The organism is Streptomyces sp. NPDC050287, assembly GCF_044459385.1.
GTDB lineage: Bacteria > Actinomycetota > Actinomycetes > Streptomycetales > Streptomycetaceae > Streptomyces.
Genome location: NZ_JBITIY010000007.1, coordinates 86,024 through 143,694, shown reverse-complemented (window position 1 = coordinate 143,694; position 57,671 = coordinate 86,024). Strand labels below are relative to the sequence as shown.

The window sequence follows — 57,671 nt, the reverse complement described above, 5'->3', positions numbered from 1 at the left end:
AGCCAGGCCGTCGGGGAGACGGTGATGAAGAACTGCGAGCCGTTGGTGCCCGGGCCGGCGTTGGCCATGGCCAGCAGGTACGGCTTGTTGAAGGAGAGGTCGGGGTGGAACTCGTCCTCGAACTCGTATCCCGGGCCGCCGATGCCGGTGCCCAGGGGGTCACCGCCCTGGATCATGAAACCGCTGATGACGCGGTGGAAGACCGTCCCGTCGTAGAGCTTCTTGGTGGACTTCTCGCCGGTGGCCGGGTGGGTCCACTCGCGCTCGCCCTGAGCGAGCTCGACGAAGTTCCGGACCGTCTTGGGGGCGTGGTTCGGCAGAAGCCGGACTTCGATGTCGCCGTGGTTCGTCTTCAGGGTGGCGTAAAGCTGCTCGGCCACGATCTGCCTTCCGTTGTCTTCCTGTGCCCCACCGATCCTTGCACGGTTCGTGCCGTGCGTCGCCCGGCCCCCACCCATGTGTCCGGCTTCGACGGTTTCGCTTGGAGAAATCCGGTCGAGTGCGTCCGGGCCGGGGGCGCGGCGCGTCGATCCGTGGCATTGTCGACGACAAGCTCCTGTTGCCCTGTATTCATCCGCTATTGCATGTGATCGGATCTTGAACAGTTCTTGATCGGAGATGGTCCGGGGGCAGCCGTTGACCCGGATGCCCGCCCTCACATGCCCGGGCCCGTCCGGACAGGCATGATCCGTAAAAGGGTGGAAAGTCGAAATACCGTACGCCACCGAGGAGGAGGATCCCGTGACCCGCATCGACAGCGTGCGCGCCGCGACCGGCTCGGCGAAGGACAGCGTGCTGCACGCCGCGGAAGTGGTGGCGCCCTACGCCGACACGGCCAAGGACAGGGCCGCGCACTACGCACACGAGGCACGCGTACGGCTCGCGCCGAAGGTGACGCAGGCCGCCGAACAGGCTCGTGTCCAGTACGGCGCCCATCTCGCGCCGCGTCTGGACCAGGCCCGCTCGCAGGCTCTCGCCCATGTCCCGCCGAAGGTCGACCATGCCGCACACGAGGCCGCCGCACGTACTCGCAAGGCCGCCAAGCAGGCCGCCGACTACTCCCGGCCGAGGCTCGAGCATGCAGTGGCCACGGCCGGACCCGTCCGGGAGGAGGCGGCCGCCCGCAGCGCCGCCGCGCTGGCCGCCCTGCGCGGTCAGGTCTCGCCGAAGGAGATTCAGAAGCTGATCCGCAGGCAGCAGCGGCGGGCGCGTGCAGGTCGGCTCGCGAAGGCGCTGGCCATTGCGGGCGTCGTCGCCGGGGGCGCCTTCGCCGCCTGGAAGTGGTGGGACAAGCAGGCCAATCCGGACTGGCTGGTCGAACCGCCTGCCGCGACGGAGGTCCCGGAAGGGAGCAGGCTGAGCTCGGTGGACGGCAGCGGCCAGTCCGTCCTCGACCCCGAGGTCCAGGCCAAGCAGGCCGAGGAGGAGGCCGCACACCGCGACGAGGAACGCTGACTTCCGCTGACCTTCCACCGGCGCGGCCGGGCGTGCCGTGGGGCAGGAGACCGTGAGTCTCCTGCCCCACGGCGTTGCGGTGAGGGGACGGTTTCACGTGAAACAGAAAGACTCCCCTGCGAAATCGGGCGCCGGCGTCGGCCTACTGCCCAACTCCCGTCTTGGTGCGGACGGTTGGTCACCCTCATCGCACGAAAAACCCCTCCACCCGCGTTCTTGCAGGTGGAGGGGTTGTGTACGTGGAGCCTAGGGGAGTCGAACCCCTGACATCTGCCATGCAAAGACAGCGCTCTACCAACTGAGCTAAGGCCCCGAGGACGGACATCCGCCGGAAGAACCACGTACCGGTGGGCGTCGCAGACCAGAGTACCGGGTCACCCCCCGAATTCCGCAAAAAGGATTGGGGGTCCCCGTCGACGACCACTCTCCGTAAGATGCTCCGCGTGGTTCGCTACCGCGAAGCACGGTTTTTGGGGAAGCGATGGGGAGACGCAATGGACGCCGCACAGCAGGAAGCGACCGCGAGAGCGCGGGAACTGCAGCGGAACTGGTACGGGGAGCCGCTGGGGGCGCTCTTCCGTAAGCTCATCGACGATCTTGGTCTCAACCAGGCTCGTCTCGCGGGGGTACTGGGACTGTCCGCACCGATGCTGTCGCAGCTGATGAGCGGTCAGCGGGCGAAGATCGGCAACCCCGCGGTGGTCCAGCGGGTGCAGCTGCTGCAGGACCTGGCAGCGCAGGTCGCGGACGGCAGTGTCAGCGCGGCCGAGGCGACCGACCGCATGGAAGAGATCAAGAAGTCGCAGGGGGGCTCGGTGCTCAGCAACACCACACAGACGACGAGCAGTTCGGGAGCGCCCACGGTCAAGCGGGTCGTCCGTGAGATCCAGTCGCTGCTGCGCTCGGTAGCGGCCGCCGGAGACATCATCGACGCGGCCGACACCCTCGCCCCGACCCACCCGGAACTGGCAGAGTTCCTCCGGGTGTACGGCGCCGGCCGCACCTCTGACGCCGTCGCGCACTACCAGTCCCACCAGAGCTGAACCAGCGGCCCGGTCACCGAAGGGGGTTCGGCAACCGGGCCGACGGCAGAAGCCACGCGAGGGGGGCATGACGACGGCACGGCAGGGGTCGTATCGCTCGTCGCGGGGGAAGCAAGGGGGTAACGGGGGGAACCGAAGGGGGAGGAGCGACGCACAGCCATGGGTGAGGTCTTCGCCGGACGGTACGAACTGGCCGACCCGATCGGACGCGGAGGTGTCGGCGCCGTCTGGCGTGCCTGGGACCACCGCCGCCGACGCTATGTGGCCGCCAAGGTTCTTCAACAACGCGACGCCCACTCCCTGTTGCGCTTCGTCCGCGAACAGGCGCTGCGGATCGACCACCCCCATGTGCTCGCACCCGCCAGCTGGGCCGCCGACGACGACAAGGTCCTGTTCACCATGGACCTGGTCGCCGGCGGCTCCCTGGTCCACCTCATCGGCGACTACGGCCCCCTGCCGGCCCCCTTCGTCTGCGTCCTGCTCGACCAGCTCCTGTCCGGGCTGGCCGCGGTGCACGCGGAAGGCGTGGTCCACCGCGACATCAAGCCCGCCAACATCCTGCTGGAGGCCACCGGCACGGCACGGCCCCGGCTGCGGCTGTCCGACTTCGGCATCGCGATGCGGTTGGGCGAACCGCGTCTGACGGAGACCAACCTCGTGGTCGGAACGCCCGGCTACATCGCACCTGAGCAGATGATGGGTGCCGAACCGGACTTCCCCGCCGACCTGTTCGCCGTCGGACTCGTCGCGCTGTATCTGCTGGAGGGCGCCAAGCCGGACGCCAAGGCCCTCGTGCAGTACTTCGCCACCCACGGCACCCCGAGCGCGCCCCAGGGCATCCCCGAGCCGCTCTGGCAGGTCGTCGCGTCGATGCTCCAGCCGGACCCCCAGGCCCGCTTCCGCACGGCCACCGGGGCACGTAAGGCGCTCGCGTCCGCCGTGGAGCTGCTCCCGGACACCTCCCCCGACGACGAGCTGATCGAGATCTTCGACCAACTCGGCCCACTCCCCGCGGGCTTCGCCCCCGAAGGCCCTCTCAAGCAGGCACCGGGAGTGGACCCAGGCCGGACGGCTTCCGTGACGAGACCTGCCCGGGCGGGGGAGGGAGACGGGGGAGGAAGTCTCCCGAGCGGGATTCCGGCCGCCGGATTTCCCGGGGCCGGGACGACCGGAGCCCGGGCGACCGGGGGAGATATGACCGGGGGAGGTGGCCGAGACTCCAGCCGAAGCGAGCACGGCTTGCCACCCGGACACGGCATGCCGTCCGGGCAGGGGAGCGGTCCTGCGGCGGGCCGGGCCGGCGGGGAGCCCAGTGGGAGTCCCGGTGCGGGGCCCCGGGCGGCGTGGCCCGGCTCCGTTGGGTCGGGCACGGACTCGGGCGGTTCCGAGTCGGGACAGGTCGGCTCCGGCCTGGACGGATCGGCTTGGGCGGACCGGGTCGACTCCGGCCCCGGCGGCTGGTTGCCGGATGACTCGGCGGGCTTTGCGCCCGGCGGCTCGCTGCCGGGCAACTCGGCGGGCTCGATGCCCGGAGGTTCCGGCTCGTCCGAGCGAAACATCACTGGTTCGCCAGGAGAGGCAGGAGAGGAGCGCCTCGACCCCTCTGCCGGGGGCGGGTCCTGGCCGTCCGGTGCGGGCGACTACCGCTGGTCCGAGACGGGCGGATCCAACCCGTCCGGCTCGCCCGCAGGCGTCGTACCCAACGATCCACGCCACGGCACCGGCCCGCTCCCTGAGCCGTACAACAACCCTGCGCCCCGCCCCGCCGGTGCCTCTTTCCACCCCTCCCACGCTGACGTCCCCCCGTCCGGCCCTGCCTCCCGTCCGCCCGCCGACAACCCCGCAGTTCCGCCCCCACCCTCGGAACCCCCCACCCCCGCCCAGCCGACCCCCATGTCGGACACCGGCAGCTTCCACCTCCCGCCGCCCCAGTCCACGACCTCCTCGCCCCGGGCACCCGTCACACCGGTCACGCCCCCACAGCAGCGATACCCCCAGCCCCACCCAGCCCCACAGCCACAGCCACAGCCACAGCCACAGCGGAGGCCACCACGCCACGCGGCCCCCCTCTCCGCCCATGACCCCACTCACGTGCTGTCCTCCCCCCAGCGGTCCGCACCTCGGTACTCCGCTCAGCACGCGCCGGTGCCGACACCGTCGCGACACCAGCGTGCTGAACCCTCTACTGCTTCGTACACCGCCGAGGTCCCGCAGGTTCCGCCTCCTGCACAGGCAATTTCGCGGTCGCCGCGCCGCTCAGGCCCGCCCGCCCAGGTGGCGATCGCGATCCTGCTCGTGGCACTGGCCTGCTACGCCGTGGGGTTCTGGGCCCTGACCCGCCTCTGAACACCCACTCCAAGCCCACAACGCCGCATGGCCGCGCCTCCCCGCACCGCCCTTCACCGCGCGGTCAACCCGCGCCGCGCACCCGCAAGCGCACCCGGAGCCCGCACATCCCCACGCCCCCACACCCACCTACCAGCCCGCCCCCGCGCCCCCTCTCCTCCTCCGCCGCCCCGCCACCATCCACACCCCAAGCCCCATCAGCAACGCAGTCCCCGTGCCGATCCCACCGGCCGCAAGCAGCCTCATCGCGGTGTCGTCCCCCGCGGCCGTCCCGCTGTTCCCCGCGGCCGCCGTCTCCCGTCCCTGTGCTGCCATGGCCTTGAAAACCCCCCGCGGCTCGGACTCCCCCGCGTACTCAGGACCGGCCGTCGCCGTGCCCGTGACCCGTATGCGCAGGGTCAGGTCGAAGGGGCCCTCGCCGAACCGGTCGGCCACCTGCTCCGAGAGGTGGACGACGAGGTAGTAAACGCCAGCGAACCGCATGCCGCTCACGCGGTCGGAGACGTCGTACCGGTTGGCGTAGGCGACCGGCGGCAACGGTTTGAGCGCGGCCGCCCGCTGGCTGCCGTCGTAGACCGCGCTCACGTCGTCGACCAGGCCGCGCGCGGGGTTGTAGAGGGACAGCACCAGCGCCCTGGACACGAGGCCGTTGTCATCGCCGGAACTGCCCAGTTCGGCGGTGGCGTAGAGCTGTCGGCCCCAGTCCACGGGCACCGCGTAGAACAGCGTCTGTCCGGGGACGATGTCGTCGCGCCAGGCCCCCTGCTCCACGGATGTCGCCCCGGTGAAACCGGAGGCGCCCGCACGGGAGACGGCTTCGCCCGTCACGGGTGCGGGTGACGCGGAGTTCCAGACATCGGGCGCACTCGTCGCACCGGCCTCCTTGAGCCCCGGCTCCGACACCGTGGCGAGCTCCAGCCCCCAGTCATCCGACGAGGACCCCGCTCGGTGGACGCGCTCGACGAGGACGTAGTACGCGCCGGCGTCGCGACACCGCGTCGACCCGGCGCGCGAGATGTCGCGTGCGCCCAGGGCGGTCAGGGGGTGGGGCCGGCGGTCGGTGCCGACACTGGCGGTCTCGATGGAGCAGGAATGGCTGTTGGCGTCCTGGACGGACACCTTGATGCCGTCGGTGGCGGAGACGGTCGTACCGGAACCCGGCACGGCCGTGACGGACACGTACACGTTCGACGAGGCGTCGACGTCGAGGCGGTAGTAGAGCCTGCCGTCGACGGGGAGGGAGCTTCGATACGTCGCACCGGGCGCCAACGCGGTGGCGTCCCCCGTGCTCGTCGCACCGTTCACCGACCGGGCGTCCGCGTCGAAGCCGTAGGAGCTCCACGGTCCGGCCGCCGACGCGGACGGCGTTTCCGACCCCACCGCCGCCAGACACAGCACCGCGCCCACGACGGCGACCCGCCCGACGCCGACCCGCCCCAGGCCGAGGACCATCCGGCGGGCGGCCGTGCGCAGAGACCCCGAGGAACGACCACCCCCGTGCCGCCTCCACCCGGTACGCCGCCCCATGACCCGCCACCCCACTCGTCGTTGCCCGGACCGTCCGACCGCCTGACCGTGTGTCCGTGTGTCCGTGTGTCCGTGTGTTCACGTGTCCGTGTGTTCACGTGTCCGTGTGTCCGTGTGTCCGTGTGACCGTCGCCCATCCTGCCCCGTCGGCACCGTCCCCATCCGCGCATTCCGTACGAGCGTCCGAAACACCCGGCACCAGCGTCCCGCCCTGTCCGGCCCTGCCACAGGACCCGCGCCCCCGCAACAGGGAGCCCGGGTGGCACAGCACCCGGGCAACACAAAACCCCGACCGCGAGGGCGGCCGGGGTCTGTTCAGAATCGGTCGGTACTCACGAACCCGTGGGCACGGAGTCAGTCGCCTCCGTCCACAGATCCTGCTCGGCGCGATCCGCCTGGATCTGGCGGTACACGAGGAGCCCGCCGATGGCGGCCAGTGCGACCAGGAGAAGCTTCTTCACCGCGCGACCTCGTCTTTCCTTGACGTAGGGGACCTCTGGCGCCCGACTATACACACCGACCGATACCGATCGGTGACCTGCGTCGGGCCCCAACTCCCGTCTGCTGCACCGCAGTACAAGCGGACCACCAGGCTCCACTCAGAGGGTGACCACACCCGTACATACGGTGATTTTTTGGTGCTCTCCTACCTGATCCTCTCTTTTTCGGCCTTCTTGCGTCCATTCGAGTGGTGTTCATCTGAAGATCGACGCGCCACGGGCGTCGGTCCGCCACTTCGTCGCCCCCATACACATCATGAGGAAAGTACGCAAATCGCCCGACCCGAAAGTGAGGAACCATGGCCCAGAACAAGGTCATGAATCTGTGGACCGCCATCGTCACCGCCTTCCTCGCGCTGTGCACGGCGCTCGGACTCATCACGACGACCGCAGCGGCGGCCGTACCGCAGACCGGGACGCCCCGCAACAGCACCCCGCACGCGACGGCACCGGTGCTCTCCCCCGGCTCCTCGCCCTGGTCCCACGTAAGGTCCCTGCCGCCCACGATGAAGCAGCGCATCCGCGCCGAAGCCCACGGCAAGACGCCCAGCTGCCGGCACCGCTCACCCGTGGACGTGGACATGAGCACAGACGCGAACGCGACCGCAGGCTCGGACACCACCACCACCGCCCAGGCCCAAGGGACCGCCACCCAGGTCCAGGGGACCGCCACCCAGGCCCAAGGGGCCGCGCCCTGCGCGCCGACCGCGCCCGCAGCAGAACCCCTCGCATCGAACCAGCACTGACGGACCGTGTCCGAGCACGGACGACTCGCCGCAGCATGCACCACAACCCAGCAGACGCCCTTCCACGGCCGGGTCACGGCACCCGTGTGCACAGCAAGCACCGCCGCGTGTGACCGACCCCTGATGCGAACGGCGTCCGCCCCCACAACCTGCATGCTGACCCTGATCAGACGCCGTCAAGAGCGGATCGGAAGCCCTGTGACCAGAGGGCGAGGAGGAACTGTGCACCATGACGAGGAACTGTGTGCCGTGACAAGCAACCGCGCACCTCGCAGCCGAAGACCGGCGCCCCGTCCACACCGCCTGACGCGACCGGCGGCCGATGCCAGCCGCACAAGCCAAAAACCCCCGGCCCATGTGGACCGGAGGTCTTCGTGCTGGTGGGGCTAACAGGATTTGAACCTGTGGCCTCATCCTTATCAGGGATGCGCTCTAACCAACTGAGCTATAGCCCCGCCGCGCTCTGCGGTGTATGTCCCGCGCGCTGACCCCTGAAGATTAGCGCACGACGCGGGCAGTCCCAAAATCGGTTCTCGGCTGACCGTCACCGGAGGTTTGACGTGGTGCTCACTCGTCTTCGGCCAGTGTCAGTTCGACGCCGCCGACGAAGCCGGCGGAGAGGTTGTAGATGAACGCGCCGAGCGTCGCGAGGGCCGTCGCGAGGACGACGTCGATGACCGCGATGATCGCCGTGAACATCAGCACATTGGGCAGCGACAGGAAGGACTGCAGGTCGAAGCCGTTCGACTCGTTCGAACCGGTCGCCTCCGAGATCGTGCTGCCGACCGTCGAGAAGACGCCCATCGCGTCCATGACCATCCACAGCACCGCGGCCGCCACGATCGTGCAGATGCCCAGTGCGATGGAGAGCAGGAAGCTGACTTTCATCACCGACCACGGGTCGGCCTTGGACACGCGCAGCCGTGCCTTGCGGGTGCGGGGCGTGGTGCGCGCGCCGGTGCGCGGACGCCGTACGCCGCCCGGCTGCGCCTGTGCCTGCGTCGGGTAGGCCTGCGGCGGGTGGTAGGGCCCGGTGGGCTGCTGCGGCTGTCGTTCGCCCGGCAGCGGAGACGCCGCCTCGGGCGATGTCGGCTGGGCCGGCGGCTGAGCCTGGGCGCCCGGAGCAGCCGTGGCCTGGCTCGCGCCGGTGGCGTGCCGTTGGGCCTGCGGACCTCGGGTGTCCGTCACAGTTCCCCCCTGGGATCCATGCGTGTCGGGCGAGCGCGACTCGGTCGCGGAAGGCTTGATCGCCTGCAGGTTGGTCGTATGCGGGTCGGTCAGACGCGCATCGGTCGTGCGTGAGTCTGTCGTACGCGCGGCGGAGCCACGGCCGCCGCCGTCCGTCTCCGAACCGGCCGTGGGACCGGTCGGGGTTCCGGTCGGTCCGGCACCCGTGGCTCCGCTCACGATGACTCTCTCCTCGCGCTACTCGGCCGAGGGCGCCTCACCCTCGTCCGTGCCGGTCGTCGCGGCACCTTCGGCGGTCTCGTCGACGGCGATGTCGCCGTCAACCTCCTCCGCCTCGCGTCCCGCCTCGGCGTTACGAGCGATGCCGACGACGGCATCGCGCTTGCCCAGGTTGATCAGTTGGACGCCCATGGTGTCACGGCCCGTCTCCCTGATCTCATTGACTCGCGTACGAATCACACCGCCCGACAGCGTGATGGCGAGGATCTCGTCGGTCTCCTCGACCACCAGCGCGCCGACGAGCGAGCCGCGGTCCTCCACGATCTTGGCGGCCTTGATGCCGAGGCCGCCGCGACCCTGGACGCGGTACTCGTCGACGGCGGTCCGCTTCGCGTACCCGCCGTCCGTAGCAGTGAACACGAACGTACCGGGTCGAACAACATTCATCGAGAGCAGCTGGTCGCCTTCGCGGAAGCTCATGCCCTTGACACCCGAGGTCGCACGGCCCATGGGGCGAAGGGCTTCATCCGTGGCCGTGAACCGGATCGACTGCGCCTTCTTGCTGATCAGCAGCAGATCATCGTCGGCCGAAACGAGCTCGGCTCCGATCAGTTCGTCGTCCGAACCGTCCTCCGTCTCACGGAGGTTGATCGCGATGACACCGCCCGAGCGCGGCGAATCGTAATCCTTCAGAGGCGTTTTCTTGACCAGGCCGCCCTTGGTGGCCAGCACCAGGTACGGCGCCACCTCGTAGGTACGGATCGCGAGGATCTCCGCGATCGCCTCGTCCGGCTGGAAGGCCAGCAGGTTGGCGACGTGCTGTCCACGCGCGTCACGCCCGGCGTCCGGCAGTTCGTACGCCTTGGCCCGGTAGACGCGGCCCTTGTTGGTGAAGAACAACAGCCAGTGGTGCGTGGTCGACACGAAGAAGTGGTCGACGATGTCGTCTTCCTTCAGCTTCGCGCCGCGTACGCCCTTGCCGCCGCGCTTCTGGGCGCGGTAGTCGTCCGTCTTGGTGCGCTTGACGTAGCCCCCGCGCGTGACGGTGACGACGATGTCCTCCTCGGCGATGAGGTCCTCGATGGACATGTCGCCGTCGTAGGGCACCAGCATGGTCTTGCGGTCGTCGCCGTACTTCTCGACGATCGCGGCGAGTTCCTCGCTGACGATGCCGCGCTGGCGGACCGGGGACGCGAGGATCTCGTTGTACTGGGTGATCTTCGCCTGGAGTTCGTCGTGCTCCTGGATGATCTTCTGGCGCTCCAGGGCGGCCAGCCGGCGCAGCTGCATCTCGAGGATGGCGTTGGCCTGGATCTCGTCGATCTCCAGGAGGTCCATCAGGCCCCCGCGCGCGATCTCGACGGTGTCGCTGCGCCGGATCAGCGCGATGACCTCGTCGATGGCGTCCAGGGCCTTCAGCAGGCCGCGCAGGATGTGCGCCCGCTCCTCGGCCTTGCGCAGCCTGAAGCGCGTACGGCGGACGATGACCTCGATCTGGTGCGTCACCCAGTGGCGGATGAACGCGTCCAGGGAGAGGGTGCGCGGAACGCCGTCGACCAGCGCCAGCATGTTGGCGCCGAAGTTCGTCTGCAGGTCCGTGTGCTTGTACAGGTTGTTCAGGATGACCTTGGCGACCGCGTCGCGCTTGAGGACGATGACCAGGCGCTGGCCCGTGCGCGACGAGGTCTCGTCACGGACGTCCGCGATGCCGCCGATCTTGCCGTCCTTCACCAGGTCGGCGATCTTCTGCGCGAGGTTGTCGGGGTTGACCTGGTACGGCAGTTCCGTGACCACCAGGCACTGGCGGTTCTGGATCTCCTCGACCTCGACGACCGCGCGCATGGTGATCGAGCCGCGGCCCGTGCGGTAGGCCTCCTCGATGCCCTTGCGGCCCACCACCAGGGCACCGGTCGGGAAGTCGGGGCCCTTGATGCGCTCCATGAGCGCATCAAGGAGCTCCTCGTGCGAGGCCTCCGGGTTCTCCAGGTACCACTGGGCGCCGGCCGCGACCTCGCGCAGGTTGTGCGGCGGGATGTTGGTCGCCATGCCGACCGCGATACCGGCCGAACCGTTGATCAGCAGGTTCGGGAAGCGGGCCGGCAGGACGGTCGGCTCCTGGGAGCGGCCGTCGTAGTTGTCCGTGAAGTCGACGGTCTCCTCGTCGATGTCACGGACCATCTCCATCGACAGCGGCGCCATCTTGCACTCGGTGTAGCGCATGGCCGCCGCCGGGTCGTTGCCCGGAGAGCCGAAGTTGCCGTTGGAGTCCACCAGCGGCATCCGCATCGACCACGACTGCGCGAGGCGGACCAGCGCGTCGTAGATCGAGGAGTCGCCGTGCGGGTGGTAGTTGCCCATGACGTCGCCGACGACACGGGCGCACTTGTAGAAGCCGCGCTCGGGGCGGTAGCCGCCGTCGTACATGGCGTACAGCACCCGGCGGTGGACGGGCTTGAGACCGTCCCGGACGTCGGGCAGCGCACGCGAGACGATGACGGACATCGCGTAGTCGAGGTACGAGCGCTGCATCTCCGTCTCGAGCCCGACGGGCTCGACACGCTGGGCGATGGCGCCGCCTTCTTCAGGCGTGAGGGGGGTGATGTCGTCGGCCATTGCTGGTGAAGATCCTTCCCTGTGCGGTCAGCTGAGACCGACTCAGATGTCGAGGAAGCGGACGTCCTTGGCGTTGCGCTGGATGAACTGGCGGCGCGCCTCGACGTCCTCGCCCATCAGCACCGAGAACAGGTCGTCGGCCTGGGCGGCGTCGTCGAGGGTGACCTGGCCGAGGACGCGGTGCTCCTGGTCCATGGTGGTGATGCGCAGTTCCTCGGCGTTCATCTCGCCGAGACCCTTGAAGCGCTGGATGGAGTCCTCACGGATGCGCTTGCCGCGCTGGCGGCCCATCTCGATCAGCGCGTCGCGCTCGCGGTCGGAGTAGGCGTACTCGATGTCGTCCCGGCCCCACTTGATCTTGTACAGCGGAGGGCGGGAGAGGTACACGTGCCCGGCCTCGACCAGCGGCCGCATGAAGCGGAACAGGAAGGTCAGCAGGAGGGTGCTGATGTGCTGTCCGTCGACGTCGGCGTCCGCCATCAGGATGATCTTGTGGTAGCGCAGCCGCTCGATGTCGAAGTCCTCATGGACTCCGGTACCGAAGGCGGAGATCAGCGCCTGGATCTCCTGGTTCTGCAGGATCTTGTCGATCCTGGCCTTCTCCACGTTGAGGATCTTGCCTCGGATCGGGAGGATCGCCTGGTACTCCGGGTTCCGGCCGGACTTGGCCGAGCCGCCGGCGGAGTCACCCTCGACGATGAAGATCTCGCACTTGGTGGGGTCGTTCGACTGGCAGTCGGAGAGCTTGCCGGGCAGGGACGCCGACTCCAGCAGCCCCTTGCGACGGGTCAGGTCACGGGCCTTGCGGGCCGCCACGCGCGCGGTGGCCGCCTGGATGCCCTTGCGGACGATGTCCGCGGCTTCGTTCGGGTTGCGGTCCAGCCAGTCGTTGAGGTGCTCGTAGACCGCCTTCTGGACGAAGGTCTTCGCCTCCGTGTTGCCCAGCTTGGTCTTGGTCTGGCCCTCGAACTGAGGCTCGCTCAGCTTCACCGAGATGATCGCCGTCAGACCCTCGCGGATGTCGTCACCCGTGAGGTTGTCGTCCTTCTCGCGCAGCAGCCTCTTGTCGCGCGCGTACTTGTTGATCAGGTTGGTGAGCGCCGAACGGAAACCCTCTTCGTGCGTACCGCCCTCATGCGTGTGGATGATGTTGGCGAAGGAGTACACACCCTCGCTGTAACCGCTGTTCCACTGCATGGCGACTTCGAGGGACAGGCTCTTGTCCTTGTCCTCCGCCTCCAGGTCGATCACCGTCGGGTGCACGACCTCTCCCTTGCGGGAGTTGAGGTACTTCACGAAGTCGACGATGCCGCCCTCGTAGTGGTACGTGACGGTCTTGACCTCGGCGGTCTCGTCCGCGCCGGCCTCGTCCGCCCCGGAGGTGGCCTTCGCCGACTCACGCTCGTCCGTGAGCTTGATCGTCAGACCCTTGTTGAGGAACGCCATCTCCTGGAAACGCCGCGAGAGCGTCTCGAAGGAGTACTCGGTGGTCTCGAAGATGTCCTGGTCGGCCCAGAAGGTGACCGAGGTGCCGGTCTCCTCGGTGGCCTCGTGCTGGACGAGCGGCGCCGTGGGGACGCCCATCTTGTAGTCCTGCGTCCAGCGGTGGCCGTCCGTCCTGACCTCGACGGCGACCTTCGACGACAGGGCGTTCACGACGGAGACGCCCACACCGTGCAGACCGCCGGAGACCGCGTAGCCGCCGCCGCCGAACTTGCCGCCCGCGTGCAGCACGGTCAGCACGACCTCGAGGGCCGGCTTGCCCTCGGAGGCGACGATGCCCACCGGGATGCCACGACCGTTGTCGATCACACGGACGCCGCCGTCGGCGAGGATCGTCACGTCGATGGTGTCCGCGTGGCCGGCCAGCGCCTCGTCGACCGAGTTGTCGACGACCTCGTACACGAGGTGGTGCAGTCCTCGCTCACCGGTCGAGCCGATGTACATACCGGGTCGCTTGCGGACCGCGTCCAGACCCTCGAGGACGGTGATGGCGCTGGCGTCGTACGAGGCGGTGACCTCGCCGTTCGACGAAGTCACCGCGGCGTTCACGCCGGCGTCTGTGGACGGGATGTTCTCGTTGGGGTTGCCGGAATCGGCCACGAAGCGCCCTTTCTGGCACAGCACGAGCCAGGCTCGTCGGCGGGGTTGCCGGAGCGGCTGCGGCATGTTGCGTTGGTAAGCCTTGATCAGCGTTGCTCAGCTTCTCCCGGACGGTCCCCACGTTGGGGGCGGGATTGGCTTCCAGTCTACCGGTAGCGCCGACAGTGATGGGGGTTTGCCGGTACCTGAGTCCTCATGTGGCGCCCTGAACCGGTCTCTTCCGGGTCCCCATATACGGAGCGGGGCTCCAAGAGGCTCACGGAGGCACTCAGCGCTTCCGGCTGTCAACCCTTGGCTACTTGGGAGTCGGGTCCAAGTTCGCAACCGCGTGCGGTTGCGTTGCGGGCTCCCCGACAGAGCCGCCGATCACTGAAGATGTGAGACAGGTCACCCGTAGGTGTCGCCGGGACCCGTGCTGCCGGGGGCGCGCAGGGGACCGTACCGGCGTGCGGGACCACCGGGGCCGTTCACCTTGATCAGCTTCACCGCGCCGTGTCCCAGGTCCTCGTTGAGGCGGGCGACCAGCGTCGGGGCGAGCAGGCGCAGATTCGTCGCCCAGGCCGTGGAGTCGCAGCGCACGACCAGGATCCGCTCGTCCTCGTCGTACTTCTCCGGTACGCAGTGCTTGGCCACGTCCTCGCCGACGATCTGCGGCCAGCGGCCCATCACCCCGCCCACCGCGGCAGGCGTCTCCCAGCCACGCTCGGTGATCAGCCGGTTGATGGCGGCTCCGAACGCCATGGGATCCCGGCCGTCGGCGCGCGCGCCGGAGCGCAGACCGCCGCGGCGAGCCTGCTTCTTCTGCTGAACCGCGTCCCCACGCGCGCGTGCCTGCTCCTTCGCGGCACGCAGCGCCACGCGCGCGAGATCGACACCGGAGGGTTCGGGCGTCTTGGCGGCGGGTTCCTCCGCCGCGGGTCGTGCGGGACGCGGTGCGGGCTCGTCCGTGCTCATACGCGCTCCACCGTCCCGTCGGACACGGTGAACCGGGTCCCCGTCAGTACGTGCGGTACGTCATCGTCGACCGCGGCCGTCACCAGCACCTGCTCGCCGGGCGCGACCAACTCGGCCAGGCGCTCGCGGCGCCGTGTGTCCAGCTCGGCGAAGACGTCGTCGAGGACGAGCACCGGTTCGTTGCCCTCGGCCCTGAGGAGGTCGTACGACGCCAGACGCAGCGCCAGCGCACAGGACCACGACTCGCCGTGGGAGGCGTATCCCTTGGCCGGCAACTGACCGAGTCTGAGCAGCAGATCATCCCGATGCGGCCCCACGAGGGTGACGCCCCGCTCGATCTCCTGCTTGCGGGCCGCGGCGAGCGCGGCCATCAGCTGCTCGTGGAGGTCCTCGCGGATGTGTGCCTCGCCGGGAGCGGACGGCTTGTAGTCGAGAGCCACCGGCCCTCCGCCGGGGGCCAGCTGTTCGTACGCCTTGTCGGTGAGGGGCTGGATCGCCGCGATCAGGTCGAGACGCTGGGCGAGCAGCTCGGCGCCCACGCGCGCGAGGTGCTGGTCCCAGACGTCGAGCGTGGACAGGTCCATCGAGCGACCGCCGTGCCGTCGGGCCAGCGCGGCCGACTTCAGCAGGGTGTTGCGCTGCTTGAGGACACGCTCGTAGTCGGAACGGACGCCGGCCATGCGCGGGGAGCGGGCGGTGATCAGCTCGTCCAGGAAGCGCCGCCGTTCCCCGGGATCGCCCTTCACCAGGGCGAGGTCCTCGGGCGCGAACAGCACGGTCCTGACAATGCCGAGCACGTCACGCGGCCTGACCTGCGAGGACCGGTTGATACGGGCTCGGTTGGCCCTGCCGGGGTTCAGCTCCAGCTCGACCAGCTGCTGCCGCTCACCCTGTTTGACCTGGGCCCGGATGACCGCGCGGTCGGCGCCCATGCGGACCAGGGGGGCGTCGGAGGCGACGCGGTGGCTGCCGAGCGTGGCGAGGTAACCGACGGCCTCGACCAGGTTGGTCTTGCCCTGCCCGTTGGGGCCCACGAACGCCGTGACGCCCGGGTCGAGCGGCACTTCGACCCGGGCGTACGAGCGGAAGTCGGCCAGCGACAGATGCGTGACGTGCATGGTCGTGCGCCGACCTCCCCCAGGTTGTGGACCGCTGAGCGGCCCTGTGGATTACTTCTGCTCGACTTGTTGCGTCTGCTTCGACTTGGTGCGCCTGCTCGGCCGATTACTTCTGCTCGACCGCGTGGCCACCGAACTGGTTGCGCAGCGCGGCGACCATCTTCATCTGCGGAGAGTCCTCCTGGCGCGACGCGAACCGCGCGAAGACGGAGGCCGTGATCGCCGGGAGCGGCACGGCGTTGTCGATGGCGGCTTCCACAGTCCAGCGTCCCTCGCCGGAGTCCTGTGCAAAACCCTTCAGCCTGTCCAGGTGCTCGTCCTCGTCGAGGGCGTTCACCGCGAGATCGAGCAGCCAGGAACGGATGACGGTGCCTTCCTGCCAGGAGCGGAAGACCTCCCGTACGTCCGTCACGGAGTCGACCTTCTCCAGCAGCTCCCAGCCCTCGGCGTAGGCCTGCATCATCGCGTACTCGATGCCGTTGTGGACCATCTTCGCGAAGTGGCCCGCGCCGACCTTGCCGGCGTGCACCGCGCCGAGGTCGCCCTCGGGCTTGAGCGCGTCGAAGACCGGCTGCACCTTGGCCACGTTCTCCGCGTCTCCGCCGTACATCAGCGCATAGCCGTTCTCCAGGCCCCAGACGCCACCGGAGACGCCGCAGTCGACGAAGCCGATGCCCTTGGCCGCCAGTTCCCCGGCGTGCTTCTCGTCGTCCGTCCAGCGGGAGTTCCCGCCGTCCACGACGACGTCACCGGGCTCCAGCAGCTCGGCGAGCTCGTCGACGGTGGACTGGGTCGCGGCACCGGCGGGGACCATCACCCAGACCACACGCGGGCCCTTGAGCTTGCCCACAAGCTCTTCCAGGCTGTGGACGTCCGCGAGGTCCGGATTGCGGTCGTATCCGATCACGGTGTGGCCTGCGCGGCGTATCCGCTCGCGCATGTTGCCGCCCATCTTGCCGAGGCCGACGAGACCGAGCTCCATCAGTTGTTCCTTAGGTTTTGCGACGTGGCGTGACGGCACGTACGTACCGCGGCACTTTCGTACCTGCGTCCGAGCCTAAACCCGGACGCTCACGCACATCTGTGGGCATACGCGCTCAAACGCACGCCCCCACCTGTGGGTTCTCTGAGGGGCTCGGTCAGCCGCTGAGGCGCACCGGCATGATCAGGTACTTGTAGGCCTCGTCCGCCTCGGCGTCCAGGGCCGGCTTGCCGCTGAGCAGCGCGGGCTTGGTGGACGTCGTGAAGGACAGCTGAGCCACCGGGGAGTCGATGGCGCTCAGGCCGTCCAGCAGGAAGGTCGGGTTGAAGGCGATCGAGACGTCGTCGCCCTCCAGCTGGGCGTCGACCCGCTCCACAGCCTGTGCGTCGTCGCTGGAACCGGCCTCCAGAATCAGCACGCCCTGCTCGAAGCTGAGCCGCACCGGGGTGTTGCGCTCGGCGACCAGGGCCACACGCTTGACGGCCTCCACGAAGGGGGCGGTCTCGATGACGGCCACGGAGTTGAACTCCGTCGGGAACAGCGAGCGGTACTTCGGGAGGTCGCCCTCCAGGAGGCGGGTCGTCGTACGACGGCCGGCGCCCTCGAAGCCGATGAGGCCCTCGCCCGAGCCCCCGCCGGACAGCGCCAGGATGACGCTGTCGCCGCTTGTGAGGGCCTTGGCGGTGTCCAGGAGCGTCTTGGCGGGTACCAGGGCCACCGCGGACGCCTCGGGGTTCTCCGGCTTCCACAGGAACTCGCGGACCGCGAAGCGGTAGCGGTCGGTGGACGCCAGCGTGACGGTGTCGCCCTCGATCTCGATACGCACGCCGGTCAGGACGGGCAGCGTGTCGTCACGTCCGGCCGCGATGGCGACCTGGGCGGCCGCGGAGGCGAAGACCTCGCCGGGGACGGTGCCCGTGGCGTTCGGCATCTGCGGCAGGGCCGGGTACTCCTCCACCGGCAGGGTGTGGAGGGTGAAGCGGGAGGAGCCGCACACCACCGTCGCCCGTACACCGTCTGTGGAAATCTCCACCGGGCGGTTGGGGAGGGCGCGGCAGATGTCGGCGAGCAGACGACCCGAGACGAGGACCGTGCCTTCCTCCTCGACCTCCGCCTCGACCGACACGCGCGCGGAGACCTCGTAGTCGAAGCTGGACAGGCTGAGCTGGCCGTCGTCGGCCTTCAACAGCAGGCCGGCGAGGACAGGCGCCGGCGGACGGGCCGGGAGGCTGCGTGCCGCCCAGGCCACTGCCTCCGCGAGTACGTCGCGTTCCACCCGGATCTTCACTGTTGCCGCCTCCTGCTGTTGCCGGCGCTTCTCGGCCTGCCTGGCTTCGTCGTCTGTCTCGGTGTCGTCGATCTCGGTGAGGGGAAGGACACCGGGGACCAGTCTGACGCACGGCACTGACAGTAGGTGCCTCTCGGGGTCAAGTCGTGATGAGGGGCAGCCGGGAGCCGGGCAGCGAGTTGTGCACAGCCCCCACTTCGAAACGGATTCCCAGCTCTCTCTAGTTGGGAGTAGTAGTAGGGCCTGTGGATACCGTGGATAACCTCGTTTGCGCAGGTCAGGCCCCAAATTTTGTCCACGGGCCCTGTGGGCGGCGGCGGTGGACAACCGGGCGTATCTGTGGAGAACAGAAAGTTCTGCACATCGCATGCACAGCCTGAGGGGAGTTCTCCCCAGCGCCGTCCCCAGCTTTACCCAGCTTTCCCACAGGCCAACCCGGCACCTTCGTGTGACGCCTTTCACTCGACCCGGTGATCAGGTGCGTCGGGTTGCCGAACAGTGGACAGTCATGTGGAGAAGCGGGTGATCCTTGGGGACAACCGTCCTCAGCCTGTGGGTTGCCAGTGGACAACTCGATGCACAGGCTGTGGATCACCGCTTCGTCCACAGACTGTGGAGATCGTTCGTCCACCAATCCACAGGCAGCTGACCTGGCCTGATGGTCTTTCACCGGGGGGCTCTGTGGACACGATCTGGACAACTTCCCGGTCCCCAGGGTGTGGACGGGAAAAAGTGGCCGGATCTGTGGAGAGAGGCCGTAACCCGGCAGGTAATCGAACAGACGGCGACCGGGGCATGAAGAAGGGCGCCTCCGGATCTCCTCCCGGGGGCGCCCTTCTCCGTCGTGTCTCGGGGTGGTCAGCCGTTCTCGACCTCTGGGTGGCGGTCAGCCGTTCTTGGCGCGTCTGTGGGTGGTCGGCCGTTGTCGCGCATGCCGGCGGCGGTCAGCCGTTCTTGATGCGGTTCGTCAGCTCGGTCACCTGGTTGTAGATGGAGCGCCGCTCGGCCATCAGATTGCGGATCTTGCGGTCCGCGTGCATGACGGTCGTGTGGTCGCGGCCGCCGAACAGGGCGCCGATCTTGGGCAGCGAGAGGTCCGTCAGCTCCCGGCACAGGTACATGGCGATCTGGCGGGCGGTGACGAGCGCGCGGCCGCGCGAGGTGCCGCACAGGTCCTCGACCGTGAGGCCGAAGTAGTCGGCGGTCGCACTCATGATGGCCGTCGAGGTGATCTCGGGGGCCGAGTCCTCGCCGCCGGGGATCAGGTCCTTGAGCACGATCTCCGTCAGGCCCAGGTCCACCGGCTGCCGGTTGAGCGACGCGAACGCCGTCACCCGGATCAGCGCGCCCTCCAGCTCGCGGATGTTGCGCGAGATCCGGGAGGCGATGAACTCCAGCACCTCCGGCGGGGCGTTCAGCTGCTCCTGGACCGCCTTCTTACGCAGGATGGCAATCCTCGTCTCCAGCTCGGGCGGCTGGACGTCGGTGATCAGACCCCACTCGAAACGGTTCCGCAGCCGGTCCTCCAGCGTGACCAGCTGCTTGGGCGGCCGGTCGCTGGAGAGCACGATCTGCTTGTTGGCGTTGTGGAGCGTGTTGAACGTGTGGAAGAACTCCTCCTGCGTCGACTCCTTGTCCGCCAGGAACTGGATGTCGTCGACGAGCAGGATGTCCATCTCCCGGTACCGCTTGCGAAAGCTGTCGCCCTTGCCGTCGCGGATCGAGTTGATGAACTCGTTGGTGAACTCCTCCGAGCTCACGTACCGCACGCGGGTGCCCGGGTAGAGGCTGCGCGCGTAGTGCCCGATGGCGTGCAGAAGATGCGTTTTGCCGAGCCCGGACTCGCCGTAGATGAACAGGGGGTTGTACGCCTTCGCCGGCGCCTCGGCGACGGCGACCGCGGCCGCGTGCGCGAAGCGGTTGGAGGCGCCGATGACGAAGGTGTCGAAGAGGTACTTCGGGTTCAGGCGCGCGGTCGGCTCACCGGGGCCGGTCGCCGGCGCGGGCTTCGCGGCCAGCGGGCCGGGGGCACCGCTGGCCGGCAGCGTGGAACCGACCGGACCGCCGCGGTGGACGCGACCGGAGCCCGAGGGGCCGTCGGGCAGGTCACGGCGAGCATCGCGCTGGTCTGCGTCGGCGCGGTGGCGACCGTAGTCCGGCCGCTGGTCGTAGTCGGAGCGCTGGTCGTAGTCGGGGCGCTGGGGGTCGTACGCCGGGCGCTCCGTCGACTGCGGACGGTAGTCCTGTGCGTACGAGTCCTGGGACGGCGCTCCGTAGGTGTCCTGCGGCCCCGGGCCGTAGGAGTCCTGCGGCGGCGACGCGTAGGGGTCTCGCTCCGGGAAGCCGAGGCGCTGCTGCTGCCAGCTGTACTCGTCCTGCGGGGGGCGCGGCCAGGAGCCGGGCTCGGGACGCTGGTACTCAGAGGGGTATGCGGGGCGGGGGTTCGGGAGCTGGTCGGGACGGGGCGTGCGGTCGCGGTCGCCCTGGGAACCGGGGCGCTGCTCTCCGCGGCCGGGCATGTGGTCGTCGGCGCGGTGGCGGCCGTAGCCCCCTTCGTACGGGGCGGGCGGGAGCTCGGGCTCCTCGTAGCGCGACTGGGGCCGGTTCTGTGGGGCCGGTGTGGGCGGAGGCTCGCCCGCCGAGTCGTCGACGGTGATCGCGATCCGGATCGGACGGCCGCACTCGCGGCTCAGCGTCTCGCTGACGACAGGCGCGAGGCGCCCTTCGAGCACGCCCTTCGCAAATTCGTTCGGTACGGCGAGCAGGGCGGTGTCCGCGACCAGCGCCAGCGGCTGGCAGCGCCGGATCCAGTGCTCGTCCTTGGTCTCGACGCCCTGCCCTCGCCCCTCACCGAGAAGTTGCTCCAGTACTCGTGGCCACACTGCGGCAAGATCGGCAGGTACGTCAGCCACAGGGCACGCTCTCTCACGGGGTCCCACGAACGTGTGGTTCGGGACGGGTCGGGATTCAAATGGTGTGGGGCAGGTTCAAGGGAACGAATCGGAGTCCGGCCACGGTAGTCAGGGCGACGGGTACGGTTCAAGTTGTTGTCCCCAGGCTGTGGATAGTGTCTCCCGGCGCCCCCTGGTTTGACCGGATGGCGTAGCCGCGCGTACCGTAACCAGGTCGAGTTGTCGATGGCTGCTGCCGCCTGCCTCCGATGGGCACAGATCATTTGGGTGATCGGTCAGCGGTGCACTCGGGCGTGACGCGAGCTACTCGTGGGCGCACGGTGACAGCCAGGACGGCACCCCGCAAACACCGATTCTTTCTGGAGCCCCCGAGTGAGCAAGCGCACCTTCCAGCCGAACAACCGTCGCCGCGCGAAGACCCACGGCTTCCGCCTGCGGATGCGTACCCGTGCCGGCCGCGCGATTCTCGCGAACCGCCGCAGCAAGGGTCGCGCGAACCTGTCCGCCTGATTCTGATCAGGTCATGACGTCGTGCTGCCTACCGAGCATCGGCTGAGGCGGCGCGAGGACTTCGCGACCGCGGTACGACGGGGTCGTCGGGCCGGCCGTCCGACTCTCGTCGTCCATTTTCGTAGCGGTGCCACGGACCCGCACACGCCTGGGGAGAGCGCTCCCCCGGCGCGTGCGGGTTTCGTTGTCAGCAAGGCCGTGGGCGGTGCGGTGATACGCAACAAGGTGAAGCGCAGGCTTCGCCATTTGATGCGCGATCGAGTCGCCCTGCTGCCCCCCGGTAGCCTGGTAGTCGTACGAGCGTTGCCCGGCGCGGGTGACGCCGACCACGCACAACTGGCCCGAGACCTGGATGCCGCCCTGGAGCGGTTGCTGGGAGGGGGCGCGCGATGAAGTACCCGCTGCTGGCGCTGATCAAGCTGTACCAGTGGATCATCAGTCCGTTGCTCGGGCCGGTGTGCAAGTACTACCCGTCGTGCTCTCACTACGGCTACCAGGCCATCGACCGGCACGGTGCGGTCAAGGGAACGGCACTCACGGCCTGGCGCATCCTGCGATGCAATCCGTGGTCGCTGGGTGGTGTGGACCATGTCCCGCCGCGCAAGCGTCCGCGGTGGCACGAAATGCTGCGTAACGCGTGGCGTGCACGCAAGGGCGGGCCCTCCTCCGCCGAACCGGCCACCGGGGACACCACTGCCCCGGGTCCGGCCGCCGAGACCCCGACCCATGCTCAAGGAGCCTGATTAGTGGACACGATTGCCAGTCTTTTCAGCTTCATCACGACACCCGTTTCATGGGTCATCGTCCAGTTCCATGCCGTGTACGGGAAGATCTTCGGTCCCGATACGGGCTGGGCCTGGGGCCTGTCCATCGTGTCCCTGGTGATCCTGATCCGTATCTGCCTCATCCCGCTCTTCGTGAAGCAGATCAAGTCGACTCGGGCCATGCAGACGCTGCAGCCCGAGATGAAGAAGATCCAGGAGCGCTACAAGAACGACAAGCAGCGCCAGTCCGAAGAGATGATGAAGCTCTACAAGGAGACGGGTACCAACCCACTCTCCTCGTGCCTTCCCATCCTGGCGCAGTCGCCGTTCTTCTTCGCCCTGTACCACGTGCTCAACGGCATCGCGACCGGCAAGACCATCGGTGTCATCAACGACCCGCTGCTGGCCAGCGCCCGTAAAGCGCACATCTTCGGTGCCCCGCTGGCGGCGAAGTTCACCGACGGCGCCGACAAGGTCGCTCAGCTCCAGGCTTCGCTCACAGACGTCCGGGTCGTCACCGCAGTCATGATCGTCCTGATGTCTGCGTCGCAGTTCTACACGCAGCGCCAGTTGATGACGAAGAACGTCGACACCACGGTGAAGACGCCGTTCATGCAGCAGCAGAAGATGCTGATGTACGTCTTCCCGGTCATGTTCGCCGTCTTCGGCATCAACTTCCCGGTCGGTGTCCTCGTCTACTGGCTGACCACCAATGTGTGGACGATGGGCCAGCAGATGTTCGTGATCCGCAACAACCCGACCCCGGGTTCGAAGGCTCAGGCCGCGTACCTGGAGCGCCTGTACAAGCACGTCACGCACCACGGCCAGACGCGCCGCCGCAGCGAGAAGACCATCGTCAAGGCCATCGTCGCCAAGGGCCGTGACCGCAACGAGTTCGAGCGCAAGTTCATCAACGGCCTCAGCAAGGCGGGCTTCGTCGCCCAGGCCGACGGCACCGTGGTGAAGGGCGAGGCGCAGGCCGCGGTCGCCCAGGCCGAGGACGGAACACCGACGAGCGCTGCCGCTCCCAAGCGGCAGCAGCCCAAGCGGCAGAGCAAGTCCCAGCGCCAGTCCGGAGCCGCCAGGGCGGCCGGCGAGGGCGCGCCGACGTCGCTGAGCAAGTCCGAGGAGCCCGAGGACGCCAAGCCCGCCGCCGACAAGCCCGCGCAGAAGTCCGGTGGCGGTACCCGCAGCAAGGCCCAGTCCGGACAGCGCAAGGGTCCGCAGCGGCCCAAGTCCCCGTCCAAGAAGTAAGAAGGAGTCCATCCCGTGACGGAAGGCACCACCTCCGCCGCTGCCGAGGGTGCAGACACCCTGACCCGCCTGGAGCAGGAGGGGGAGATCGCGGCGGACTACCTCGAGGGTCTGCTGGACATCGCCGATCTCGACGGCGACATCGACATGGATGTCGAGGCCGACCGGGCCGCTGTTTCGATCGTCAGTGACTCAGGCAGCCGAGACCTGCAGAAGCTGGTGGGTCGTGACGGCGAGGTGCTGGAAGCCCTGCAGGAGCTCACGCGTCTGGCCGTGCACCGGGAGACCGGCGATCGCAGCCGCCTGATGCTGGACATCGGGGGCTACCGCGCCAAGAAGCGCGAGGAGCTGTCCGAGTTGGGCGCCAAGGCTGCGGCCGAGGTCAGGAGCTCGGGCGAGCCCGTGAAGATGAAGCCGATGACACCGTTCGAGCGCAAGGTCGTGCACGACGCGGTCAAGGCCGCCGGCCTGCGCAGCGAGTCCGAGGGCGAGGAGCCACAGCGCTTCGTCGTCGTGCTTCCCGCCTGATCGACCCGTACGTTCCTCCGGCCCCGTCTGCCCGGCAGGCGGGGCCGAACTTTGTCAGCCTGATAGTTCTGGTGGTTCTGGTCTCGACGCTCGACACGTCGACGCCGTACGGAAGGACGGTCCCCCGTGACGGAGGCAGCGGAGCTCCCCCCCGCGCCCGAGCAGGCCCGCGAGGTCTTCGGTGATCGCTTCGAGGACGTGGTCCGCTACGCGGAGCTGCTCGCCGAGGCAGGTGTGCAGCGCGGACTGATCGGGCCGCGTGAGGTCCCCCGCCTGTGGGAGCGGCACCTGCTCAATTGCGCGGTGCTTTCGGAGGTCGTTCCCGAGGGTGTGACGGTGTGTGACGTCGGTTCCGGTGCCGGCTTGCCCGGCATCCCCCTGGCACTCGTCCGCGAAGACCTGAAGATCACGCTCCTGGAGCCCCTGCTGCGGCGTACGACCTTCCTGACCGAGGTCGTGGAGCTGCTGGGGCTGGACCATGTGACCGTCGTCCGCGGTCGGGCCGAGGAGGTCATGGGAAAACTCACACCTGTCCATGTCGTGACGGCACGGGCCGTGGCGCCACTGGACCGGCTGGCCGCCTGGGGGATTCCGCTGCTGCGTCCGTACGGCGAGATGCTCGCGCTCAAGGGTGACACCGCGGAGGAGGAGCTCAAGAGCGCGGCGACGGCACTGAGCAAACTGGGTGCCGTGGAGACGTCCATCCTGCATGTCGGGGAGGGTGTCGTCGATCCGTTGTCCACGGTCGTGCGGGTGGAGGTCGGAGAAAGCCCGGGCGGTGTGCGGTTCGCTGCGAAGCGGGCGAAGGCGGCGCGGACGGGGCGTACACGTCGGCGTCGCTGATCCGTCTCTGACGGCGAGACGTACTCCACACAAGCTGCCAACCTGCGCGTGCCGGAGTGTCGTGGCAGTTCGGTCCCGTCCGCTGTGCATCGTGTTTCACGTGAAACGTCGCTCATTGCTGCACGGCATCATCAGCCGGGGCCGCGCCGCGGCCTCCCCCCGCGACCGGAAGCCTCTCGGTTCACTCGGAGAGGGCACGGAGTTGTCCACAGAGGTGGATTTCTCCACAGAACAACAGGCCTCACTGGTTCACGACCCCGAACACATGGGAGGCTCTGTTCATTGCGAGCCTGAAGTCGAGGAGAGTGAATCCTTGCGGTCCGACGCCAACATCGCGGGACCGATGACCGATCCGGTCCCCGGTCCCCGTACCGAGTCGATGGGGGAGGATGTTTCACGTGAAACACCGCCCCCGATGGACGACACACCGATCGGTCGTGCTGCCCAACTGGCGGTGGAGGCTCTGGGCCGCGCCGGCGAGGGTCTGCCGCGTCCTGAGCAGACCAGAGTCATGGTCGTCGCCAACCAGAAGGGTGGGGTGGGCAAGACGACGACGACCGTCAATCTTGCTGCTTCCCTGGCTCTGCACGGTGCCCGTGTGCTGGTGGTCGACCTGGACCCCCAGGGCAACGCGTCCACCGCGCTGGGAATCGACCATCATGCCGAAGTCCCTTCGATCTACGACGTCTTGGTCGACAGCAGGCCGCTCTCCGACGTCGTCCAGCCGGTCCCTGATGTCGAGGGTCTCTTCTGCGCCCCCGCCACCATCGATCTCGCCGGTGCGGAGATCGAGCTGGTGTCCCTGGTGGCCCGGGAGAGCCGACTGCAGCGAGCGATCCAGGCGTATGAGCAGCCGCTGGACTACATCCTCATCGACTGCCCTCCTTCGCTCGGCCTGTTGACTGTCAACGCGCTGGTCGCGGGCCAGGAGGTCCTCATTCCGATCCAGTGCGAGTACTACGCGCTGGAGGGCCTGGGCCAGCTGCTGCGCAACGTCGACCTGGTACGGGGGCACCTCAACCCCGTCCTGCATGTGTCGACCATCCTGCTCACCATGTACGACGGCCGGACGCGCCTCGCGTCCCAGGTCGCGGACGAGGTGCGCACCCATTTCGGCGACGAGGTGCTACGGACGAGCATTCCCCGCTCCGTCCGTATCTCCGAGGCGCCGAGTTACGGACAGACGGTGCTGACCTACGATCCAGGATCGAGTGGTGCCCTGTCGTATCTTGAGGCGGCAAGAGAAATCGCGCTGAAGGGTGTCGGTGTCTCCTACGACCCGACACACGCGCACATCGGCGCACAGAGCGACCCGAGCATGGTGGAGGGGATCCAGTGAGCGAGCGACGGAGGGGTTTGGGTCGTGGTCTCGGCGCACTGATCCCCGCTGCCCCGACGGAGAAGCAGGTGGCTCCGGCCCCGATAGGAGGCGCCGCTTCGACGTCCCCGGCGGCGGTGCCAGTGCTGACCACCGACCGTGGGGTGGCAGCGGCGAAGGTGGCCACACTGCCGCCTGTCTCACATGAGACCGAGGAGAACTCGGTCAACGGTGCCGTGGAGATGTCCGCGTCTCCCATGGCCGCTCACTTCGCGGAGATCCCTCTCGACTTCATCAAGCCGAACCCGCGGCAGCCCCGTGAGGTCTTCGACGAGGATGCGCTGCACGAGCTTGTCACTTCCATCCAGGAGGTCGGTCTCCTCCAGCCCGTCGTCGTACGGCAGGTCGGTCCCGCGCGCTACGAGCTCATCATGGGCGAGCGGCGCTGGCGGGCATGCCGGGAGGCGGGGCTCGAAGCCATCCCGGCGATCGTGCGGGCCACGGACGACGAGAAGCTTCTCCTGGACGCGCTGCTGGAGAACCTGCACCGGGCGCAGCTGAACCCGCTGGAAGAGGCCGCCGCCTACGATCAGCTGCTGAAGGACTTCAACTGCACGCACGACCAGCTGGCGGACCGGATCGGCCGCTCTCGCCCGCAGGTCTCCAACACCCTGCGTCTGCTGAAGCTGTCGCCGGCCGTCCAGCGTCGGGTGGCTGCCGGAGTTCTCTCGGCGGGCCATGCCCGGGCGCTGCTCTCCGTCGAGGACTCGGAGGAGCAGGACCGGCTGGCTCACCGGATCGTGGCCGAGGGGCTGTCGGTGCGTGCCGTCGAGGAGATCGTGACCCTGATGGGGTCGCGGCCGCAGACGGCGCAGCGTTCCAAGGGCCCCCGGGCCGGTGGCCGGGTCTCCCCGGCGCTGACCGACCTCGCGACTCGTCTGTCGGACCGCTTCGAGACCCGGGTGAAGGTCGAACTGGGGCAGAAGAAGGGCAAGATCACCGTTGAGTTCGCCTCCCCGGAAGACCTCGAGCGGATCCTCAGCACGCTTGCTCCGGGCGAGAAACTAGCCCTCCAGAAGAGCCTTCTTGACGGTGACTCGGAGGAGGCGGAGGACTGATTCTCCGGTCCTCTGGGCTTTTTCCGTGCCTCTCGACGAGGGTGCTGAGGCAGTCGACAGGGTGGGCCGTGTCCGATGTATACCGGACACGGCCCACCCTTTGCTTTCATGCGCTATCGGTGGAATCACATCGTGGATACGATGCTTACGGGTATGGCGCATCATCCGGCAGCACCTCTGAGGGGAGAGGCAGGGGCCATGCGAACGATGAGCCGCACCGGAATGGTGAGCGCGGGCCTGGGGCTGGGCGCGGTCGGCGGGTTCGTCGGCAGTCTGCTCAGAGAACGGAGCGCTCTGACGGCCGCCCGCGACGCGGCGGGCGAAGGAAGCGAGGAACAGCCTTCATGGGGCGTCGGCTCGTACCGCTCACGCTGGACAACCTTCAGGACCTTCCCAAGCGGTGTCGGGCGTGTGTCTTCTGGGAGTTGGACCCAGTCAGCGGCGAGGCCGCGGTAAAGGCGGGAACAGCCGCCCTGGAGAAGGAAGCCTGGATCTCCGCCGTCCTGCTGGACTGGGGGTCCTGCGGCCGGGTCGTGTACGTCGACGATGTGCCGGTGGGCTTTGTGCTCTACGCGCCACCGGCCTACGTCCCCCGCTCGACGGCGTTTCCCACGAGTCCGGTCTCGCCCGACGCGGTGCAGTTGATGACCGCGTTCATCATGCCGGGCTACCAGGGGCAGGGACTGGGCCGGGTGATGGTGCAGACGGTCGCCAAGGATCTGCTGCGGCGTGGCTTCAAGGCGATCGAGGCCTTCGGTGACGCGCGTTGGAAGGAACCCGCCTGTCTGCTGCCGGCCGACCATCTTCTGGCGGTGGGTTTCAAGACGGTCCGGCCGCATCCGACGTATCCGCGCCTGCGTCTGGAGCTGCGAACCACGCTCTCCTGGAAAGAGGACGTGGAGATGGCGCTCGATCGGCTGCTGGGAGCCGTACAGAAGGAGCCGGCGCTGCGACCGCTCTGAAGTAACCCCAAACAAATGGGCCGGCCCTCAGGGGCCGGCCCATTGATGTTTCACGTGAAACGTCACTCGGCGATGAAGTCCTCAAGGTCGCGGACGATCGCGGCCTTCGGCTTGGCACCGACGATCGTCTTGGCGACCTCGCCACCCTGGTAGACGTTCAGCGTCGGGATGGACATGACGCCGTACTTGGCGGCCGTACCCGGGTTTTCGTCGATGTTGAGCTTGACGATCTCGATCTTGTCGCCGTACTCGGCGGCGATCGCCTCGAGGGACGGCGCGATCTGGCGGCAGGGACCGCACCAGGCGGCCCAGAAGTCCACCAGGACGGGCTTGTCGCTCTTGAGGACGTCCTGCTCGAAGGTGTCGTCGGTCACGTTCTTCAGGGTGCCGGCCACGGCGGGCTCCTTAACTGGTTGGGGCGTGGGGTGGGTGAGGGTCAGACAGCGGTCTTTTCGGGCTCGGCCTTCTCCTCGTCCGCCAGGGCGGCGAGGAAGCGCTCGGCGTCGAGGGCGGCCGAGCAGCCGGTGCCGGCGGCGGTGATCGCCTGGCGGTAGGTGTGGTCGACCACGTCACCGGCGCCGAAGACACCGGTCAGGTTCGTCCGTGTGGAGGGCGCGTCCACCTTCAGGTAGCCCTCTGCGTCCAGCTCCAGCTGGCCCTTGAAGAGTTCGGTGCGCGGGTCGTGTCCGATGGCGATGAACAAGCCGGTCACCGGGAGGTCCGAGAGCTCGCCGGTCTTGAGGTTGCGCAGCTTGAGGCCGGCCAGCTTCTGATCGCCCTGGATCTCGGCGACCTCGCTGTCCCACACGAACTTGATCTTCGGGTCGGCGAAGGCGCGCTCCTGCATCGCCTTGGAGGCGCGCAGGGTGTCACGGCGGTGGACGATCGTGACGGACTTGGCGAAGCGGGCGAGGAAGGTGGCCTCCTCCATCGCTGTGTCACCGCCGCCGATCACGGCGATGTCGTGGTCCTTGAAGAAGAAGCCGTCACAGGTGGCGCACCAGGAGACACCGCGGCCGGAGAGGGCGTCCTCGTTGGGCAGACCGAGCTTGCGGTGCTGCGAGCCGGTGGCGACGATGACGGCCTTGGCTTTGTGGACGGTGCCCGCGGTGTCGGTGACGGTCTTGATCTCACCGGTCAGATCGACGTTGACGATGTCGTCCGGGACGAGCTCGGCACCGAAGCGCTCCGCCTGGGCACGCATGTTGTCCATGAGCTCCGGGCCCATGATGCCGTCCTGGAAGCCCGGGAAGTTCTCCACCTCGGTGGTGGTCATCAGGGCACCACCCGCGGTGACGGCGCCCTCGAACACCAGTGGCTTCAGCGACGCGCGCGCGGTGTAGAGCGCCGCCGTGTAGCCGGCGGGCCCGGAGCCGATGATGATCACGTTACGAACGTCGCTCACGGCTTGATTCCTCGTCTCTGGACTGCGTCATAGGTCCGGGGGAGCTCCTCTCGGAGCTCTCATCCCACCCAACGGATCCTAAGGGTCGCGCATTCCCGCTGTGGCCGGGCACACGGAGAGGCGACACGGTACGGGATACCACGCAGAGCGAAGAGGATGCTTCTGGGCTCAAGGCTGCTGGTAGGACTGCTTGAGCAGAACCTTGGCCTTGCCGACGGACGGGTCCGCCACACACGTCGCGTCCATGATGTAAGCCGTCACCCCGGTACCGCCGGAAGGCGCGGGCAACACGACGAGTATGGCCTTCGTCCCCTTGTAGGTTCCCGGCTTGGTCCCGAGCGCAGGGCCGCTGCGGCCGGTGCCCCTCTGGACGCAGTCGGGGACCGTGGCATCTTGCAGGAGGTGGGGCTGACCGCTACCGGGAAGGGACTCCGCGCCCAAGCTGTGCGAACGGGATCCGCTTTTGCTTGTGGCAAGGAGATCGGAGACCTGCTTCTCCAGCGTTCCCTGGGAGAAGGTGTCCGCAGAGGTGGACTGCTGCCCGCGCGTTTCGGGGCCGGACGGATTGCCGTCGTTGAGAGAGGACAGCATCACGGAGCCGAATCCCACGGCTGCGACCGTGAAGACGGTACCGAGGACGGCGACCCGGCGCCTGCTCCCCTTCTTGCGCTCCTTGCGGCCCGGGCCTGCGGTCGAGACACGGGCGTGGCCTGCCGGGCGGTCCGCTGCCGACGTTTCACGTGAAACACGCGCGCTGTCGTCCGTGTCCGTCTCCGTGGCGGACAGGGACTGAGCCGTCGTGGCGACGGGCGTCTGCGTGTCCGCGTCATCGGGCGCCGTGGCTTGGAGCAGGAGCTCCGCGGCGAGGGCGGCGTCGATGCGGCCGGCGACCTCGGCGGGCATGCGCGCAGGGCCCGGCAGGGTTCCGAGCAGTCCCCGGATCTCCTCCAGCGACGCGTACACGTCGGCGCACAGTTCACACTCGTCCAGATGCCGGCGGACGTCCGCGGTGCGCGAGGGCGGGAGCAGGCCTTCGGTGAGGTCGGAGATCTCCGCGACGTCCGGGTGCCCGTCCGTTCCTGTCGTGGTTGTCACGCTCGCCCACCTCCGCCCTTCACAGCAGCTGAATCGCTTGGTCCCGTGTCCGGGGGATCCGCCTCACGCGATCCCGCTGCGGGTGGGACGGATGCCCCCGGGGTCCGGTTCCGTCCCGCGCCCGCTTCTCTGCCCCCGCCGGTGTTTTCCGGCCGCAGATGGGTGAGAAGGGGCAGGAGTCTGGCTCGGCCGCGGGCGCAGCGGCTCTTCACCGTCCCGGTCGGCACGTCGAGGATGCGGGCGGCCTCCGCGACCGGATAGCCCTGCATGTCCACCAGAACGAGCGCGGCACGCTGGTCGGGCGGCAGGGTGCCGAGCGCCTCCAGGAGCTGGCGGTGGAGGTCGTTGCGCTCCGCGGGCTCCGAGGCCGACTCGTGCGGCTCCAGCAGTTGCTCCAGGCGCTCGGTGTCGTCGACGGGTGAGGTCTTGCGGGAGGCCGCCTTGCGGGCGCGGTCGAGGCAGGCGTTCACCGTGATCCGGTGCAGCCAGGTCGTGACGGCCGACTGGCCCCGGAAGGTGTGGGCGGCCCGGTACGCGGAGACGAGGGCGTCCTGCACGGCGTCAGCGGCCTCCTCGCGGTCCCCCAGTGTCCTCAGGGCAACGGCCCAGAGCCGGTCGCGGTGGCGGCGTACGAGCTCGCCGAAGGCGCCGGGGTCGCCGTCGACATGGCGTGCGAGGAGGTCCTGATCGCTTGCGTCGCCGTACGCCGTGTCACTTGCCATCGAACCCCCTCCCCCTGGCACGCTCAGCCTGTGAACTTCAGGTCGGTCACGGCCTGCTTGTAGCCGGCGTTGCTGAAGCCGTCACCAGGTGCGTACGGCAGGGCGGTGAACCACACCAGCACGTACCTGCTCTTCACCGGCTTGGTCACCGTCACCTTTGCCGTTGTCCCCGTCGTCGTCACGGAGCCCATCTTCGTCATCGACGTCAGGGGAACGGACGAACTCATGGAATCGGTCGCGTACAGGGTGACCGTGGTGTGGTCGCCCCCGAACAGCAGCCCTATGGAAGCGGCCGACACCTCCTGTTCAGAGCCCAGGTCGTAGACGATACCGACGCCAGGCTTGTAGGACGGCTTCATGTCCGGACCGTCCGTGTAGCTGGCGGTACGCCAGTACGTCGAGCTGTCACCGTCGTACGTCTTGCCGACATCCGCGGGGTGCTGGGCATCACCCTTGGCGATGTACTCCTGCGCTCCCTGGATGCTGATCGGCTTGACCGGCTTCGGTGCCTTGCTGCTCTTGTCGTTCCCATCCGTCGTCTGCGTCGTACCGGTGTCGTCCGACTTGTTGCCCTGCTCCATGAGCGCGTCCGCCAGCTGCCAACTGCCCAGTCCCAGCGCGGCGATGAGCAGGGCCGAGACGGCCCACTTCAACGCTTTGCCGGTACGGGTCTGCAACGGGGGCGGCGGGGTCGGGACCGGCTGTGTGGCACCGGGGTGGGCCGGTGGACGGCCGTAGGTGCCCTGCTGGTACGTGGTGCGCTGGTAGTCCGGCGGAGCGGTGAACGCCGGCTCGGGCGGGCGGATGCGGGGCATCTCGCCGATTGCCTTCACCAGTTCCTCGGGCGTGGTGCACGGGGACTCGTGGCGGGAGGCAGTGGCGCCGTCGTTGGCGAGGGCGCGCATGGCGAGCTCGGACAGACCGCGGTGGACACCGGCGCGCACCTGGTCGGGAGCGATGAGACCGACGTCCTTGGGCAGGCCGGCGAGACCGTAGGCGTCGCTTTCGTACGGCCAGCGCTGGGTGAGCGCCGCGTACAGCAGGGCGCCGAGCGCCTCGGTGTCGGTGCGCTGCGGGGTGTCGGAGGTGATGCCGCGCAGCGCCGCGTTCACGGCGAGCCCGCGGATGCGCCACTGGCCGCTGGAGGTGCGCAGGACGGCGTTCGGGTTCAGGCGCAGGTGTGCCAGGCCCTCGCGGTGGGCGGCGGCCATGGCCGAGGCGATCTGGCTGACCATCTGGTAGGCGTCGTACACCTCCAGCGGAGCGGGCGCCAGCAGCGTGGTCAGTTCGGTGGCGTCGGGCAGCCACTCGTGAACGACGTAGACGAGGTCGTTCTCCTCGACGGCGTCGAGGACTTGGACGAATCGGGGGTCGCCGAGCAGCGCGGAGGAGCGCGCCGCAGCCAGGACGGTACGGGCCCGCGAGTGGTCCGCGGGCAGGAGGTGGACGCCGACGGCACGCCGCAGTTTCTCGTCCACGGCACGCCAACTGCTGAACCCGTCCAGCCGGGTCACGCACTCCTCGAGACGGTAGCGTCTGGCGAGTTTGTGACCGCTGTGCAGCTCCGGCGGTGAGGCCTTCCCGGAACCCTCGGTCCCGCCGCTCCCCTGTGCCTCGACGTCTTCCGTGTCCCGCTCCCGGTTCTTGGCCACCCCGTCGGCCGTGGACTGGTCCGCCTTGGCGGTCAGCGGCTCGTCACCGCTGTTGTCTGCCACGTCGACGGCAGCCGTGCTGCGTTCCGCCACCGTCGTTCCCTGCCTCCCCATCCGTTGCGCGCCGTGCGACGCCGAAACCAATTGTGCCCACAGTCCGCCGCTATGCACGACACACGGTGGCGGACGATGGTTGTGCGCGTACCCCCGCCTCAGCGCCCCAGCCGTCCGCGCACCATGCCGACCAGTGAGTTCAGCTCTTCGATGCGCATGCGGCGGGCGGCGAGGAAGAAGACGCCGAGCAGCACCGCGCCACCGGCGATCAGGGCGGCGAACGAGCCGACGACGCCCTGGCCGAGCGTGCGGGCGATGCCGTAGCAGGCGGCGCCGCTGAGCAGCGCCGCCGGTACCGAGGCGATGGAGAGCCTGGCATAGGTGCGCAGCACGCGGTTGCCGTCCAGGTCGCCGCCCAGCCGCTTGCGCAGCCGGTTCCAGGCGACGCCGACGCCGATCGCGTAGGCGAGCCCGTACGAGGCGGACATGCCCACCACCGCCCAGCGGGACGGCAGGACCATGTAACACAGCACCGAGGCACTCGCGTTGACCGCGGCCACGATCACCGTGTTGTAGAAGGGGGTGCGGGTGTCCTCGTAGGCGTAGAAGGCGCGCAGGACGACGTACTGCACGGAGTAGGGGATCAGGCCGAGGGCGAAGGCCATCAGCATGTAGCCCATGTTGGTGGCCTCGCTGGTGCCGGAGGAGCCGAAGATCAGCGTGCACATGGGGATGCCGAGAGCGAGGAAGCCGAAGGAGATCGGCACGATCGCGACGGCCGTGGTGCGCAGGCCCTGGGAGATGTCGTCGCGGACCGCGCCGGTGTCGTCCTCGGCCGCCGAGCGCGAGATGCGCGGCAGCAGGGCGGCCATCAGGGAGACGGTGATGATGGCCTGCGGCAGGCCCCAGATCAGCTGGGCGTTGGCATAGGCGGCGAAGCCGGTGCCGTCGACGGGCGAGGCCTTGCCGGAGGCGGTGGACAGCTGGGTCACGACGAGCGCGCCGGCCTGGTTGGCGAGGACGAACAGGACGGTCCACTTGGCGAGCGTCACCGCCTTGCCCAGGCCGTGGCCCCTCCAGTCGAATCGCAGCCGCATTCGGAAGCCGGTCTCCCGCAGATACGGGATCATCGCCAGTGCCTGTACGACGAGGCCGAGCAGGACGCCGATGCCGAGGAGACGCTGACCCTCCGGCGGGATGGTCGTGACCTTCATGCCGGAGTCGGCGGCGGTGCCGTACACCCAGATGAACATTCCGAGCGTCACGATGATGACGATGTTGTTCAGGACCGGCGTCCACATCATCGCGCCGAACTTGCCGCGGGCGTTGAGGACCTGTCCCATCACCACGTGAATGCCCATGAAGAAGATCGAGGGCAGGAAGTAGCGGACGAACGTGATGCCCACTTCGTTGGCTGCCGGGTCGCCGGCGACAGAGTCGGACAGCAGGCGGATGAGGATCGGCGCGGCGAGGACCGCGAGCGCGGTCAGGGCGCCGAGCGCCACCATCACCAGGGTCAGCAGCCGGTTGGCGTACGCCTCGCCGCCGTCCTCGTCCTCCTTCATGGCACGGACGAGCTGAGGCACGAAGACGGAGTTGAGGCCACCGCCGACGGTCAGGATGTAGATCATGGTCGGCAGCTGGTAGGCGACCTGGAAGGTGTCGCCGAGCAGGCCCACGCCCAGCGCCGAGACGATCAGCGCGGAGCGGATGAAGCCGGTGAGGCGGGAGACCATCGTGCCCGCCGCCATCACGGCGCTCGACTTCAGCAGGCCGGCGGCCTTCCCGCTCTTCTTCGCGGGCGCAGCCGGAGCGGCGGCGGGCGTGGCGGTCAGGTTCATGGTCTCGTCGGTCGCGGGCGGGGAGGCCGCCGGTACCTGGTACTGCGGGGCCGGTACCGGTCCGCCCGGGGCAACTGCCGGACCCGGCACCGACCGGGGTTCCATCGGCGTGTGACCGCTCCCCTGCTGCTGGTCCCGGAAGAGGTGCGCGAAGGCGTCCGGCTCGTGACGTTCCTCACCGGCCTGGGTCACCAGGTCGTCGACGCCCACGAACTGGGTGGTGCGGGGATCGTCGCCGTACGGCAGGTACTGGGTCGGTCCCTCCGGTTCAGGGGCCGGGGTCTGCGCCCACACATGGGGGTCGGGGGCGTAGGGGGACTGGGGAGGCTGGGCGTACAGCGGCTGCTGCGGCTGGTAGGTGCCCGGAGGCGGTGGGGGGTGCGCGGCACGGTCGTAGAGCGCCTCGGCGACCGGGTCCTGGGCGTAGAGGTCCTGCGCCCGGTAGGGATCTTGGTTGTAGGCGTCCTGGAGGTACATGTCGGCGGGGTGCTGCGGCGGGACCTGGCCGTCCTGGGGCGGCGGGCCCTCGGGGTGACCCGAGTTGCCCGCGCCCTGGCCGCGGTCACCGTCGTACGGCGCGTTCATGGTTACCCCACCTCATCGTCCCCGGCCCACCGGCCACGACATCTCAACGGTCCACTCTCTCACCCGTGCCGGACGGGCCGGTGCTTTCCGCTGCGGTGTCCGTTGTCAGGTCACTCGGCTGCTGCGGGTCGTCTGCCCGGGGCAGGCTGCCGGACTCCTCCTGGAGACGGTCGGCGGTGCCGTCATGGTTCTCCGGGCCGTCGGCCGCCTCATCCGTCCCGTCGGGGTCGCCCTCCTCGGACTCGCGGGCGGCGGCGCGCTTGCGCTGGGTGTACATCCGGAAGCCGGCGAGGACGAGCAGGAGGAAGCCGCCTCCGATGACCAGCATCACAGTGGCCGTGATCTCGGTGACCTTCACATCGAAGCTGACGGGTTCGCCGTACTCGCGGCCGTCCTCCGTGTACAGCTGGGCGATCACCCTGGCCTGGCCGTTGGCCTTGGCCGTCGTGGAGAACTTCACCGTCTGGCTGTGTCCGCCGGAGACCTTGACCGGCTGCTCCGAGTAGGGTCCGCCGTCGATCTCCAGGCGCTTGGGGCTCAACGAGGTCAGCCGCAGCATCAAGTGGTCCACGCCCTGCACCAGGTCGTTCTGCACGGTCACCGGGATCGTGGCGCTGCGTCCGGAGAGCTTGGTCTCAGACTTGTCGATCAGCTGGACCTGGTCGGTCAGTCCGTCCAGGTACGTCATCACGTCGCTGCGGAAGCCGGTCGCCTCGGCGGCGCGGCCGCGCCAGGACGTGGACATCTCACGGTTCATGCCGCGCCCGAAGGGGGTCACCACCCGGTACTGAAAGCTGAGAACCACCTTGAAGTTGTCGAGTTTGTCCTGGGTGGTCGCGATCTCCTGGAAGGCCGACCGCGGCAGTTCGTGCTTGCGTAGCGAGGAGGAGTACTTGGACCGGGACGGCACCGTCGTGGTGGCCGCGCGGTCCGGCTTCGCGGCGGCGGCCGCCGTGAGTTTCTGGGACTCGGACCAGTTCGCGCTCTGCAGGGCGGTCACCGCCTCGGCCATCGCCTGCGCCTGGCGTGCCGACGGCATGCGCTGCGGAGCGACGACGATGCTGCGCTGTCTGCCCGTCTGCAGGTTGATCTCAAGGCTCTGGGCGAGGAACCTCTGCACGGCGAGCGTGGACGCCGAGGCTTTCATCAGGTCGCCCTGGAACGCCGTCGACAGCCGCGCGTCCGCGACGACCGCCGTGGTGCCGCCGCCGATGGGACGGGCGGCGGAGGGCGTGTACGTCAGGTTGCCCGTCTCCTGGAGGCTGTCGCTGCGCGCGATCACCCGGTCCGCGCCGGCGGAGGTGGCGACCTTCACGATCGACGGGTCCACCGCACCGTCCACCGGCCAGGCGAAGTCGGTTCTCGGTGTCACATGAAGCACCGTCCGCACGGTGGTGGCGGCGACGTCGGTTGCCTCGTTCAGGTGGCTGAGCGATCCGGTGACGCTGGTGCCGTTGTGAGCGAGGGCTGCGAGATCGGGGTCGGCGAAGGGCAGGGCGACGACCTCCTTGTCGGCCACCGCCCCCTGCAACTCGGCGAGCCAGTGGCTGGCGAGTGCCTGTTCCTCGGGGGTGCCCGCCCTGGTGGTGGCGCCTGTCCTGACCTGGTAGGGACGAGTCATCGCGTCGACGGAGGCCAGCAAGTCGGGGTCGATCACCCAGGTGACGTCGAGGTCCTTGCCCAGCGACAGGAGCTGATCCAGACGTCCGCCCGGCGAGAGCTCCTTGGCGAGGTCGTCGTCGAGGAAGACCGGCGTCTGCTGCTCGTTCGACCCCGTCTCCGCCGTCATGTGGACGGTGGAGATCAGAGGCCACAGATACGTCGTCTTCGTCTTGGGGTCCGCTTCGCCGGACTGCCAGGGCAGGAACGTCCGCTCCATGCCGAGCACCTGTTCCCAGGGCTGCGCGGACGTCTCTCCGGAGAGCGAGACGGTGAACTGGTAGACGCCGCTGTCGCCGAGGTCGAGTTCGTCGACCGGTACCGAGATGGAGAAGGATTCGGTGACGCCCGGGGTCAGCTTGGGGAACTTCTCCACATACTTGCCGCCGATCTCCGACCTGGGGGAGCTCTGGATTTCGCTGCTGTTCCTGGCGGCGCTGTCGATGGATGAGCGGGTCGTCAGCTCGGGCCCCACCCGCAGTCCCACGTGAGCGTCCGTGACGGCCTGCTTGCCGGTGTTGGTCACGGTGCCCGACACGGTCAGCGTGTCGCCGTCTGTGGGGGCGCTGGGTGTGAGGGTGTCGACCGCCACGGACACCGTGCCCGAGTCTGCGGCCAGGGCGGGCGTGGCGGCGGGCAGCTGGAACAGGCCGGCGAGCAGGGGCGCCCCGGCGAGCAGCGCTCCGGTGCGCCGCAGCCAGCGGCGGGCAGGTGAGGCACTGGTCCCCTGGAAGTCTGCCGCCTCGGCCACGCGCTCGCCCGTCCCTCGTCGTCGTCAGTGGTCGTCGGAATGTGCGTCCAGGCATGGTAACGATGCGCGCTGAGGGGAAGTGCCGCGGACTGCGCCACAAGATCGGGGACAACGTCGTGCTGTCCGGAATGTGCCGTATAAAGGGGACGCCTCCGCGTCATTCGCGCAGAGACCCCGCGCTGAGGCGCGTGGAGGGGCTGTGCCCATTTAATGGAGGCGCTCGCGGTCGCCCGGGCCACGTACTCTTTTCTGTTGTGCCGAACGCCAACGAAGACACCTCCAGTGCCCTGAGTCAGGTGCAGCACCGCGCGGTGAGTGAACTGCTGCGGGTCGCCCCTGTCGCCGACGACCTCGCCCGCCGCTTCCAGGAGGCAGGGTTCTCACTCGCCCTGGTCGGCGGTTCGGTGCGGGACGCGTTGCTCGGCCGGCTCGGCAATGACCTGGACTTCACGACCGACGCCCGCCCCGAGGACGTACTGAAGATCGTCCGACCGTGGGCGGATGCCGTGTGGGAGGTCGGGATCGCCTTCGGCACCGTCGGTGTGCAGAAGGATGCCCGTGTGGGAGACACTGAACGGCGCTTCCAGATCGAGGTGACCACCTACCGCTCCGAGGCGTACGACCGGACCTCACGCAAGCCCGAGGTGTCCTACGGCGACTCCATCGAGGAGGACCTCGTACGGCGCGACTTCACCGTCAACGCGATGGCCGTCGCGCTGCCGGAGAAGGAGTTCATCGATCCGCACGGCGGGCTCGACGATCTCGCGCAGCGCGTGCTGCGGACCCCGGGCACGCCCGAGGAATCCTTCTCGGACGACCCGCTGCGGATGATGCGGGCCGCGCGCTTCGCCGCACAGCTCGACTTCGAAGTGGCCCCCGAGGTCGTCACGGCGATGAAGGAGATGAGCGGGCGCCTCGAGATCGTCTCGGCCGAGCGGATCCGGGACGAGCTGAACAAGCTGATCCTTTCCACGCAGCCGCGTAAGGGCCTGACGCTGCTGGTCGACACCGGCCTCGCCGAGTATGTGCTGCCCGAGCTTCCGGCACTGCGTCTGGAGAGCGACGAGCACCACCGGCACAAGGACGTCTACGAGCACACACTGATCGTTCTGGAGCAGGCGATCGCGCTGGAGGACAACGGTCCTGACCTGACCCTCCGGCTGGCCGCGCTGCTGCACGACATCGGCAAGCCGCGCACACGCCGCTTCGAAAAGGACGGCAGGGTCTCCTTCCACCACCACGAAGTGGTCGGGGCGAAGATGACCAAGAAGCGTATGACGGCGCTGAAGTACTCCAACGAACTGGTGAAGGACGTATCCCAGCTGGTCGAACTCCACCTGCGTTTCCACGGGTACGGTGCCGGAGAGTGGACGGACTCCGCGGTCCGTCGCTACGTCCGTGATGCCGGTCCGCTGCTCGACCGCCTTCACAAGCTGACTCGCTCGGACTGCACGACCCGGAACAAGCGCAAGGCAACCGCACTCTCGCGGGCTTACGACGGCCTGGAGGAGCGGATCGCCCAGCTTCAGGAGCAGGAGGAGCTGGACGCCATCCGTCCGGACCTCGACGGCAACCAGATCATGGAGATCCTCGGTATCGGCCCTGGCCCCGCCATCGGCCGTGCGTACAAGCACATGCTGGAGCTCCGTCTGGAGATCGGGCCCATGGAGCATGACCAAGCGGTGGCGGCACTCAAGGAGTGGTGGGCCGAGCAGGGCTGAGGCTATGAAGAGGGTCATGTTTCACGTGAAACACGACCCTGGGCACGCTGAGAGCGGAGAGCTCGGTTGTGTGAGGGGCGATGTTTCACGTGAAACATCGCCCCGACTGCTCCGTAGATGACGGCGACGATGATCACCAGTGGTGTCGAGCGCCCGTCCGGCGGCAGCATCAGCGCGGCGACACCGGCGGCACCCACGAAGGCGACGTTGAAGAGCACGTCATAGACGGAGAAGATCCGGCCCCGGAAACCGTCGTTGACCGAGGACTGCACGATCGTGTCCGTGGCGATCTTCGCTCCCTGGGTGGTCAGCCCCAGGACGAACGCCGCGACGAGCATCGGGGCGGTGGCGAAAGGGAGTCCGAGGGCGGGCTCAAGGATCGCGGCGGCCGCGGCGCACACGACGATCCAATTGCCTGGTCCGAGCCCGCCCGCCGCCCAGGGCGTCATGAGGGCCGCCACGAAGAACCCCGCGCCGGAGATACCCAACGCCAGCCCCAGCAGGGCGAGGCCGTCATCGGGGTCGGAGGTCAGGGCATACCGGCAGAGCATCAGCACCATGACCAGCAGGGCGCCGTAGCAGAAACGCATCAACGACATCGCGCCGAGCGCCCACGCGGCCTCCCGGCGTGAGGGCGCGGCCAGATGCCGTACACCGGCCTTCAGATCCCTGGCCGTGCCGACGAATGCTGTGGACAGTCGGGGGCGCACCAACTCGCTGTCGGGCCCCAGCAGTTCCGGTCCGACGCGTAGCGATGCGAGCGCCCCGCACAGGTACAGCACGGCTCCCAGCAGCACCACGGCCGCGTCGGAGTCCGCGACCACCAGTCGGATGACGAATGCGAGGCCACCTCCCGCGGTCGCGGCGAGTGTCCCGGCCGTAGGGAAGAGGGAGTTGGCGATCACCAAGCGCTCGGCGTCGACGACCCTGGGCAGTGCGGCCGACAGTCCGGACAGGAGGAATCGGTTCACGGCGGTGACGCACAGCGCGGAGACGTAGAAGAGCCAGTCGGGGACTGCGCTGACCATCAGGACGGCCGTAGCCGATGCCATGACGGCGCGCAGGAGGTTGCCGTACAGGAAGACCTGGCGCCGGCGCCAGCGGTCCAGCAGGACGCCGGCGAAGGGACCCACCAGGGAGTAAGGGAGGAGCAGTACCGCCGTCGCGGAGGCGATCGCGGTGGCTGAGGTCTGCTTCTCCGGGGAGAAGACGACGTAGGCGGCGAGTGCGATCTGGTACACGCCGTCGGCGCCCTGGGAGAGCAGGCGCACAGCGAGCAGACGTCGGAAGTTCCGGAAGCGGAGCAGGACGCGCAGATCACGCACGACGGGCATGGGGCACAGCCTCACATACGAGGGAGGGTCCTCCGGGCTGTATCACCCGGAGGACCCTCAACAGCTCTGGCAGGAGCGGTTTCAGTACGCGGCGCTCTGCGTCGTCAGTGCGCCGTGACCCGTCTCGTCAGCGCTCGACCTCGCCGTTGATGAACTTCTCGACGTTCTCGCGGGCCTGGTCGTCGAAGTACTGGACCGGAGGGGACTTCATGAAGTACGACGACGCCGACAGGATCGGGCCGCCGATGCCGCGGTCCTTGGCGATCTTCGCGGCGCGCAGGGCGTCGATGATGACACCGGCGGAGTTCGGAGAGTCCCAGACCTCGAGCTTGTACTCCAGGTTCAGCGGGACGTCGCCGAAGGCACGGCCCTCGAGGCGGACGTAGGCCCACTTGCGGTCGTCGAGCCAGGCGACGTAGTCGGACGGGCCGATGTGGACGTTCTTCGCGCCCATGTCCCGATCGGGGATCTGGGAGGTGACAGCCTGCGTCTTGGAGATCTTCTTGGACTCGAGGCGCTCGCGCTCGAGCATGTTCTTGAAGTCCATGTTGCCGCCGACGTTCAGCTGCATCGTGCGGTCCAGGACGACGCCGCGGTCCTCGAAGAGCTTCGCCATGACGCGGTGCGTGATGGTGGCGCCCACCTGGGACTTGATGTCGTCACCGATGATCGGGACACCGGCCTCGGTGAACTTGTCCGCCCACTCCTTGGTGCCGGCGATGAAGACCGGGAGGGCGTTGACGAAGGCGACCTTGGCGTCGATCGCGCACTGGGCGTAGAACTTCGCCGCGTCCTCGGAGCCGACGGGCAGGTAGCAGACCAGGACGTCGACCTGCTTGTCCTTGAGGACCTGGACGACGTCGACCGGGGCCTCGGCGGACTCCTCGATCGTCTCGCGGTAGTACTTGCCGAGGCCGTCAAGGGTGTGGCCGCGCTGGACGGTGACACCGGTGCTGGGCACGTCGCAGATCTTGATGGTGTTGTTCTCGGACGCGCCGATGGCGTCCGCGAGATCGAGGCCGACCTTCTTGGCGTCCACGTCGAACGCGGCGACGAACTCGACGTCACGCACGTGGTACTCGCCGAACTGGACGTGCATCAGGCCGGGGACCTTGGCCGCCGGATCGGCGTCCTTGTAGTACTCGACTCCCTGAACCAGCGACGCGGCGCAGTTGCCCACGCCGACGACGGCTACGCGAACCGAACCCATTCCGGTTGCTCCCTGTGTGTATGAGTGAGGCCCTGAGCGGGCCCTCACGTGGCGGTGTCGTCGGGCGAATCCGGCCGTGGGGTGTCCCTCGGTCGGGGCAGATCGCCCGACGTTCCAGTGGTGGTGTCCTGCTGAGCGTTTGCCTCGGGGGCGGGACCCTTCAGGTCCCGCCCGGCCCGCTCGCTCTCGATGAGCTCGTTCAGCCAGCGCACTTCGCGCTCCACGGACTCCATCCCGTGGCGCTGGAGCTCAAGCGTGTAGTCGTCGAGGCGCTCCCGGGTGCGCGCCAGCGAGGCACGCATCTTCTCCAGGCGTTCCTCGAGCCGGCTGCGGCGGCCCTCAAGGACGCGCATGCGCACATCGCGAGAGGTCTGCCCGAAGAAGGCGAAGCGAGCCGCGAAGTGCTCGTCCTCGTACGCGTCGGGCCCGGTCTGTGAGAGGAGCTCTTCGAAGTGCTCCTTACCTTCCGCCGTCAACCGGTAGACGATTTTGGCGCGACGCCCTGCGAGTGGTGCGGCGAGGGCCTCCTCGGGAGTGTTCCCCGGTTCCTCGATCAACCAGCCGTTGGCGACCAGCGTCTTGAGGCAGGGGTACAGGGTTCCGTAGCTGAACGCACGGAACACACCCAGCGATGTGTTGAGTCGTTTGCGCAGCTCGTAGCCGTGCATCGGGGACTCGCGGAGCAGGCCGAGGACGGCGAACTCGAGGATCCCGGAACGCCGGCTCATGGTCGCCTCCTCTCTGCCGCGGACGGGCCGTGACGGTCTTTATGCCGAGCTGATGTATCGACTCGATACATCCAGACGATAGAACGGCCTTCCGGATGGGACAAGTGGAGGGACCGTGAACGGGATCACATCATTGATTCATGGGAACCAAGTTGCCTGATTTGGGGTGAACTCCGGGCCTAGGTGGGGTTTGACGGTGCGTAGTCTGTGCGCCATGCACACCACCGGGAACCGAGTGACGCATGGGGAACGTCCTTGTCCTCGGTGCAGTACGGGTGAATGCGGGACCGACCACATCCGTACTTCGGGGGGACCGGAAACCAGCCGCCGTTTCCAGGCGCGCAAGGGTGCGCCTGCCCGAGGAGTAATCGTTCGATGAGCGAGCACCGTCGCAAACCGCCGCAGTCGCAGGAAGGCGGACGTGCCGCGGCCCGACGCGGCCAGTCCGGCTCGTCCTCCGGCCGCCGAGCGGCACCGCGAGGCGCCACCGGGTCTCCCTCCGACTCCTATGGGACGAGTCCCCCCGAGTCGGGTTCCTACGGTCCAGGAGGCGAGGAGCGTCCGTACGGCGGCCGAGCCGAGGCACGCCGGGCCGCACAGAGAAGCAGCGGCAGCCGACGCAGAGCTCCCGAACCCGCTGGACGTGGCCGGCGCGGTGGTCCGACCAGCCCCACCGGGCGCGGTCGCGCGGCCGCGCCCGGCAAGAAGCGGATCATCGACTATCCGCGCGCCGGCAAGTACGGCGCGGCACGCTGGGTGCCGTCGTGGAAGCTGGTGACCGGACTCTTCATCGGCTTCTTCGGCAGCATGGTGGCCGTCGCGGGCATCGCGTACGCCATGGTGCAGGTTCCCGATGTCGCGTTGACGGCGAAGGCCCAGAACAACGTCTTCTACTGGGCCGACGGCAGCGAGATGGTCGCCACCGGTGGTGAGACCAACCGCCAGAACGTCAACCTCTCGCAGATCCCGAAGAACATGCAGTACGCCGTCGTCTCGCAGGAGAACAAGACCTTCTACACCGACAGCGGCATCGACCCCAAGGGCATCGGCCGCGCCGTCTTCAACATGGCCAGGGGCGGCGAGACCCAGGGTGGCTCCACCATCACCCAGCAGTACGTGAAGAACGCGATGCTCAACGACCAGTCGCAGACGATCTCCCGGAAGTTCAAGGAGATCTTCGTGTCCATCAAGGTCGGAGCCACGGTCCGCAAGGACAAGATCATGGAGGGGTACCTGAACTCCGCCTACTACGGTCGCAGTGCCTACGGGATCCAGGCGGCTGCACGTGCGTACTTCAACGAGGACGCGGTCAAACTGGACGCGGGGCAGTGTGCCTTCCTGGCGGCGATGCTGAAGGGCGCCACCTACTACGACCCCGCAGGCTCGATGTCCATCGACACGGCCGCTACTCCCGACGCCAACAAGAAGCGGGCCCTGAGGCAGATGCAGGACACCTTGGACAAGATGGTCGAATATGGCCATCTGAGCCCAACGGAGCGCGCCAAGTTCACGACGCTCCCCAAGTCGCAGAATCCGCGTGCGAACAACGAACTGAGCGGCCAGGTCGGCTACCTGGTCGACCTCGCCAAGGCCTATCTGATCAACAACACGAACATCACCGCCGACGACCTGCAGCAGGGCGGCTACTCGATCCACACGACCTTCGAGAAGAAGAAGGTCGACGAGCTGGAGAAGGCCGTAACGAAGGTCCGGAAGGCGAACATCAAGCCCAAGGAGCGCCCGGACAAGGACAAATACGTCCAGTTCGGCGGAGCGTCCGTGGATCCCGCGACCGGCGCGATCAAGGCCATCTACGGCGGTGAGGACGCGACGAAGCACTTCACCAACAACGCCGACGCGACCGGCGCCCAGGTCGGTTCGACCTTCAAGCCGTTCGTGCTGGCGGCGGCGATGAAGTGGGGTGTGCGCAATCCCGACGGCAATGAGGTGCAGGCGCAGGACGAGCGGACCCAGGTCAACCCGCAGAGCCTGTACAGCGGCAAGAACGATCTCAAGATCAAGGAATACGACGGGTCGGTCTGGAAGAACGAGAAGGGCAAGGAGTGGCTCCAGGAGAACGACGGCAAGGAGTCGTACGGCTCTCCGCCGGACTACAAGATCGACCTCCGCGAGGCGATGCGGGAGTCCGTGAACTCCGCCTTCGTACAGCTCGGTATGGACGTCGGGCTGGACAAGGTGAAGGAGTCGGCGGAGGACGCCGGCCTCTTGAAGAGCAGCCTGGCCGGCACCAACTACCCGTCCTTCTCCATCGGTATCTCCGACCCGAGCGCAATCCGCATGGCAGGTGCCTACGCCACCTTCGCGGCCAGCGGCAAGCAGAACGACCCGTTCTCGGTCCAGAAGGTGACCAGCAAGAACGGCACGGAGTACACGCATGAGGTGAAGACCAAGGAGGCGTTCGCCGCCAAGGTCGCCGACAACGTCACGGATGTGCTCAAGACCGTGGTCGAAAAGGGTACGGGTACCAACGCCAAGCTGGAGGGCCGTGAAGTGGCCGGCAAGACCGGTACCACCGACGGCAACAAGTCAGCGTGGTTCGTCGGATACACGCCCCAGCTCTCCACGTCGATCACCATGTTCCGCATGGACGACGACGAGACCAAGAAGAACCGCGAGTTCCTGAAGATGTACGGAACGGGTGGTCAGAAGAAGATCCACGGTGCCTCGTTCCCGTCCGAGATCTGGCACGACTACATGGAACAGGCGCTGAAGGGCACGCAGCCGAAGGCCTTCCCGACGCCGGAGCCCATCGGCGAGGTCATCAACGACACTCCGACTCCGACGCCCACCCCGACATTCACCCAGACCGAGGATGCCAGCCCGACTCCGAGTCCGACGCCCAGCGAGTCGCCGTCCTCCTCCTCGCCGTCGCCGTCGCCGAGCGAGACCTGCCAGTTCACCTGGCAGTGCCCCGGCCAGGACAACGGCGGAACGGGCAACGGCGGCACCGACGGAGGCGTGACGTCCTCGCCCACGGCTACCGTGACGGACGGGACCGGAAACACCAGAGGGAACGGCAATGGAGGCGGCCTCTTCCAAGGCCCGACCGGATAGGCCCCTTATCGTCCGTCGAGGGTGTTTCACGTGAAACATGGGCCGCCGCACCCACCAGGTGCGGCGGCCCTCCGCGTAGTCCCAGGCGCGTACGGCAGGATGTGCCCCATGCCCAGCGCAGAATCGACGCAAGCGAGCATGCACGAGCCGGAGCCGGTGCGGCCGACGAAGGACGACGCGGTCGCCGCGGCCGGCAGTGAACTTATCGGTGGCCCCATGGGACGGCGCGCCCTGCTCGGGACGTCCTGGTGGACTCCCGTCCGGGTGATCGCTCTGGTGGCGATCGGCATGTTCGCCCTCGGCCTGGTCCAGAAGGCGCCCTGCTACAACGGCGCTTGGTTCTTCGGGGCCAGCTCGCAGTACACACACGCGTGCTACTCGGACATCCCGCACCTCTATCAGGGGCGCGGCTTCGCCGATGGGCTCGTCCCGTACTTCGACAAGCTGCCCGGCGACATGCAGTACCTCGAATACCCGGTGCTCACCGGTGTGTTCATGGAGGTCGCCTCGTGGCTCACGCCCGGCAGCGGCAGCATCCAGGACCAGGAGCAGTGGTACTGGATGGTCAACGCCGGGATGCTGATGGTGTGCGCCGCCGTCATCGTCGTATGCGTGACCCGTACGCACGCCCGGCGTCCCTGGGACGGGCTGCTGGTCGCTCTGGCGCCCGCCTTCGCGCTGACCGCCACCATCAACTGGGACCTCCTGGCGGTCGCTCTGACGGCCGCGGCGATGCTGATGTGGTCCCGGAGCCGCCCCCTCGCCTTCGGTGTCCTGCTGGGGCTTGCCACGGCCGCCAAGCTCTATCCCGTCTTCCTGCTCGGCCCGCTCTTCGTGCTGTGCTGGCGCGCAGGCAAGTGGCGGGACTTCGGAAAGGCTCTGGGGGGTACGGCCGTCGCCTGGCTGGTCGTGAACCTGCCGGTGATGCTGTTCGCCTTCGAGGGCTGGTCGAAGTTCTACACGTTCAGCCAGGAGCGGGGCGTGGACTTCGGATCCTTCTGGCTGATTCTGTCCCAGAACACGAACAACCCGCTCAGCACCGACACCGTCAACACGCTTGCCACGCTGCTGGTACTGCTGTGCTGCGCGGGCATCGCGGCACTGACACTGACCGCGCCGCGTCGGCCGCGCTTCGCCCAGCTCGCCTTCCTCATCGTGGCGGTGTTCATCCTCACCAACAAGGTCTATTCGCCGCAGTACGTCCTGTGGCTGGTGCCGCTGGCCGTACTGGCCCGGCCGAAGTGGCGGGACTTCCTGATCTGGCAGGCCTGTGAGGTCGCGTACTTCCTGGGGATCTGGATGTACCTCGCGTACACGACCAGCGGAGATGCCCACAAGGGTCTGCCGACGGACGGCTACCACTGGGCCATCGCCCTGCATCTGCTGGGCACGCTGTACCTGTGTGCGGTGATCGTGCGCGACATCCTCGTGCCCGAGCGGGACGTGGTACGCCGGGCCGGCGATGACGACCCTTCGGGCGGCGTGCTCGACGGCGCGGAGGACGTCTTCGCGTTCGGCCCCGCCGCACATCCGCCGCGGCACGCGGCCCCCTTCGAAGGGCCTCAGGTGGAGTGGGGCAGCCGGGGACCGAGCTCGCACGCGGAGCCGCCCACGGGTGGTGCGCTCTGAGCGAACAGGACCTGGACCGGTCCGTGTGACCCACGCGAAAGGCCGTACACGGTGTTCCGTGTACGGCCTTTCGGCTGACCGAGAGTGTTCAGCGATCGACGATCCGGTCGAACTGCGTGGTGGTGTGCCGCAGATGGGCCACCAGTTCCTCGCCCACCTTCGGCTCCGGGGCGTCCGAAGGGACGAACAGGATCGAGACCTGCATGTGCGGCGGCTCGGCGAACCAGCGTTGCTTGCCGCCCCAGACGAACGGAGAAAGATTCCGGTTGACCGTGGCGAGGCCGGCGCGGGCGACGCCCTTTGCGCGCGGCATGACGCCGTGCAGAGCCTTGGGGGCCTCCAGACCCACCCCGTGCGACGTACCGCCCGCCACGACCACCAGGAAGCCGTCGGAGGCCGCCTTCTGCTGCCGGTAGCCGAAGCGGTCGCCCTTGGACACACGCGTGACGTCCAGCACGGCACCGCGGTACTCCGTGGCCTCGTGGTCGCCGAGCCACAGCCGCGTTCCGATACGGGCCCGGAAGCGGGTCTGCGGGAACTGCTGCTGCAGCCGGGCGAGATCCTCGGCCTTCAGGTGGCTGACGAACATGGTGTGCAGCGGCAGGCGGGCCGCGCGCAGCCGGTCCATCCAGCCGATGACCTCCTCGACGGCGTCCGAGCCGTCGGTGCGGTCCAGTGGCAGGTGGATCGCGAAACCTTCCAGGCGGACGTTCTCGATGGCGGTGTGCAGTTGGGGCAGGTCCTGCTCGCTGATGCCGTGGCGCTTCATCGAGGACATCACCTCGATGACCACGCGCGCGCCCACCAGACCGTAGACCCCGTCGATCGACGACACCGAGCGGATGACCCGGTCAGGCAGCGGCACGGGCTCCTCGCCACGCCGGTACGGCGTCAGCACCAGCAGGTCACCGCCGAACCAGTCCTTGATCCGCGCGGCCTCGTACGTCGTGCCCACGGCGAGAACGTCCGAGCCCAGGCGAGTGGCCTCCTCCGCCAGGCGCTCGTGTCCGAAGCCGTAGCCGTTGCCCTTGCAGACCGGGACCAGCCCCGGGAACTGCTCCTGCACGTGCTTGTGGTGCGCCCGCCAGCGCGCGGTGTCGACGTAGAGCGTGAGCGCCATGGCCGGACCTGGAACCTTTCTGGTCGCTGCGGTGTATCAGAGGTATGGGAGCTATTGAAGCGAAGAACGTCCTGTCAGCGGCGCGACATGTAGATGTCGAGCGCCTTGTGGAGCAGCTTGTTCAGCGGGAAGTCCCACTCGCCGAGGTACTCGGCGGCCTGTCCGCCCGTGCCCACCTTGAACTGGATCAGGCCGAAGAGATGGTCGGTCTCGTCCAGCGAGTCGGAGATGCCGCGCAGGTCGTAGACGGTCGCGCCGAGCGCGTAGGCGTCCCGCAGCATTCGCCACTGCATCGCGTTCGAGGGCCGGACCTCACGGCCGATGTTGTCGGAGGCACCGTAGGAGTACCAGACGTGCCCACCTACGATCAGCATCGTCGCCGCCGACAGGTTCACGCCGTCGTGCCGGGCGAAGTACAGCCGCATGCGATTGGGGTCCTCGGTGTTGAGGGCCGTCCACATGCGCTGGAAGTACGACAGCGGGCGGGGCCGGAAGTGGTCGCGCACAGCCGTGATCTCGTAGAGCCGCTGCCATTCCTCGAGGTCCTGGTAGCCGCCCTGGACGACCTCGACGCCTGCTTTCTCGGCCTTCTTGATGTTGCGGCGCCACAGCTGGTTGAAGTTCTTGTGGACCTCTTCCAGAGAGCGGTTCGCCAGCGGTACCTGGAAGACGTAACGGGGCTGCACGTCGCCGAAGCCGGCACCCCCGTCCTCGCCCTGCTGCCAGCCCATACGGCGCAGTTTGTCGGCCACCTCGAAGGCGCGCGGTTCGATGAAGTCGGCCTCGATGTCCCGCAGTCGCTTCACGTCCGGGTTCTGGATGCCCTGCTTGATCGAGCCCGCCTCCCAGCGCCGGATGATCACCGGCGGGCCCATCTTCACGGAGAAGGCACCCTGCTGCTTGAGGTGCGCGAGCATCGGTTCCAGCCACTCGGTCAGATTCGGCGCGAACCAGTTGATGACCGGGCCCTCGGGCAGATACGCGAGATAGCGCTTGATCTTGGGGAGCTGCCGGTAGAGCACAAGCCCTGCGCCGACCATCTCGCCGGTCCTGTCGTCGAACCAGCCGAGGCTCTCGGAGCGCCACTCCGCCTTGACATCCGCCCAGGCCGGAACCTGCATGTGGCTCGCCGACGGCAGGCTCTGGATGTACGCCAGATGCTGCTCGCGACTGATCGTCCTCAGGGTCAGGCTCATTCGGGGCGCTCCTCGGGCTGGTGTGTCCCCATGGGTACAGGGGCTCCGGCTCTCGCGCCGAAGCCTACTGCGCCTTGTGAGCGCCTCGAATGGGCATACGGCACCTTCGCCCGGGCCTGTGAGCCACCAGGGCGCAATACGGTGCCGTATGAGGATGTGGAGTGTGCCGTCCGTGGCGTCAGAAGACCCCGCCGAAGAGACCACCGTGCGCCATGCCGAGGAAGAAGCCGACGCCCGATGCGCCCAGGCCGAGGATCAGGCCGAAGCGTTCCCGGGTCGTCACCGAGATCCACTGACCGTACGCGCCGGTGAGGATGCCCACCAGGCCGGTCCAGGAGCTCAGCAGGTGCAGGTCGTCGTCGAACATCGCCGTGAGGAACGACGTGAAGCCCAGCACCAGGGTCACCGCCAGCAGCGTGTCCTGGAGCGGGTGGGGCTTGCCGTCCGTGGCGAACAGCCCTCCGGCGGTGTTGGGTCGCAATGCCTGTGCCATAGGGGCACCTCCTGCGAAAGCGGCGCATCGTAGCGCCATTCACACCTGATGTGTACAGATTGGCGGTCTCCGCGGCCGGATTTCAACCGGAAGCCGGTGTGCGGGTAGTCTGTACCGTCTGCACCGATGTCTGCCCACGTCACGGCTGAGGAACTCCTCCGAGGAACCCTCGATTGTCAGTGGCGGCCGATACCGTTGCGAACGCATCACAACCCTCCTGCCACGGAACCGCCGTGGCCGTTGAGTCCAAAGGAGGTGGGTTCCACATGCGTCACTACGAGGTGATGGTCATCCTCGACCCCGATCTGGAGGAGCGCGCTGTCGCCCCCCTGATCGAGAACTTCCTCTCCGTCGTCCGTGAGGGCAACGGAAAGGTCGAGAAGGTCGACACCTGGGGCCGTCGTCGTCTCTCGTACGAGATCAAGAAGAAGCCTGAGGGCATCTACTCGGTCATCGACCTGCAGGCCGAGCCTGCGGTCGTCAAGGAGCTCGACCGCCAGATGAACCTGAACGAGTCGGTCCTCCGGACCAAGGTCCTTCGTCCCGAGACCCACTGAGCTCTCCCGCTCAGTTGAACCCGGGATTCGAGTAGCAGCACCAAGCAGCCAGCAGCAAACCCGCCGAGAGGTTCCCCCATGGCAGGCGAGACCGTCATCACGGTCGTCGGCAATCTTGTCGACGACCCCGAGCTGCGCTTCACCCCTTCCGGTGCGGCGGTCGCGAAGTTCCGTGTCGCGTCCACCCCCCGCACCTTCGACCGTCAGACGAACGAGTGGAAGGACGGCGAGAGCCTGTTCCTGACCTGCTCGGTCTGGCGTCAGGCGGCGGAGAACGTCGCCGAGTCGCTTCAGCGAGGCATGCGCGTCATCGTGCAGGGCCGGTTGAAGCAGCGGTCCTACGAGGACCGTGAGGGCGTCAAGCGCACGGTCTACGAGCTGGACGTCGAGGAAGTCGGCGCCAGCCTGCGCAGTGCCACGGCCAAGGTCACCAAGACCGCCGGCCGCGGTGGCCAGGGCCAGGGAGGTTACGGCGGCGGTGGCGGCGGTGCCCAGGGTGGTGGCGGCTGGGGCGGAGGCTCCGGTGGCGGCCAGCAGGGCGGCGGCGGTGCTCCCGCCGACGACCCGTGGGCGACCGGCGCTCCCGCCAGCGGCAACCAGGGCGGCGGCGGTGGCGGCGGCTGGGGTGGAAACTCCGGCGGCGCCAGCGGTGGCGGCTACTCGGACGAACCCCCCTTCTAGGCCTCACAGCCGAGGGTGGGTCGTACCCACACTTCTTGATCACACAGGAGATACACCATGGCGAAGCCGCCTGTGCGCAAGCCGAAGAAGAAGGTCTGCGCTTTCTGCAAGGACAAGGTCACGTACGTGGACTACAAGGACACGAACATGCTGCGGAAGTTCATTTCCGACCGCGGCAAGATCCGTGCCCGCCGCGTGACCGGCAACTGCACGCAGCATCAGCGTGACGTCGCCACGGCCGTGAAGAACAGCCGTGAGATGGCGCTGCTGCCCTACACCTCCACCGCGCGATAAGGGAAGGGTGACCGACACATGAAGATCATCCTCACCCACGAGGTCTCCGGCCTCGGTGCCGCGGGCGACGTCGTAGACGTCAAGGACGGTTACGCTCGCAACTACCTGATCCCGCGGAATTTCGCTATCCGCTGGACCAAGGGTGGCGAGAAGGATGTCGAGCAGATCCGTCGTGCTCGCAAGATCCACGAGATCCAGACCATCGAGCAGGCCAACGCTGTGAAGGCCCAGCTCGAGGGTGTCAAGGTCCGTCTGGCCGTCCGCTCCGGCGACGCCGGTCGTCTTTTCGGTTCCGTCACCCCGGCCGACATCGCTTCTGCGATCAAGGCGTCCGGTGGCCCCGAGGTCGACAAGCGCCGCATTGAGCTGGGCGCGCCGATCAAGACGCTGGGCGCCCACGAGACGTCCGTGCGCCTGCACCCCGAGGTTGCCGCCAAGGTCAACATCGAGGTCGTCGCGGCCTGATCGCCGCGCTCGGCTGGACAGCTGAGAATGTGGACAGCCAAGAAGGGGTCGCGCCTGCCGGTGCGGCCCCTTCGGCATGCCCAGCGGGATGGCCGGGTCGGCATGTTTCACGTGAAACGACCGACTCGACCGGGCGGGCATGTTTCACGGGAAACGGTCAGCGCGTCGCGCCCGTCACCAGCCAGTGGCCGGAGCGGGTGCGCAGCCACAGGGTCACCAGGCGCACCGTCATCATCAATGTCATGGCGGCCCAGAGGGCGGTCAAACCGCCATCCAGCGCAGGAACGAGCAGGGCGACCGGGGCGAAGGCCGTCAGCGTGAGCAGCATGGCCCACGCGAGGTACGGGCCGTCACCGGCCCCCATGAGCACTCCGTCCAGAACATAGACGATGCCGCAGATCGGTTGCGAGACCGCCACGATCACAAGAGCGGGCAGAGCAGCGTCCTTGACCACGGAATCGCTGGTGAACAGTGGCAGGAACACCGGTCGGCTGATCACGACCAGCACGCCGAGCAGGACGCCGACCGCGACTCCCCACCCCATCATGCGACGGCACGCCTGGCGGGCGCCCTGGGCATCGCCGGCCCCCAGAAAGCGGCCGATGATCGCCTGCCCTGCGATGGCGATGGCGTCGAGGGCGAAGGCCAGCAGGCTCCACAGGGACAGGATGATCTGGTGGGCTGCGATGTCGGCGTCGCCGAGGCGGGCCGCGACGGCCGTGGCAATCATCAGGACTGCCCGCAAGGAGAGCGTGCGGACCAGCAATGGGACGCCGGCCTGAGCGGAGGCGCGGATCCCTGCGGAGTCAGGACGCAGTGAGGCTCCGTGCCGGCGCGCGCCGCGGACGACCACCACGAGATAGGCCACTGCCATGGAGCACTGGGCGATGACGGTGCCCCAGGCGGAACCCGCGATACCGAGGTCGGCACCGTAGACGAGCCCTACATTGAGAGCGGCGTTGGCGACGAAGCCCGCAACGGCGACGTACAGAGGTGTCTTGGTGTCCTGCAGTCCGCGGAGCACACCGGTCGCGGCGAGGACGACGAGCATGGCCGGGATGCCGAGGGACGAGATCCGGAGATAGGTGATCGCATACGGGGCCGCCGTGTCGGAGGCGCCGAAGAGTTCCACGATTCCCGGTGCCGTGGGAAGGACGACGGTGAATACGGCGGCACCGAGCAACAGCGCCAGCCAGATGCCGTCCATGCCCTGGCGAATGGCGGACTGAAGATCGCCCGCGCCGACGCGTCGGGCGACGGCGGCCGTGGTGGCGTAGGCGAGGAAGACGAAGATGCTGACGGCTGTCGTGAGGAGGGCGGAGGCGACGCCGAGCCCGGCGAGTTGCGCCGTTCCGAGATGGCCGACGATCGCACTGTCGGCCATGACGAAGAGGGGCTCGGCGACGAGTGCGCCGAAGGCCGGTACGGCCAGCGCGACGATCTCTCGGTCGTGCTGGTGCCGAACAGCCTTGGGGGTCGCGGGAGCCTGTGTCATGAGCACTAATCTAATCGTCCACAGGTAATAGACGCAACGCATAGGTGGCCCTTACTGAATTTCGTGTGAGGGCTGCGTCTGCGCACTAGCCGAGGTGATCTTGGCCCTAGTTGGAAAGTTTTTCTTCTGCACAGCCGGTGGATGGGAAGTCCGCAGGTCAGAGCCGGAGTTACGAGGAGATTCGAACCTTGTTCACAGGGCTGTCCACCGTGTCGTGCACAGGTTTTGCGGAGTTCTCCACAGCATCCGGGCCGTCGTCCACATGGCCTGTGGATAACCAGATTGGCTGACGGTGCCCGCGGGCCTACGGTGGTCCGGCGCCCGCTCCGTTCGTCGGCCGGTAAACCGTCACAAAACCGACGCGCTTGAACCGGAGTTGGGCGTCTCATTTGTCAGTGGCGTGCCGTAGAAAAGAGAGGCACGCGAGGTCCGCTCCGCGGACGGGAGGAGGTGGCTCGGTGAGCATTTCCGAGCCGTTGGACGATCCTTGGGCCGACAGCGGTCCCAGTGATCGTCTGCCCTCATCCCGCCGGCGCAGTGACGGAATCCGTGGCCGCGACGAACAGCATGACCGTGGCGGCGAGAACGGCGCCTGGGACGGCGGCAGTTCGACCTTCGAACGCGTTCCGCCGCAGGACCTCGACGCCGAGCAGTCCGTGCTCGGCGGCATGCTCCTGTCGAAGGACGCCATCGCCGACGTCGTCGAGGTTCTCAAGGGCCACGACTTCTACAAGCCCGCTCACGAGACGATCTTCCAGGCGATCCTCGACGTCTACGCCAAGGGTGAGCCGGCCGACCCCATCACGATCGCCGCTGAGCTCACCAAGCGCGGGGAGATCAACAAGGTCGGCGGCGCATCGTATCTGCACACCCTCGTCCAGACAGTGCCCACGGCGGCCAACGCCGAGTACTACGCGGAGATCGTCCACGAGCGGGCGGTCCTGCGCCGCCTGGTCGAAGCCGGCACCCGCATCACGCAGATGGGGTACGCGGCCGACGACGACGTCGACGAGATCGTCAACCGCGCCCAGGCGGAGATCTACGCGGTCACCGAGCAGCGCACCAGCGAGGACTACCTGCCGCTCGGCGACATCATGGAGGGCGCGCTCGACGAGATCGAGGCGATCGGCTCGCGCAGCGGCGAGATGACCGGTGTCCCCACCGGCTTCACGGACCTCGACTCGCTGACCAACGGCCTGCATCCGGGCCAGATGATCGTCATCGCAGCCCGTCCCGCCATGGGCAAGTCCACGCTTGCGCTGGACTTCGCGCGCGCGGCGTCGATCAAGCACAACCTGGCCAGCGTCATCTTCTCCCTCGAGATGGGCCGCAACGAGATCGCGATGCGGCTGCTGTCCGCCGAGGCACGCGTGGCACTGCACCACATGCGCTCCGGCACCATGACGGACGAGGACTGGACCCGCCTGGCCCGTCGGATGCCCGAGGTGTCGTCCGCGCCGCTCTACATCGACGACTCCCCGAACCTGTCGATGATGGAGATCCGCGCCAAGTGCCGTCGGCTGAAGCAGCGAAACGACATCAAGCTGGTGATCATCGACTATCTGCAGCTGATGCAGTCCGGTGGCTCCAAGAGGTCCGAGAGCCGTCAGCAGGAGGTTTCGGACATGTCCCGAAACCTCAAGCTCCTGGCCAAGGAGCTGGAAGTCCCGGTGATCGCGCTCTCACAGCTCAACCGTGGTCCCGAGCAGCGCACGGACAAGAAGCCGATGGTGTCCGACCTGCGTGAGTCGGGCTCCATCGAGCAGGACGCCGACATGGTGATCCTGCTGCATCGCGAGGACGCCTACGAGAAGGAGTCGCCGCGCGCGGGCGAGGCGGACATCATCGTGGGCAAGCACCGTAACGGCCCGACAGCCACGATCACGGTCGCCTTCCAGGGCCACTACTCGCGGTTCGTGGACATGGCGCAGACCTGAGCCGCTGTTGCAGGTTCCCCGGCTCCGTGTGAGGCGGCCGGAGAAGCTGCAGGTCAGGGAAGCGGCGTCCGAACACGAGCGGGAGACCCTACAGCCGCCGGTCGTAGGACAAATGAGCTCGACGTCTCAGGGCCACGCGGGGTGGACTGTCGGCATGACGACATCTGAGGAAGAGTTGCTGCCCGGTACGCGCCGGGCGTTGCTGCACCGGATCGCCGTGGCGCAGGCCGAGGGACGTGCCCCGTCGCTGGTGGCGGCGGTGGTCCGGGACGGGCGGGCCGTGTGGCACGGCGCCAGGACGTCGGTGGACGGACATGGTCCGGATGAGAACGTGCAGTACAGGATCGGCTCGATCACCAAGACCTTCACCGCCGTTCTCGTAATGCGGCTGCGCGACGAGGGCGTGCTCGACCTCGGTGACCCGCTGGAGAAACATCTGCCGGGCACCGGCGCGGGGGAGGCCACCGTCGCCGAACTGCTCGCCCACACCAGCGGGCTGGCAGCGGAGGCGCCCGCGCCGTGGTGGGAACGCACCCCGGGGTCCCTACGTCCTGAGCTCGCCGACGTATTGGGCGATCAGCCCTTCCGGCATCCCGTCGGCCGCCGCCATCACTACTCCAACCCGGGCTACACGCTGCTGGGGGCGCTCGTGGAGAAGCTGCGCGGGGCTCCTTGGGAGGAGGTACTGCAGCGCGAAGTGCTCGAACCTCTGTGCCTCGACCGTACGAGCACGCGGCCGCGGGCTCCTCATGCGGGTGGCTGGGCCGTGCATCCGTGGGCGGATGTGATGCTGCCCGAACCGGTCGAGGATCTCGGCCGCATGGCTCCTGCCGGTCAACTGTGGTCGACCGCAGGGGATTTGGCGCGGTTCGCCGGCTTCCTGGCACGGGGCGACGAACGGGTGCTCAGCGCGCGGACGGTCCAGGAGATGCGGACACCTGCGGCGCCGGCGGAGGTTGCGGATGTCGCGGACGGTGTTACCTACGGTCTCGGTCTGCAGATCCAGCACCGGGAGGGCCGCCTGCTCGTCGGCCACTCGGGTTCACTGCCGGGGTTCCTGGCCTGCCTCACGCTCAGCGTGGCGGACGACGTCGCGGCGGTGGTCCTGGCCAACTGCACATCCGGCCCACTGCTGGGGAGCGTGGCCGCCGAGCTCGTACGGATCGTCGCCGAGGCGGAGCCGCGGATTCCCGAGCCGTGGCGGCCCCTCTCCGAAGTGGACGCGTCCGCCCTGGAGTTGGCGGGTCAGTGGTACTGGGGGACTCATGCTTTCGGCCTGCGGGTGACAGCCGACGACCTTGTCTCGCTGGAGCCGCTGTCGGGGAACGGGCGTCGCTCGCGGTTCCGGGCCAACGGCGACGGTTGCTGGACCGGCCTGGAGGGCTATTACGCCGGGGAGCCTCTGACGGCTGTACGACGGCCTGACGGGTCCCTGAGCCACCTGGACCTGGGTTCGTTCGTGTTCACGCGTCAGCCGTACGGTGAGGGGGCTGCTGTGCCGGGTGGGGTGGATCCCGAGGGTTGGCGAGGCATCGGCTAGACGCCCTTGCGTGGCGGGGGGGGGGGTGGGGGGGAAAAACCCCCCCCCCCCCCCGGGGCGGGGGGGCGGGGCGCCCGGGCAATCGGGGCCGTGGAAACCCACAGTGGAAGCGGGGTGCCCCCCGCCACAAAATAAGGCGGG

The 57,671-nt window shown here is 68.0% G+C and carries 47 protein-coding genes and 2 tRNA genes (1 of these 49 cut by a window edge); 22 read left to right on the top strand and 27 right to left on the bottom strand.

All coding sequences use genetic code 11. The annotated features are described in order from the left end of the window. Positions 1-380, bottom strand: partial view of a peptidylprolyl isomerase gene (locus tag ACIBK3_RS25810; protein WP_399369181.1) — the 5' portion only. Its footprint begins 154 nt before the window's first position; the window shows 380 of its 534 coding nt (coding positions 1-380); it begins with the start codon at positions 378-380; its stop codon lies off the left edge, out of view. Positions 381-741: 361 nt separating this feature from the next. Between ACIBK3_RS25810 and ACIBK3_RS25805 the strand changes: the two genes are divergently transcribed. After that, positions 742-1,455, top strand: coding sequence for a DUF5324 family protein (locus tag ACIBK3_RS25805; RefSeq protein ID WP_399369179.1), 714 nt, complete (start codon positions 742-744; stop codon positions 1,453-1,455). A gap of 240 nt (positions 1,456-1,695) precedes the next feature. Here the strand turns inward: ACIBK3_RS25805 and ACIBK3_RS25800 are convergent. Next, positions 1,696-1,768 (bottom strand) — tRNA-Ala (locus ACIBK3_RS25800). Positions 1,769-1,949: 181 nt separating this feature from the next. Between ACIBK3_RS25800 and ACIBK3_RS25795 the strand changes: the two genes are divergently transcribed. Both ACIBK3_RS25795 and ACIBK3_RS25790 read left to right on the top strand, forming a co-directional pair. Continuing rightward, positions 1,950-2,498, top strand: coding sequence for a helix-turn-helix domain-containing protein (locus tag ACIBK3_RS25795; RefSeq protein ID WP_399369177.1), 549 nt, complete (start codon positions 1,950-1,952; stop codon positions 2,496-2,498). A gap of 159 nt (positions 2,499-2,657) precedes the next feature. After that, positions 2,658-4,844, top strand: coding sequence for a protein kinase (locus ACIBK3_RS25790; RefSeq protein ID WP_399369176.1), 2,187 nt, complete (start codon positions 2,658-2,660; stop codon positions 4,842-4,844). 129 nt (positions 4,845-4,973) lie between these two features. Here the strand turns inward: ACIBK3_RS25790 and ACIBK3_RS25785 are convergent, their stop codons facing one another. Together ACIBK3_RS25785 and ACIBK3_RS25780 are read right to left on the bottom strand one after the other, a co-directional pair. Next, positions 4,974-6,371, bottom strand: coding sequence for a hypothetical protein (locus ACIBK3_RS25785; RefSeq protein WP_399369174.1), 1,398 nt, complete (start codon positions 6,369-6,371; stop codon positions 4,974-4,976). A gap of 332 nt (positions 6,372-6,703) precedes the next feature. Continuing rightward, on the bottom strand, positions 6,704-6,832 hold the full coding sequence (locus ACIBK3_RS25780; RefSeq protein WP_003999697.1) for a DLW-39 family protein: 129 nt from the start codon (positions 6,830-6,832) through the stop codon (positions 6,704-6,706). Positions 6,833-7,170: 338 nt separating this feature from the next. Here ACIBK3_RS25780 and ACIBK3_RS25775 point away from each other — a divergent pair, with 338 nt between their 5' ends. Continuing rightward, positions 7,171-7,617 carry a DUF6344 domain-containing protein gene (locus ACIBK3_RS25775; protein ID WP_399369172.1) on the top strand — a complete coding sequence of 149 codons (447 nt, stop codon included), beginning with the start codon at positions 7,171-7,173 and terminating at the stop codon, positions 7,615-7,617. Between the two features lie 378 nt (positions 7,618-7,995). Here ACIBK3_RS25775 and ACIBK3_RS25770 read toward each other — a convergent pair. The 9 genes from ACIBK3_RS25770 to dnaA all read right to left on the bottom strand — a co-directional run bounded on the left by ACIBK3_RS25770 (position 7,996) and on the right by dnaA (position 20,994). Beyond that, positions 7,996-8,072: transfer RNA gene (locus ACIBK3_RS25770), tRNA-Ile, on the bottom strand. Positions 8,073-8,184: 112 nt separating this feature from the next. Continuing rightward, entirely contained in the window at positions 8,185-9,024 is an 840-nt protein-coding gene (locus tag ACIBK3_RS25765) for a DUF3566 domain-containing protein (RefSeq protein ID WP_399369170.1), read from the bottom strand. A gap of 18 nt (positions 9,025-9,042) precedes the next feature. Continuing rightward, complete coding sequence (gene gyrA / locus ACIBK3_RS25760) at positions 9,043-11,637, bottom strand: DNA gyrase subunit A (RefSeq protein ID WP_399369168.1); 2,595 nt, start codon at positions 11,635-11,637, stop codon at positions 9,043-9,045. A 42-nt stretch (positions 11,638-11,679) separates the two neighbouring features. After that, complete coding sequence (gyrB, locus tag ACIBK3_RS25755; protein WP_399369982.1) at positions 11,680-13,740, bottom strand: DNA topoisomerase (ATP-hydrolyzing) subunit B; 2,061 nt, start codon at positions 13,738-13,740, stop codon at positions 11,680-11,682. Positions 13,741-14,127: 387 nt separating this feature from the next. Then, the gene (locus tag ACIBK3_RS25750) at positions 14,128-14,694 is read right to left on the bottom strand and encodes a DUF721 domain-containing protein (protein ID WP_399369166.1); all 567 of its coding nucleotides are present in this window, start codon (positions 14,692-14,694) and stop codon (positions 14,128-14,130) included. Beyond that, positions 14,691-15,812 carry a DNA replication/repair protein RecF gene (gene recF, locus ACIBK3_RS25745; protein WP_399369164.1) on the bottom strand — a complete coding sequence of 374 codons (1,122 nt, stop codon included), beginning with the start codon at positions 15,810-15,812 and terminating at the stop codon, positions 14,691-14,693. Before recF ends, ACIBK3_RS25750 begins: the two co-directional genes overlap by 4 nt. 106 nt (positions 15,813-15,918) lie before the next feature. Then, the gene (gene gnd / locus ACIBK3_RS25740) at positions 15,919-16,794 is read right to left on the bottom strand and encodes a phosphogluconate dehydrogenase (NAD(+)-dependent, decarboxylating) (RefSeq protein ID WP_399369162.1); all 876 of its coding nucleotides are present in this window, start codon (positions 16,792-16,794) and stop codon (positions 15,919-15,921) included. A gap of 157 nt (positions 16,795-16,951) precedes the next feature. Beyond that, on the bottom strand, positions 16,952-18,082 hold the full coding sequence (gene dnaN, locus ACIBK3_RS25735) for a DNA polymerase III subunit beta (protein WP_399369980.1): 1,131 nt from the start codon (positions 18,080-18,082) through the stop codon (positions 16,952-16,954). A gap of 944 nt (positions 18,083-19,026) precedes the next feature. Further along, a complete protein-coding gene (dnaA, locus tag ACIBK3_RS25730; RefSeq protein WP_399369160.1) occupies positions 19,027-20,994 on the bottom strand; it encodes a chromosomal replication initiator protein DnaA in 1,968 nt (655 codons plus the stop codon). A 372-nt stretch (positions 20,995-21,366) separates the two neighbouring features. Here dnaA and rpmH point away from each other — a divergent pair, with 372 nt between their 5' ends. The 9 genes from rpmH (at position 21,367) to ACIBK3_RS25685 (ending at position 28,291) form a co-directional block, all read left to right on the top strand. Then, positions 21,367-21,504 (top strand): 50S ribosomal protein L34, encoded by a 138-nt coding sequence (rpmH, locus tag ACIBK3_RS25725; RefSeq protein WP_018846094.1) that lies wholly within the window; start codon positions 21,367-21,369, stop codon positions 21,502-21,504. A 21-nt stretch (positions 21,505-21,525) separates the two neighbouring features. Then, positions 21,526-21,897 carry a ribonuclease P protein component gene (gene rnpA / locus ACIBK3_RS25720; RefSeq protein WP_399369158.1) on the top strand — a complete coding sequence of 124 codons (372 nt, stop codon included), beginning with the start codon at positions 21,526-21,528 and terminating at the stop codon, positions 21,895-21,897. Then, on the top strand, positions 21,894-22,247 hold the full coding sequence (gene yidD, locus ACIBK3_RS25715; protein WP_399369156.1) for a membrane protein insertion efficiency factor YidD: 354 nt from the start codon (positions 21,894-21,896) through the stop codon (positions 22,245-22,247). The genes rnpA and yidD overlap by 4 nt, the downstream gene beginning before the upstream one ends. Positions 22,248-22,250: 3 nt before the next feature. Then, positions 22,251-23,522: a membrane protein insertase YidC gene (gene yidC, locus ACIBK3_RS25710; RefSeq protein WP_399369154.1), complete on the top strand. Its 1,272-nt coding sequence runs from the start codon at positions 22,251-22,253 to the stop codon at positions 23,520-23,522. A gap of 15 nt (positions 23,523-23,537) precedes the next feature. Then, positions 23,538-24,050 (top strand): protein jag, encoded by a 513-nt coding sequence (locus ACIBK3_RS25705; RefSeq protein WP_399369152.1) that lies wholly within the window; start codon positions 23,538-23,540, stop codon positions 24,048-24,050. A gap of 126 nt (positions 24,051-24,176) precedes the next feature. Beyond that, entirely contained in the window at positions 24,177-24,893 is a 717-nt protein-coding gene (rsmG, locus tag ACIBK3_RS25700) for a 16S rRNA (guanine(527)-N(7))-methyltransferase RsmG (RefSeq protein WP_399369150.1), read from the top strand. A gap of 265 nt (positions 24,894-25,158) precedes the next feature. After that, the gene (locus ACIBK3_RS25695) at positions 25,159-26,232 is read left to right on the top strand and encodes a ParA family protein (protein ID WP_399369978.1); all 1,074 of its coding nucleotides are present in this window, start codon (positions 25,159-25,161) and stop codon (positions 26,230-26,232) included. Continuing rightward, positions 26,229-27,329 (top strand): ParB/RepB/Spo0J family partition protein, encoded by a 1,101-nt coding sequence (locus ACIBK3_RS25690; RefSeq protein ID WP_399369148.1) that lies wholly within the window; start codon positions 26,229-26,231, stop codon positions 27,327-27,329. The genes ACIBK3_RS25695 and ACIBK3_RS25690 overlap by 4 nt, the downstream gene beginning before the upstream one ends. Positions 27,330-27,673: 344 nt before the next feature. After that, entirely contained in the window at positions 27,674-28,291 is a 618-nt protein-coding gene (locus ACIBK3_RS25685) for a GNAT family N-acetyltransferase (protein WP_399369146.1), read from the top strand. A gap of 62 nt (positions 28,292-28,353) precedes the next feature. Here the strand turns inward: ACIBK3_RS25685 and trxA are convergent, their stop codons facing one another. From trxA to ACIBK3_RS25650, 7 genes are all read right to left on the bottom strand, one after another. Continuing rightward, on the bottom strand, positions 28,354-28,686 hold the full coding sequence (gene trxA / locus ACIBK3_RS25680; protein WP_019073362.1) for a thioredoxin: 333 nt from the start codon (positions 28,684-28,686) through the stop codon (positions 28,354-28,356). Positions 28,687-28,727: 41 nt separating this feature from the next. After that, complete coding sequence (trxB, locus tag ACIBK3_RS25675; protein ID WP_399369144.1) at positions 28,728-29,696, bottom strand: thioredoxin-disulfide reductase; 969 nt, start codon at positions 29,694-29,696, stop codon at positions 28,728-28,730. Positions 29,697-29,864: 168 nt separating this feature from the next. Next, a complete protein-coding gene (locus ACIBK3_RS25670; RefSeq protein ID WP_399369142.1) occupies positions 29,865-30,791 on the bottom strand; it encodes an anti-sigma factor family protein in 927 nt (308 codons plus the stop codon). Next, positions 30,788-31,513, bottom strand: coding sequence for an RNA polymerase sigma factor SigM (gene sigM / locus ACIBK3_RS25665; RefSeq protein WP_399369140.1), 726 nt, complete (start codon positions 31,511-31,513; stop codon positions 30,788-30,790). The genes ACIBK3_RS25670 and sigM overlap by 4 nt, the downstream gene beginning before the upstream one ends. Before the next feature lie 23 nt (positions 31,514-31,536). After that, positions 31,537-33,258 carry a protein kinase family protein gene (locus tag ACIBK3_RS25660; RefSeq protein ID WP_399369138.1) on the bottom strand — a complete coding sequence of 574 codons (1,722 nt, stop codon included), beginning with the start codon at positions 33,256-33,258 and terminating at the stop codon, positions 31,537-31,539. A gap of 119 nt (positions 33,259-33,377) precedes the next feature. Next, positions 33,378-35,645, bottom strand: a complete 2,268-nt coding sequence (murJ, locus tag ACIBK3_RS25655; RefSeq protein ID WP_399369136.1) for a murein biosynthesis integral membrane protein MurJ — start codon at positions 35,643-35,645, stop codon at positions 33,378-33,380. Positions 35,646-35,688: 43 nt separating this feature from the next. Further along, complete coding sequence (locus ACIBK3_RS25650) at positions 35,689-38,055, bottom strand: DUF6049 family protein (protein ID WP_399369134.1); 2,367 nt, start codon at positions 38,053-38,055, stop codon at positions 35,689-35,691. A 254-nt stretch (positions 38,056-38,309) separates the two neighbouring features. On the opposite strand from ACIBK3_RS25650, the gene ACIBK3_RS25645 reads away from it, so the two are divergent. Further along, entirely contained in the window at positions 38,310-39,776 is a 1,467-nt protein-coding gene (locus ACIBK3_RS25645; protein ID WP_399369132.1) for a CCA tRNA nucleotidyltransferase, read from the top strand. A gap of 14 nt (positions 39,777-39,790) precedes the next feature. On the opposite strand, the gene ACIBK3_RS25640 is transcribed toward ACIBK3_RS25645, so the two are convergent. The 3 genes from ACIBK3_RS25640 to ACIBK3_RS25630 all read right to left on the bottom strand — a co-directional run bounded on the left by ACIBK3_RS25640 (position 39,791) and on the right by ACIBK3_RS25630 (position 43,048). After that, positions 39,791-41,110 (bottom strand): MFS transporter, encoded by a 1,320-nt coding sequence (locus tag ACIBK3_RS25640; protein ID WP_399369130.1) that lies wholly within the window; start codon positions 41,108-41,110, stop codon positions 39,791-39,793. Positions 41,111-41,237: 127 nt separating this feature from the next. Next, a complete protein-coding gene (locus ACIBK3_RS25635) occupies positions 41,238-42,320 on the bottom strand; it encodes an inositol-3-phosphate synthase (RefSeq protein WP_399369128.1) in 1,083 nt (360 codons plus the stop codon). A 44-nt stretch (positions 42,321-42,364) separates the two neighbouring features. Continuing rightward, positions 42,365-43,048, bottom strand: coding sequence for a PadR family transcriptional regulator (locus tag ACIBK3_RS25630; protein ID WP_399369126.1), 684 nt, complete (start codon positions 43,046-43,048; stop codon positions 42,365-42,367). 375 nt (positions 43,049-43,423) lie between these two features. Here ACIBK3_RS25630 and ACIBK3_RS25625 point away from each other — a divergent pair, with 375 nt between their 5' ends. Both ACIBK3_RS25625 and ACIBK3_RS25620 read left to right on the top strand, forming a co-directional pair. Then, positions 43,424-46,123 carry a transglycosylase domain-containing protein gene (locus tag ACIBK3_RS25625; protein ID WP_399369124.1) on the top strand — a complete coding sequence of 900 codons (2,700 nt, stop codon included), beginning with the start codon at positions 43,424-43,426 and terminating at the stop codon, positions 46,121-46,123. Between the two features lie 99 nt (positions 46,124-46,222). Then, the gene (locus ACIBK3_RS25620) at positions 46,223-47,752 is read left to right on the top strand and encodes a glycosyltransferase family 87 protein (protein WP_399369122.1); all 1,530 of its coding nucleotides are present in this window, start codon (positions 46,223-46,225) and stop codon (positions 47,750-47,752) included. A gap of 88 nt (positions 47,753-47,840) precedes the next feature. Here ACIBK3_RS25620 and ACIBK3_RS25615 read toward each other — a convergent pair whose 3' ends face one another. From ACIBK3_RS25615 to ACIBK3_RS25605, 3 genes are all read right to left on the bottom strand, one after another. Beyond that, on the bottom strand, positions 47,841-48,872 hold the full coding sequence (locus ACIBK3_RS25615) for an alanine racemase (protein WP_399369120.1): 1,032 nt from the start codon (positions 48,870-48,872) through the stop codon (positions 47,841-47,843). A 74-nt stretch (positions 48,873-48,946) separates the two neighbouring features. Beyond that, positions 48,947-50,068, bottom strand: coding sequence for a peptidoglycan bridge formation glycyltransferase FemX (gene femX, locus ACIBK3_RS25610; RefSeq protein ID WP_399369118.1), 1,122 nt, complete (start codon positions 50,066-50,068; stop codon positions 48,947-48,949). Between the two features lie 178 nt (positions 50,069-50,246). Further along, a complete protein-coding gene (locus tag ACIBK3_RS25605) occupies positions 50,247-50,561 on the bottom strand; it encodes a hypothetical protein (protein WP_399369116.1) in 315 nt (104 codons plus the stop codon). Positions 50,562-50,827: 266 nt separating this feature from the next. Here ACIBK3_RS25605 and rpsF point away from each other — a divergent pair, with 266 nt between their 5' ends. The 4 genes from rpsF to rplI all read left to right on the top strand — a co-directional run bounded on the left by rpsF (position 50,828) and on the right by rplI (position 52,558). Beyond that, positions 50,828-51,118, top strand: a complete 291-nt coding sequence (gene rpsF / locus ACIBK3_RS25600; RefSeq protein ID WP_005482942.1) for a 30S ribosomal protein S6 — start codon at positions 50,828-50,830, stop codon at positions 51,116-51,118. A 78-nt stretch (positions 51,119-51,196) separates the two neighbouring features. Continuing rightward, complete coding sequence (locus ACIBK3_RS25595; protein WP_399369114.1) at positions 51,197-51,799, top strand: single-stranded DNA-binding protein; 603 nt, start codon at positions 51,197-51,199, stop codon at positions 51,797-51,799. A 57-nt stretch (positions 51,800-51,856) separates the two neighbouring features. Next, positions 51,857-52,093, top strand: a complete 237-nt coding sequence (rpsR, locus tag ACIBK3_RS25590; RefSeq protein ID WP_003949403.1) for a 30S ribosomal protein S18 — start codon at positions 51,857-51,859, stop codon at positions 52,091-52,093. 18 nt (positions 52,094-52,111) lie between these two features. Continuing rightward, the gene (rplI, locus tag ACIBK3_RS25585) at positions 52,112-52,558 is read left to right on the top strand and encodes a 50S ribosomal protein L9 (protein WP_095756004.1); all 447 of its coding nucleotides are present in this window, start codon (positions 52,112-52,114) and stop codon (positions 52,556-52,558) included. Between the two features lie 157 nt (positions 52,559-52,715). On the opposite strand, the gene ACIBK3_RS25580 is transcribed toward rplI, so the two are convergent. Continuing rightward, positions 52,716-54,053: an MATE family efflux transporter gene (locus ACIBK3_RS25580; protein WP_399369112.1), complete on the bottom strand. Its 1,338-nt coding sequence runs from the start codon at positions 54,051-54,053 to the stop codon at positions 52,716-52,718. A gap of 458 nt (positions 54,054-54,511) precedes the next feature. Between ACIBK3_RS25580 and dnaB the strand changes: the two genes are divergently transcribed. Both dnaB and ACIBK3_RS25570 read left to right on the top strand, forming a co-directional pair. Continuing rightward, positions 54,512-55,990 (top strand): replicative DNA helicase, encoded by a 1,479-nt coding sequence (dnaB, locus tag ACIBK3_RS25575; protein ID WP_399369110.1) that lies wholly within the window; start codon positions 54,512-54,514, stop codon positions 55,988-55,990. Between the two features lie 154 nt (positions 55,991-56,144). Beyond that, positions 56,145-57,530: a serine hydrolase domain-containing protein gene (locus ACIBK3_RS25570; RefSeq protein ID WP_399369108.1), complete on the top strand. Its 1,386-nt coding sequence runs from the start codon at positions 56,145-56,147 to the stop codon at positions 57,528-57,530. The last annotated feature ends 141 nt before the right edge of the window (positions 57,531-57,671 follow it).

Excerpts from the sequence above, each read along its gene's own strand:
- ACIBK3_RS25795 (WP_399369177.1), top strand. The coding sequence starts at position 1,950 with ATGGACGCCGCACAGCAGGAAGCGACCGCGAGAGCGCGGGAACTGCAG.
- ACIBK3_RS25790 (WP_399369176.1), top strand. The coding sequence starts at position 2,658 with ATGGGTGAGGTCTTCGCCGGACGGTACGAACTGGCCGACCCGATCGGA.
- ACIBK3_RS25785 (WP_399369174.1), bottom strand. The coding sequence starts at position 6,371 with ATGGGGCGGCGTACCGGGTGGAGGCGGCACGGGGGTGGTCGTTCCTCG.
- ACIBK3_RS25775 (WP_399369172.1), top strand. The coding sequence starts at position 7,171 with ATGGCCCAGAACAAGGTCATGAATCTGTGGACCGCCATCGTCACCGCC.
- gyrA (WP_399369168.1), bottom strand. The coding sequence starts at position 11,637 with ATGGCCGACGACATCACCCCCCTCACGCCTGAAGAAGGCGGCGCCATC.
- ACIBK3_RS25750 (WP_399369166.1), bottom strand. The coding sequence starts at position 14,694 with ATGAGCACGGACGAGCCCGCACCGCGTCCCGCACGACCCGCGGCGGAG.
- recF (WP_399369164.1), bottom strand. The coding sequence starts at position 15,812 with ATGCACGTCACGCATCTGTCGCTGGCCGACTTCCGCTCGTACGCCCGG.
- gnd (WP_399369162.1), bottom strand. The coding sequence starts at position 16,794 with ATGGAGCTCGGTCTCGTCGGCCTCGGCAAGATGGGCGGCAACATGCGC.
- yidD (WP_399369156.1), top strand. The coding sequence starts at position 21,894 with ATGAAGTACCCGCTGCTGGCGCTGATCAAGCTGTACCAGTGGATCATC.
- ACIBK3_RS25695 (WP_399369978.1), top strand. The coding sequence starts at position 25,159 with ATGGGAGGCTCTGTTCATTGCGAGCCTGAAGTCGAGGAGAGTGAATCC.
- ACIBK3_RS25685 (WP_399369146.1), top strand. The coding sequence starts at position 27,674 with ATGGGGCGTCGGCTCGTACCGCTCACGCTGGACAACCTTCAGGACCTT.
- sigM (WP_399369140.1), bottom strand. The coding sequence starts at position 31,513 with ATGGCAAGTGACACGGCGTACGGCGACGCAAGCGATCAGGACCTCCTC.
- murJ (WP_399369136.1), bottom strand. The coding sequence starts at position 35,645 with ATGAACGCGCCGTACGACGGTGACCGCGGCCAGGGCGCGGGCAACTCG.
- ACIBK3_RS25640 (WP_399369130.1), bottom strand. The coding sequence starts at position 41,110 with ATGCCCGTCGTGCGTGATCTGCGCGTCCTGCTCCGCTTCCGGAACTTC.
- ACIBK3_RS25635 (WP_399369128.1), bottom strand. The coding sequence starts at position 42,320 with ATGGGTTCGGTTCGCGTAGCCGTCGTCGGCGTGGGCAACTGCGCCGCG.
- ACIBK3_RS25630 (WP_399369126.1), bottom strand. The coding sequence starts at position 43,048 with ATGAGCCGGCGTTCCGGGATCCTCGAGTTCGCCGTCCTCGGCCTGCTC.
- ACIBK3_RS25625 (WP_399369124.1), top strand. The coding sequence starts at position 43,424 with ATGAGCGAGCACCGTCGCAAACCGCCGCAGTCGCAGGAAGGCGGACGT.
- ACIBK3_RS25620 (WP_399369122.1), top strand. The coding sequence starts at position 46,223 with ATGTGCCCCATGCCCAGCGCAGAATCGACGCAAGCGAGCATGCACGAG.
- ACIBK3_RS25615 (WP_399369120.1), bottom strand. The coding sequence starts at position 48,872 with ATGGCGCTCACGCTCTACGTCGACACCGCGCGCTGGCGGGCGCACCAC.
- femX (WP_399369118.1), bottom strand. The coding sequence starts at position 50,068 with ATGAGCCTGACCCTGAGGACGATCAGTCGCGAGCAGCATCTGGCGTAC.
- ACIBK3_RS25605 (WP_399369116.1), bottom strand. The coding sequence starts at position 50,561 with ATGGCACAGGCATTGCGACCCAACACCGCCGGAGGGCTGTTCGCCACG.
- rpsF (WP_005482942.1), top strand. The coding sequence starts at position 50,828 with ATGCGTCACTACGAGGTGATGGTCATCCTCGACCCCGATCTGGAGGAG.
- ACIBK3_RS25595 (WP_399369114.1), top strand. The coding sequence starts at position 51,197 with ATGGCAGGCGAGACCGTCATCACGGTCGTCGGCAATCTTGTCGACGAC.
- rpsR (WP_003949403.1), top strand. The coding sequence starts at position 51,857 with ATGGCGAAGCCGCCTGTGCGCAAGCCGAAGAAGAAGGTCTGCGCTTTC.
- rplI (WP_095756004.1), top strand. The coding sequence starts at position 52,112 with ATGAAGATCATCCTCACCCACGAGGTCTCCGGCCTCGGTGCCGCGGGC.
- ACIBK3_RS25580 (WP_399369112.1), bottom strand. The coding sequence starts at position 54,053 with ATGACACAGGCTCCCGCGACCCCCAAGGCTGTTCGGCACCAGCACGAC.
- ACIBK3_RS25570 (WP_399369108.1), top strand. The coding sequence starts at position 56,145 with ATGACGACATCTGAGGAAGAGTTGCTGCCCGGTACGCGCCGGGCGTTG.